At 49.8% G+C, this 56,617-nt stretch carries 58 protein-coding genes, 3 pseudogenes and 1 other annotated feature (2 of these 62 only partly in view); of the genes and pseudogenes, 25 read left to right on the forward strand and 36 right to left on the reverse strand.

Going from position 1 to position 56,617, the window contains the following annotated elements; genetic code table 11:
- From infC to ihfA, 7 genes are all read left to right on the forward strand, one after another.
- Positions 1–74, forward strand: partial view of a translation initiation factor IF-3 gene (gene infC / locus IG609_RS09330; RefSeq protein WP_102117915.1) — the 3' portion only. The gene continues 469 nt to the left of window position 1, outside the view; 74 of the gene's 543 nt are visible here — the last part of the coding sequence; its start codon lies off the left edge, out of view; its stop codon occupies positions 72–74.
- Between the two features lie 95 nt (positions 75–169).
- Entirely contained in the window at positions 170–367 is a 198-nt protein-coding gene (gene rpmI, locus IG609_RS09335; RefSeq protein WP_010275699.1) for a 50S ribosomal protein L35, read from the forward strand.
- A gap of 43 nt (positions 368–410) precedes the next feature.
- Entirely contained in the window at positions 411–767 is a 357-nt protein-coding gene (gene rplT, locus IG609_RS09340) for a 50S ribosomal protein L20 (RefSeq protein WP_005968887.1), read from the forward strand.
- 84 nt (positions 768–851) lie between these two features.
- Positions 852–976: a sequence feature (Phe leader region), on the forward strand.
- Positions 857–901 carry a pheST operon leader peptide PheM gene (pheM, locus tag IG609_RS09345; RefSeq protein WP_106120997.1) on the forward strand — a complete coding sequence of 15 codons (45 nt, stop codon included), beginning with the start codon at positions 857–859 and terminating at the stop codon, positions 899–901. Its footprint overlaps the feature before it by 45 nt.
- Positions 977–1,084: 108 nt before the next feature.
- Positions 1,085–2,068: a phenylalanine--tRNA ligase subunit alpha gene (pheS, locus tag IG609_RS09350; RefSeq protein ID WP_014915263.1), complete on the forward strand. Its 984-nt coding sequence runs from the start codon at positions 1,085–1,087 to the stop codon at positions 2,066–2,068.
- A gap of 14 nt (positions 2,069–2,082) precedes the next feature.
- Complete coding sequence (pheT, locus tag IG609_RS09355; RefSeq protein WP_193398682.1) at positions 2,083–4,470, forward strand: phenylalanine--tRNA ligase subunit beta; 2,388 nt, start codon at positions 2,083–2,085, stop codon at positions 4,468–4,470.
- 4 nt (positions 4,471–4,474) lie between these two features.
- Positions 4,475–4,771 (forward strand): integration host factor subunit alpha, encoded by a 297-nt coding sequence (gene ihfA / locus IG609_RS09360; RefSeq protein WP_009112984.1) that lies wholly within the window; start codon positions 4,475–4,477, stop codon positions 4,769–4,771.
- Positions 4,772–4,831: 60 nt separating this feature from the next.
- On the opposite strand, the gene IG609_RS09365 is transcribed toward ihfA, so the two are convergent.
- The 3 genes from IG609_RS09365 to nadE all read right to left on the reverse strand — a co-directional run bounded on the left by IG609_RS09365 (position 4,832) and on the right by nadE (position 7,218).
- Positions 4,832–5,257: a nitrous oxide-stimulated promoter family protein gene (locus IG609_RS09365; RefSeq protein WP_193398681.1), complete on the reverse strand. Its 426-nt coding sequence runs from the start codon at positions 5,255–5,257 to the stop codon at positions 4,832–4,834.
- Between the two features lie 158 nt (positions 5,258–5,415).
- Complete coding sequence (gene yddG, locus IG609_RS09370; protein ID WP_193398680.1) at positions 5,416–6,303, reverse strand: aromatic amino acid DMT transporter YddG; 888 nt, start codon at positions 6,301–6,303, stop codon at positions 5,416–5,418.
- 90 nt (positions 6,304–6,393) lie between these two features.
- Entirely contained in the window at positions 6,394–7,218 is an 825-nt protein-coding gene (gene nadE / locus IG609_RS09375) for an NAD(+) synthase (RefSeq protein ID WP_193398679.1), read from the reverse strand.
- 225 nt (positions 7,219–7,443) lie between these two features.
- On the opposite strand from nadE, the gene osmE reads away from it, so the two are divergent.
- On the forward strand, positions 7,444–7,773 hold the full coding sequence (osmE, locus tag IG609_RS09380) for an osmotically-inducible lipoprotein OsmE (protein WP_102117920.1): 330 nt from the start codon (positions 7,444–7,446) through the stop codon (positions 7,771–7,773).
- Between the two features lie 170 nt (positions 7,774–7,943).
- Here the strand turns inward: osmE and IG609_RS09385 are convergent, their stop codons facing one another.
- The 12 genes and pseudogenes from IG609_RS09385 to IG609_RS09440 form a co-directional block, all read right to left on the reverse strand.
- A complete protein-coding gene (locus IG609_RS09385; protein ID WP_193398678.1) occupies positions 7,944–9,338 on the reverse strand; it encodes an L-cystine transporter in 1,395 nt (464 codons plus the stop codon).
- A 240-nt stretch (positions 9,339–9,578) separates the two neighbouring features.
- Positions 9,579–10,085: pseudogene (locus IG609_RS09390) on the reverse strand (metal-dependent hydrolase); the annotation flags it as partial.
- An 80-nt stretch (positions 10,086–10,165) separates the two neighbouring features.
- Entirely contained in the window at positions 10,166–11,119 is a 954-nt protein-coding gene (paeX, locus tag IG609_RS09395; protein ID WP_193398676.1) for a pectin acetylesterase PaeX, read from the reverse strand.
- 348 nt (positions 11,120–11,467) lie between these two features.
- Entirely contained in the window at positions 11,468–12,184 is a 717-nt protein-coding gene (locus IG609_RS09400) for an oligogalacturonate-specific porin KdgM family protein (protein ID WP_193398675.1), read from the reverse strand.
- Between the two features lie 255 nt (positions 12,185–12,439).
- Complete coding sequence (locus IG609_RS09405) at positions 12,440–13,729, reverse strand: ABC transporter substrate-binding protein (protein WP_193398674.1); 1,290 nt, start codon at positions 13,727–13,729, stop codon at positions 12,440–12,442.
- Positions 13,730–13,744: 15 nt separating this feature from the next.
- The gene (locus IG609_RS09410; protein ID WP_102117547.1) at positions 13,745–14,872 is read right to left on the reverse strand and encodes an ABC transporter ATP-binding protein; all 1,128 of its coding nucleotides are present in this window, start codon (positions 14,870–14,872) and stop codon (positions 13,745–13,747) included.
- A 13-nt stretch (positions 14,873–14,885) separates the two neighbouring features.
- Positions 14,886–15,791 (reverse strand): carbohydrate ABC transporter permease, encoded by a 906-nt coding sequence (locus IG609_RS09415; protein ID WP_102117548.1) that lies wholly within the window; start codon positions 15,789–15,791, stop codon positions 14,886–14,888.
- On the reverse strand, positions 15,784–16,674 hold the full coding sequence (locus IG609_RS09420; RefSeq protein WP_102117549.1) for a carbohydrate ABC transporter permease: 891 nt from the start codon (positions 16,672–16,674) through the stop codon (positions 15,784–15,786). The genes IG609_RS09415 and IG609_RS09420 overlap by 8 nt, the downstream gene beginning before the upstream one ends.
- Before the next feature lie 47 nt (positions 16,675–16,721).
- Positions 16,722–18,353, reverse strand: coding sequence for a pectate disaccharide-lyase PelW (gene pelW, locus IG609_RS09425; RefSeq protein WP_193398673.1), 1,632 nt, complete (start codon positions 18,351–18,353; stop codon positions 16,722–16,724).
- Positions 18,354–18,627: 274 nt separating this feature from the next.
- Positions 18,628–19,245: pseudogene (gene kduD / locus IG609_RS09430) on the reverse strand (2-dehydro-3-deoxy-D-gluconate 5-dehydrogenase KduD); the annotation flags it as partial.
- Between the two features lie 334 nt (positions 19,246–19,579).
- A complete protein-coding gene (gene kduD, locus IG609_RS09435; protein ID WP_102117551.1) occupies positions 19,580–20,341 on the reverse strand; it encodes a 2-dehydro-3-deoxy-D-gluconate 5-dehydrogenase KduD in 762 nt (253 codons plus the stop codon).
- Positions 20,342–20,424: 83 nt separating this feature from the next.
- A pseudogene (locus IG609_RS09440) lies at positions 20,425–20,633 on the reverse strand (5-dehydro-4-deoxy-D-glucuronate isomerase); the annotation flags it as partial.
- A 308-nt stretch (positions 20,634–20,941) separates the two neighbouring features.
- On the opposite strand from IG609_RS09440, the gene IG609_RS09445 reads away from it, so the two are divergent.
- Complete coding sequence (locus IG609_RS09445) at positions 20,942–21,274, forward strand: cupin domain-containing protein (protein WP_010275594.1); 333 nt, start codon at positions 20,942–20,944, stop codon at positions 21,272–21,274.
- A 108-nt stretch (positions 21,275–21,382) separates the two neighbouring features.
- On the opposite strand, the gene hxpB is transcribed toward IG609_RS09445, so the two are convergent.
- Positions 21,383–22,048: a hexitol phosphatase HxpB gene (gene hxpB, locus IG609_RS09450; protein ID WP_193398672.1), complete on the reverse strand. Its 666-nt coding sequence runs from the start codon at positions 22,046–22,048 to the stop codon at positions 21,383–21,385.
- Between the two features lie 186 nt (positions 22,049–22,234).
- Here hxpB and IG609_RS09455 point away from each other — a divergent pair, with 186 nt between their 5' ends.
- The gene (locus tag IG609_RS09455; protein WP_193398671.1) at positions 22,235–22,783 is read left to right on the forward strand and encodes a YniB family protein; all 549 of its coding nucleotides are present in this window, start codon (positions 22,235–22,237) and stop codon (positions 22,781–22,783) included.
- An 87-nt stretch (positions 22,784–22,870) separates the two neighbouring features.
- Here IG609_RS09455 and IG609_RS09460 read toward each other — a convergent pair whose 3' ends face one another.
- The 5 genes from IG609_RS09460 to IG609_RS09480 form a co-directional block, all read right to left on the reverse strand.
- Positions 22,871–23,731 carry a fructosamine kinase family protein gene (locus IG609_RS09460; protein ID WP_193398670.1) on the reverse strand — a complete coding sequence of 287 codons (861 nt, stop codon included), beginning with the start codon at positions 23,729–23,731 and terminating at the stop codon, positions 22,871–22,873.
- Between the two features lie 467 nt (positions 23,732–24,198).
- Positions 24,199–25,056: a metal ABC transporter permease gene (locus IG609_RS09465; RefSeq protein WP_193398669.1), complete on the reverse strand. Its 858-nt coding sequence runs from the start codon at positions 25,054–25,056 to the stop codon at positions 24,199–24,201.
- The gene (locus IG609_RS09470) at positions 25,053–25,916 is read right to left on the reverse strand and encodes a metal ABC transporter permease (RefSeq protein WP_011093949.1); all 864 of its coding nucleotides are present in this window, start codon (positions 25,914–25,916) and stop codon (positions 25,053–25,055) included. Before IG609_RS09470 ends, IG609_RS09465 begins: the two co-directional genes overlap by 4 nt.
- Positions 25,916–26,806 carry a manganese/iron ABC transporter ATP-binding protein gene (locus tag IG609_RS09475; RefSeq protein WP_193398668.1) on the reverse strand — a complete coding sequence of 297 codons (891 nt, stop codon included), beginning with the start codon at positions 26,804–26,806 and terminating at the stop codon, positions 25,916–25,918. Before IG609_RS09475 ends, IG609_RS09470 begins: the two co-directional genes overlap by 1 nt.
- The gene (locus IG609_RS09480; protein ID WP_193398667.1) at positions 26,803–27,717 is read right to left on the reverse strand and encodes a metal ABC transporter substrate-binding protein; all 915 of its coding nucleotides are present in this window, start codon (positions 27,715–27,717) and stop codon (positions 26,803–26,805) included. The genes IG609_RS09475 and IG609_RS09480 overlap by 4 nt, the downstream gene beginning before the upstream one ends.
- 948 nt (positions 27,718–28,665) lie before the next feature.
- On the opposite strand from IG609_RS09480, the gene IG609_RS09485 reads away from it, so the two are divergent.
- The 3 genes from IG609_RS09485 (at position 28,666) to rlmA (ending at position 29,995) form a co-directional block, all read left to right on the forward strand.
- The gene (locus IG609_RS09485) at positions 28,666–28,782 is read left to right on the forward strand and encodes a DUF2627 domain-containing protein (RefSeq protein WP_085996916.1); all 117 of its coding nucleotides are present in this window, start codon (positions 28,666–28,668) and stop codon (positions 28,780–28,782) included.
- Between the two features lie 41 nt (positions 28,783–28,823).
- Positions 28,824–29,033, forward strand: a complete 210-nt coding sequence (gene cspE, locus IG609_RS09490) for a transcription antiterminator/RNA stability regulator CspE (RefSeq protein WP_005968829.1) — start codon at positions 28,824–28,826, stop codon at positions 29,031–29,033.
- A gap of 128 nt (positions 29,034–29,161) precedes the next feature.
- Positions 29,162–29,995 (forward strand): 23S rRNA (guanine(745)-N(1))-methyltransferase, encoded by an 834-nt coding sequence (gene rlmA / locus IG609_RS09495; protein ID WP_193398666.1) that lies wholly within the window; start codon positions 29,162–29,164, stop codon positions 29,993–29,995.
- 67 nt (positions 29,996–30,062) lie between these two features.
- Here the strand turns inward: rlmA and mntP are convergent, their stop codons facing one another.
- The 5 genes from mntP to manX form a co-directional block, all read right to left on the reverse strand.
- A complete protein-coding gene (gene mntP / locus IG609_RS09500; protein ID WP_180784235.1) occupies positions 30,063–30,635 on the reverse strand; it encodes a manganese efflux pump MntP in 573 nt (190 codons plus the stop codon).
- A 424-nt stretch (positions 30,636–31,059) separates the two neighbouring features.
- Positions 31,060–31,518: a DUF986 family protein gene (locus IG609_RS09505; RefSeq protein ID WP_193400742.1), complete on the reverse strand. Its 459-nt coding sequence runs from the start codon at positions 31,516–31,518 to the stop codon at positions 31,060–31,062.
- A gap of 77 nt (positions 31,519–31,595) precedes the next feature.
- Positions 31,596–32,438 carry a PTS mannose transporter subunit IID gene (locus IG609_RS09510; protein ID WP_193398665.1) on the reverse strand — a complete coding sequence of 281 codons (843 nt, stop codon included), beginning with the start codon at positions 32,436–32,438 and terminating at the stop codon, positions 31,596–31,598.
- Between the two features lie 14 nt (positions 32,439–32,452).
- Positions 32,453–33,250: a PTS mannose/fructose/sorbose transporter subunit IIC gene (locus IG609_RS09515; RefSeq protein WP_193398664.1), complete on the reverse strand. Its 798-nt coding sequence runs from the start codon at positions 33,248–33,250 to the stop codon at positions 32,453–32,455.
- Positions 33,251–33,447: 197 nt separating this feature from the next.
- Positions 33,448–34,416 (reverse strand): PTS mannose transporter subunit IIAB, encoded by a 969-nt coding sequence (gene manX / locus IG609_RS09520; protein WP_193398663.1) that lies wholly within the window; start codon positions 34,414–34,416, stop codon positions 33,448–33,450.
- A 567-nt stretch (positions 34,417–34,983) separates the two neighbouring features.
- Between manX and IG609_RS09525 the strand changes: the two genes are divergently transcribed.
- On the forward strand, positions 34,984–36,540 hold the full coding sequence (locus IG609_RS09525) for a TerC family protein (protein ID WP_193398662.1): 1,557 nt from the start codon (positions 34,984–34,986) through the stop codon (positions 36,538–36,540).
- 124 nt (positions 36,541–36,664) lie between these two features.
- Here the strand turns inward: IG609_RS09525 and IG609_RS09530 are convergent, their stop codons facing one another.
- The 3 genes from IG609_RS09530 to pabB form a co-directional block, all read right to left on the reverse strand.
- Positions 36,665–38,029, reverse strand: a complete 1,365-nt coding sequence (locus IG609_RS09530; protein ID WP_193398661.1) for an L-serine ammonia-lyase — start codon at positions 38,027–38,029, stop codon at positions 36,665–36,667.
- Between the two features lie 399 nt (positions 38,030–38,428).
- Entirely contained in the window at positions 38,429–39,022 is a 594-nt protein-coding gene (locus tag IG609_RS09535; RefSeq protein ID WP_193398660.1) for a CoA pyrophosphatase, read from the reverse strand.
- On the reverse strand, positions 39,019–40,461 hold the full coding sequence (pabB, locus tag IG609_RS09540; protein ID WP_193398659.1) for an aminodeoxychorismate synthase component 1: 1,443 nt from the start codon (positions 40,459–40,461) through the stop codon (positions 39,019–39,021). Before pabB ends, IG609_RS09535 begins: the two co-directional genes overlap by 4 nt.
- Before the next feature lie 143 nt (positions 40,462–40,604).
- Between pabB and IG609_RS09545 the strand changes: the two genes are divergently transcribed.
- Positions 40,605–40,844 carry a YoaH family protein gene (locus IG609_RS09545; protein ID WP_102117568.1) on the forward strand — a complete coding sequence of 80 codons (240 nt, stop codon included), beginning with the start codon at positions 40,605–40,607 and terminating at the stop codon, positions 40,842–40,844.
- Between the two features lie 47 nt (positions 40,845–40,891).
- Here the strand turns inward: IG609_RS09545 and IG609_RS09550 are convergent, their stop codons facing one another.
- Positions 40,892–41,236: a RidA family protein gene (locus tag IG609_RS09550; RefSeq protein ID WP_193398658.1), complete on the reverse strand. Its 345-nt coding sequence runs from the start codon at positions 41,234–41,236 to the stop codon at positions 40,892–40,894.
- A 225-nt stretch (positions 41,237–41,461) separates the two neighbouring features.
- Here IG609_RS09550 and yoaA point away from each other — a divergent pair, with 225 nt between their 5' ends.
- From yoaA to rnd, 5 genes are all read left to right on the forward strand, one after another.
- Entirely contained in the window at positions 41,462–43,381 is a 1,920-nt protein-coding gene (yoaA, locus tag IG609_RS09555; protein WP_193398657.1) for a DNA repair helicase YoaA, read from the forward strand.
- 116 nt (positions 43,382–43,497) lie between these two features.
- Positions 43,498–44,199 carry a tRNA (adenosine(37)-N6)-threonylcarbamoyltransferase complex dimerization subunit type 1 TsaB gene (gene tsaB, locus IG609_RS09560; protein WP_116186396.1) on the forward strand — a complete coding sequence of 234 codons (702 nt, stop codon included), beginning with the start codon at positions 43,498–43,500 and terminating at the stop codon, positions 44,197–44,199.
- A gap of 111 nt (positions 44,200–44,310) precedes the next feature.
- Positions 44,311–44,913, forward strand: coding sequence for a Slp family lipoprotein (locus IG609_RS09565; RefSeq protein ID WP_404825785.1), 603 nt, complete (start codon positions 44,311–44,313; stop codon positions 44,911–44,913).
- A gap of 397 nt (positions 44,914–45,310) precedes the next feature.
- Positions 45,311–46,996 (forward strand): long-chain-fatty-acid--CoA ligase FadD, encoded by a 1,686-nt coding sequence (fadD, locus tag IG609_RS09570; protein WP_125176087.1) that lies wholly within the window; start codon positions 45,311–45,313, stop codon positions 46,994–46,996.
- Positions 46,997–47,137: 141 nt separating this feature from the next.
- The gene (gene rnd / locus IG609_RS09575) at positions 47,138–48,262 is read left to right on the forward strand and encodes a ribonuclease D (protein ID WP_193398656.1); all 1,125 of its coding nucleotides are present in this window, start codon (positions 47,138–47,140) and stop codon (positions 48,260–48,262) included.
- Between the two features lie 271 nt (positions 48,263–48,533).
- On the opposite strand, the gene minE is transcribed toward rnd, so the two are convergent.
- The 3 genes from minE to minC are packed head-to-tail and all read right to left on the reverse strand — an operon-like array spanning position 48,534 to position 50,326.
- Positions 48,534–48,803, reverse strand: coding sequence for a cell division topological specificity factor MinE (gene minE / locus IG609_RS09580; protein ID WP_005968801.1), 270 nt, complete (start codon positions 48,801–48,803; stop codon positions 48,534–48,536).
- 3 nt (positions 48,804–48,806) lie between these two features.
- Positions 48,807–49,619 carry a septum site-determining protein MinD gene (gene minD / locus IG609_RS09585; protein ID WP_102117575.1) on the reverse strand — a complete coding sequence of 271 codons (813 nt, stop codon included), beginning with the start codon at positions 49,617–49,619 and terminating at the stop codon, positions 48,807–48,809.
- Between the two features lie 20 nt (positions 49,620–49,639).
- The gene (gene minC, locus IG609_RS09590) at positions 49,640–50,326 is read right to left on the reverse strand and encodes a septum site-determining protein MinC (protein WP_193398655.1); all 687 of its coding nucleotides are present in this window, start codon (positions 50,324–50,326) and stop codon (positions 49,640–49,642) included.
- A gap of 136 nt (positions 50,327–50,462) precedes the next feature.
- Between minC and IG609_RS09595 the strand changes: the two genes are divergently transcribed.
- The 4 genes from IG609_RS09595 (at position 50,463) to IG609_RS09610 (ending at position 52,714) form a co-directional block, all read left to right on the forward strand.
- Positions 50,463–50,720 (forward strand): YcgL domain-containing protein, encoded by a 258-nt coding sequence (locus IG609_RS09595; RefSeq protein ID WP_193398654.1) that lies wholly within the window; start codon positions 50,463–50,465, stop codon positions 50,718–50,720.
- A 342-nt stretch (positions 50,721–51,062) separates the two neighbouring features.
- The gene (locus IG609_RS09600) at positions 51,063–51,719 is read left to right on the forward strand and encodes a fumarylacetoacetate hydrolase family protein (RefSeq protein WP_193400744.1); all 657 of its coding nucleotides are present in this window, start codon (positions 51,063–51,065) and stop codon (positions 51,717–51,719) included.
- Between the two features lie 117 nt (positions 51,720–51,836).
- Positions 51,837–52,283, forward strand: a complete 447-nt coding sequence (ycgN, locus tag IG609_RS09605; protein WP_193398652.1) for a cysteine cluster protein YcgN — start codon at positions 51,837–51,839, stop codon at positions 52,281–52,283.
- A gap of 233 nt (positions 52,284–52,516) precedes the next feature.
- Positions 52,517–52,714, forward strand: a complete 198-nt coding sequence (locus IG609_RS09610; protein WP_193398651.1) for a DNA polymerase III subunit theta — start codon at positions 52,517–52,519, stop codon at positions 52,712–52,714.
- A gap of 87 nt (positions 52,715–52,801) precedes the next feature.
- Here IG609_RS09610 and dsbB read toward each other — a convergent pair whose 3' ends face one another.
- Together dsbB and nhaB are read right to left on the reverse strand one after the other, a co-directional pair.
- Entirely contained in the window at positions 52,802–53,332 is a 531-nt protein-coding gene (gene dsbB, locus IG609_RS09615; protein ID WP_102117580.1) for a disulfide bond formation protein DsbB, read from the reverse strand.
- Positions 53,333–53,526: 194 nt separating this feature from the next.
- Positions 53,527–55,107, reverse strand: coding sequence for a sodium/proton antiporter NhaB (nhaB, locus tag IG609_RS09620; RefSeq protein ID WP_193398650.1), 1,581 nt, complete (start codon positions 55,105–55,107; stop codon positions 53,527–53,529).
- 230 nt (positions 55,108–55,337) lie between these two features.
- On the opposite strand from nhaB, the gene fadR reads away from it, so the two are divergent.
- Positions 55,338–56,057, forward strand: coding sequence for a fatty acid metabolism transcriptional regulator FadR (fadR, locus tag IG609_RS09625; protein ID WP_039279544.1), 720 nt, complete (start codon positions 55,338–55,340; stop codon positions 56,055–56,057).
- A gap of 97 nt (positions 56,058–56,154) precedes the next feature.
- On the opposite strand, the gene IG609_RS09630 is transcribed toward fadR, so the two are convergent.
- On the reverse strand, positions 56,155–56,617 hold the final stretch of the coding sequence (locus IG609_RS09630) for a SpoVR family protein (protein ID WP_039319701.1). 1,079 nt of this gene lie beyond the right edge of the window; the window shows 463 of its 1,542 coding nt (coding positions 1,080–1,542); the start codon falls outside the window, past its right edge; its stop codon occupies positions 56,155–56,157.

Genomic DNA, 56,617 nt, shown 5'->3' on the forward strand with positions numbered 1-56,617 from the left:
TTGTCGAATCCTTCCCATCGAAGATCGAAGGCCGCCAGATGATCATGGTGCTAGCGCCGAAGAAGAAACAGTAAGGCATTCAAGTAGCAAGGCCGTACAACCTCTGTGTTGTACAGCGTTGTTCGCCTTATCTGATTCGTTTTATTAACAATGCGAAGTGGAAATAACAATGCCAAAGATCAAAACAGTACGTGGCGCCGCTAAACGCTTTAAAAAAACCGCAAGCGGTGGTTTTAAGCGTAAGCATGCTAACCTGCGTCATATTCTGACCAAAAAGTCAACTAAGCGTAAACGTCACCTGCGTCCAAAAGGTCTGGTCTCCAAAGGGGATCTGGGTCTTGTTATCGCATGTCTGCCGTACGCATAAGTAACCTTTTTTTAATTCAGAATAAGACTTTAGGAGAGAGCATATGGCTCGCGTAAAACGTGGTGTAGTTGCCCGTGCACGTCACAAGAAAATATTGAAACAAGCGAAAGGTTACTACGGTGCCCGTTCGCGTGTTTATCGTGTTGCCTTCCAGGCAGTAATCAAAGCTGGCCAATACGCTTACCGCGACCGTCGTCAACGTAAACGTCAATTCCGCCAGCTGTGGATTGCACGTATCAATGCGGCAGCTCGTCAAAACGGCTTATCTTACAGTAAATTCATCAACGGCCTGAAAAAAGCTTCTGTTGAAATTGACCGTAAGATTCTGGCTGATATCGCAGTATTCGATAAGTTAGCGTTCAGCGCGCTGGTCGAAAAAGCGAAAGCAGCACTGGCGTAAGTCAGTTGAGAGAGGGAGCTTTGGCTCCCTCTTTTCGTCGAGCGCTACAGGTTTATTTTTCTTATTTACAAGACAAAGGTAACGCAAGTATGAACGCTGCTATTTTCCGTTTCTTTTTTTACTTTAGCGCCTGAATTCAGGGGGCTTTGCGCGTAAGAAAAGAAACGAAAAGTAGCGCTTAAGCCTCCCCATAGGGAGGCTTTTTTGTTTACAATAATCGGTTTTTACTCTTGTTTTTAGTAACATTTATCGTTTTGAGTAAAACGACATTCTTCAATCATGACCGTTGGCCACATAGGCAGAAAAAGAGGAACACAATGCCACATCTCGCAGAGCTGGTTGCCAAAGCCAGAACAGCTATAGAAGAGGCTCAGGATGTTGCCGCACTGGAAAATGTGCGTGTCGAATATCTGGGCAAAAAAGGTCACTTAACCCTTCAGATGACCTCGCTGCGCGAGTTGCCGGCTGAAGAGCGCCCTGCGGCTGGTGCTGTCATTAACCAGGCTAAGCAAGACGTTCAGGACGCGCTGAATGCCCGTAAGCACATGCTGGAATCCGCTGAGTTAAATGCACGTCTGGCGCAAGAAACCATCGATGTCTCCCTGCCGGGCCGCACCATTGAAAATGGTGGCTTGCATCCGGTGACGCGTACCATCGATCGTATCGAAACCTTCTTCGGTGAGCTGGGTTTTTCCGTGGTAACTGGGCCAGAAATCGAAGATGACTATCACAACTTTGATGCGCTGAATATTCCAGGGCATCACCCTGCGCGTGCTGACCACGACACGTTCTGGTTTGATGCTACACGCCTGCTGCGTACACAGACGTCTGGCGTTCAGATTCGTACCATGGAAAAGCAGCAACCGCCTATCCGTATCATCGCGCCGGGCCGTGTTTATCGTAACGATTACGATCAGACCCACACGCCGATGTTCCATCAGATGGAAGGGTTGATCGTCGATAAAGACATCAGCTTCACCAACCTGAAAGGCACGTTGCATGATTTCCTGCGTAATTTCTTTGAGGAAGATTTGCAGGTTCGCTTCCGTCCGTCTTATTTCCCGTTTACCGAACCGTCTGCTGAAGTGGATGTGATGGGGAAAAACGGCAAATGGCTGGAAGTCTTGGGCTGCGGTATGGTGCACCCGAATGTCCTGCGTAATGTCGGTATCGACCCTGAAGTGTATTCCGGCTTCGCGTTCGGTATGGGCATGGAGCGTCTGACGATGCTGCGCTATGGCGTGACCGATCTGCGTGCATTCTTCGAAAACGATCTGCGTTTCCTCAAACAGTTTAAGTAAGGCGGGTATACATCATGAAATTCAGTGAACTCTGGTTACGCGAGTGGGTAAACCCAGCGGTTGACAGTGAAACGCTATCTGAACAGATCACGATGGCAGGGCTGGAAGTGGATGGCGTTGAGCCTGTTGCTGGCGCATTCCACGGAGTGGTTGTCGGTGAAGTGGTTGAATGTGGGCAGCACCCGAACGCAGACAAACTGCGTGTGACGAAAGTCAATGTCGGCGGCGAGCGCCTGCTGGACATCGTCTGTGGCGCGCCGAACTGCCGTCAGGGCCTGAAAGTGGCGGTGGCGACGGTCGGTGCCGTATTGCCGGGCGATTTCAAAATTAAAGCCGCAAAGCTGCGTGGTGAACCGTCTGAAGGCATGCTGTGCTCATTTTCCGAGTTAGGTATTTCCGAGGATCACGATGGCATCATTGAACTGCCAGCAGACGCGCCGATTGGCACGGATATTCGTGAGTATCTGAAGCTGGATGACAACGCGATTGAAATCAGCGTGACGCCGAACCGTGCAGATTGTCTTGGCATCATCGGCGTGGCGCGTGATGTCGCTGTATTGAATCAACTGGCGTTGAATGAACCGACTATTGAGCCCGTTGCTGCGACGATTCAGGATACCTTCCCGATTCAGGTCGATGCGCCACAGGCATGCCCGCGTTACTTAGGCCGTGTGGTGAAAGGCATCAACGTTAAGGCGGCAACGCCACTGTGGATGCGCGAAAAGCTGCGCCGTTGCGGTATTCGTTCTATCGATCCGGTTGTTGATGTGACGAACTACGTTCTGCTGGAACTAGGCCAACCAATGCACGCGTTCGATCTTGATCGCCTCAACGGCGGTATTATCGTGCGTATGGCGACAGAAGGAGAAACGTTGACGCTGCTGGATGGTAACGAAGCGAAGCTGAACGCGGATACGCTGGTTATCGCTGACCAGCAGAATGCGCTGGCGATGGGCGGTATCTTTGGCGGCGAGCATTCTGGCGTCAATGAAGAGACACAAAACGTTCTGCTGGAATGCGCTTACTTCAACCCGCTGTCGATTACCGGACGCGCACGTCGTCACGGTTTGCACACCGATGCGTCTCACCGCTACGAGCGTGGCGTCGATCCGGCGTTACAGCACAAAGCCATTGAGCGCGCGACTCGTCTACTGATCGATATCTGCGGTGGTGAAGCAGGTCCGGTCGTTGATGTGACTAGCGAGGCAGATTTGCCAACTCGCGCAACGATTACGCTGCGCCGTGAGAAATTGGATCGCCTGATTGGCCATGTGATTGCCGATGAGCAGGTGAGCGATATTCTGCAGCGTCTGGGCTGTAACGTCGCGAAAACCGATGCAGGTTGGCAGGCGACGGCACCGAGCTGGCGCTTCGACATGGAAATTGAAGAAGATTTGGTTGAAGAAGTCGCGCGTATTTACGGCTACAACAACATTCCGAATATACCGACTCAGGCTCCGTTGATTATGACCTCGCATCGCGAAGCGTCACTGTCATTGAAGCGTGTGAAGACATTATTAGTCGATCACGGCTACCAGGAAGCAATTACTTACAGTTTTGTTGACCCGAAAATTCAGGGATTAATCCACCCTAATGAAGCGTCGCTGAGCCTGCCGAGCCCAATTTCCGCAGAGATGTCGGTGATGCGTTTATCGCTGTGGAGCGGCTTGCTGAGCGCGGCAGTGTATAACCAAAACCGTCAACAAAGCCGCCTGCGCCTGTTTGAAAGCGGTCTCCGTTTTGTACCGGACACCAGTGCTGACCTGGGAATTCGTCAGGATTTGATGCTGGCGGGTGTGATTACTGGCACGCGTTATGAAGAACATTGGGATCTGGCGCGTCAGGCCGTTGACTTCTATGATTTAAAAGGCGATTTGGAAGCGGTACTGGCATTGACGGGCAAGTTGTCTGAGATTGAGTTCAAGGCCGAAAACAATCCGGCATTGCATCCAGGACAAAGTGCTGCTATTTATCTGTGCGGAGAACGCATTGGATTTATTGGCGTTATTCACCCAGAACTGGAGCGCAAGTTGGATCTTAACGGGCGCACCGTGGTGTTCGAATTATTGTGGGATAAGGTCGCAGACCGCGTATTGCCTGAGGCGAACGAGGTTTCCCGCTTCCCGGCGAACCGTCGCGATATCGCCGTTGTGGTCGCTGAAAATGTCCCTGCGGGCGATATTTTGGCCGAGTGTAAGAAAGTTGGCGCAAATCAGTTAGTTGGCGTAAACTTATTCGATGTGTACCGAGGGAAGGGCGTAGCGGAAGGTTATAAGAGTCTGGCTATCAGTCTGACCCTGCAAGATACCACGCGTACACTGGCAGAAGAGGAAATTGCCGCTACCGTTGCAGAATGCGTAGCAGCATTAAAACAGCGATTCCAAGCATCCTTGAGGGATTGAACCTATGGCGCTTACTAAAGCTGAAATGTCAGAATACCTGTTTGAGAAGCTCGGGCTGAGCAAACGGGATGCCAAAGAGCTAGTCGAGCTGTTTTTTGAAGAAGTTCGTCGCGCTTTGGAAAATGGCGAGCAGGTCAAGTTGTCAGGTTTTGGCAATTTTGATTTGCGAGACAAGAACCAACGTCCGGGACGTAACCCAAAAACTGGCGAAGATATTCCGATTACGGCGCGCCGTGTGGTCACGTTCCGTCCGGGGCAAAAGCTAAAAAGCAGGGTAGAGAACGCCTCTCCCAAAGAGTAACAGAGTCACCCAAAAAGGCCGCGCAAGCGGCCTTTTCCTATCTTATTCGCCTCATTTTTCCTATTTCAACGTCGATTCGGTATCTGCCGGCGCTGTATGCTGCGAGGCTAAACGCGTTGCTCGTCCATTTGGCGTTTTTGGCGCTGTCTCTTTTTTCGGATAGTCCGGCACTGGCCGATGATCGTCAATTAAATGGCGTATTGCCAGAATCGGGTGGCGCAATAACATCCGCGGCCCCGACCAGCGCATAATCGCTTTGATCGCCTCACGTCGGGCGGGTTGATAGCAGTGAATGGGGCAATGCTTACACGCGGGTTTATCTTCACCGAATTGACAGCGTTCCAGACGCTTGATGGCGTAGTTGAATAAGTCTTTATGCTGCGCGTTATCGCCGGTTTCAGGATGATGCTTTTCATACAGCTCGATCATCAATCCGACGGTACGGATCTCCCGCTGTCGGTATTTTCCCAGGGATTTTCTCGCCATGTGCGTCATGTCCTGATGAAATTATAATTGATGTATTTTAAATGCAATTTATTGTAAGGGGAACCACTGAAGTCACATCTATGTAGGAAAGCAGAGGGAAAAAGGTGAGGAGAACCTCGCCGAGGAAGGTAGTAATCAGGTCTGACCGAACCAACCTGTCAGCTCGGGGACGAGCGTGTCGCATACCAGCAAAGCAGTGAACCTGCCGTGACCATTGCGACGCCTTGCCAGAATGAAATGGCGGGCGTGATGTTGAGCCAGAGCGCGGCCAATAGTGTGGAAAGCACAGGCGTGAAATAAGAGGCAGTTGCCAGCAACGTCAGGTTGCCATGCTGAATCCCAGCATTCCAGGCGGAATAGGCCAGCGCGGTTGAGGCGCCCATAAAGAGCAGTTGCAGCGATCTCGGCAAAGTTAATGAAATTGCACCTTCGGCACTGAAGGAATACTGAATCCATAGCACGAGTGCGGCGATGAAAAAGAACAGCGAGACGCCACTTTTTCCCTGCCCGTAACGTTTAGTGATATTGCAGTAGAGCGCCCAGGTCAAGGCTGCAGAAAACGCCAGACTGTAGGCCAGCGGGTTAGCAAGAACATTGTTCCACAGCAGTTCTGGTGTCCAGTCGCTTTCTCTTTTCATAATCCACACGATGCCACCCAGTGATAGCGCGAGGCCAGGCCAGAGTAGAGAATGACTTTTCTGCTGATTGATAAAAAGAGAAAAAAGAATGGTCAGGCTGGGCCACAAATAGTTAATCATCCCGATTTCCATCGCCTGCATGCGGCTATCTGCTAGCCCGATGGACAGCGACAGAAATATCTCGTAGCAGACAAACAGCGCACCGCCTGCGAACAAATAGATTCTTGGCAGCGTTTTAATGCGGGGAAGACCATAAAAGGCCAGTAGACATAACGTGCTGGTGGAGTAAATCATCGCTGCACCACCGATGGGGCCGAGCGCTTCGGTCAGGCTGCGAATAAGCCCAACGGATGTACTCCATAAAACGATCGCCAGTAGGCCCGTGAGCGTGGCGCGCTGTGGCGTCATATTCATACCTGATTATGAAATCTGTACAGAAAAAATCAAAAAATAAACCGGACGCCGTTATCCGCGCCCGGTAGTGGTCATCGCGATGGTTTACCGCCAGAAGTCATCAAAAACGGTAATCGGCGGACGACGCTTGTGTTCGGTTTTGCGATACCAGTTTTCGATAATGGCTGCATCGTTAGCGTCGATCTGCTTGCCTTCCAGATAGTCGTCGATATTTTCATAGGTCACACCCAGCGCGACTTCATCGGGGAGGGAGGGACGGTCTTCTTCCAGATCGGCGGTCGGTGCTTTGGTATAAAGATGTGAAGGGCAGCCGAGTTCGTGCAGCAGCGCTTTACCCTGACGCTTGTTCAACCGGAAAATCGGGTTGATATCGGTACCGCCATCACCGTATTTGGTGAAAAAGCCGGTTACCGCCTCTGCTGCATGATCGGTGCCGACGACGAGCCCAGCATTCATGCCCGCGATGCTGTACTGCGCTTTCATGCGTTCTCTTGCTTTTTCATTGCCTTTTACAAAATCGGAAAGCTCCACGCCAATGGCGCGCAAGGTGGCTTCACTGGCCTCAATGGCGGGCTTGATGTTGACGGTTAATACGCGGTCTGGTTGGATAAAAGCGATGGCATCCTGACAGTCGGCTTCATCTGCCTGCACGCCGTAAGGCAGCCGAACGGCGATGAACTGATAGCGAGAATTTCCGGTCTCATTGCGTAATTCCGTGATAGCCGTCTGACATAGTTTGCCGGTCAGCGTAGAGTCCTGACCACCGCTGATGCCCAAAACTAACGACGTAACGAACGGGTGAGTATTCAGATAATTCTTTAAAAAATCAACGCTAACACGGATTTCCTGTGCTGGATCGATACTGCTTTTCACTCCCAACGCAGTGATAATGTCGTTTTGTAATGACATGCCATCCTCTCCTGAACTTATTGATACTGCAAAAGAATTATTACGATACCCTGAGTGTAAAACGAATCGGCGTGAAGAAAAAGAACAAGCTGTCAGGTAGTCATTTTCCCTATAGATAACCCGTTTTCGACTATCGGCCAATAGGTTACATCCCTGCGTTATGATTTGAAAAAGGGGGCGCCGCCAACTAGCCTTAGGGTGACCCATTAATAATGAGGTGATGAAATGAAGAATAACAGATTACTGGTATGTATTGCGGCAGCAGGTGCTGTCATGCTCGCGGGATGTTCGGCTTATAACAAGGCAGAAAGCTATGTCAATGAACCTGTGGTGAAAGATGTAAAAGTGGGAATGACGAAGCAGCAGGTTCATCAGCTCGCTGGTAGCGGAGTGGAAAAACGTCTGGTGAATGCCAAAGGCACTTGTAGCGATTACCTGCTGAAAAACCGCGATGGCACCGCGCAGAATTATTTCGTGAGCTACAACGACACGGGTTATGTTCTCAATAAAGGTTTTCAGAGCTGCCAAGCTTATGACACCAATCCACAGCGCTAAGTAACGTAATTAGACGAAATCGTTATCACTAAAGCGTCATAAAAAAACGTAGGGAACGTTTTTCAATGTTGCGTAGCAACGGCCCGTAGGGTGACGGACAAGGATGTCCGTTATAAAAAAACGCCGACAGCATCACCCGTCGGCGTTTTCTTTTGTCCAGCAAGCGTGGCTTAGCGGTGCGTCAACTCAGCGTCATCCTGCGCGTTGAAAACCGTTTTGTCCGTCTGCTTCATTAACTGGCTGGTGACGGTACCGGCCGTCATGGAGCCGCTGACGTTAAGCGCGGTACGGCCCATATCGATAAGCGGCTCAATGGAGATGAGCAGCGCGACCAGCGTTACCGGCAGCCCCATCGCAGGCAGAACGATTAATGCGGCAAAGGTGGCACCGCCGCCCACACCGGCTACGCCAGCAGAACTGATGGTGACGATACCGACCAGCGTCGCGATCCAAACAGGATCCAGCGGGTTGATGCCGACCGTTGGCGCGACCATCACGGCCAGCATCGCTGGATAAAGCCCTGCACAGCCATTCTGCCCGATTGTCGTGCCGAAAGACGCCGCAAAGCTGGCGATAGATTGCGGTACACCAATGCGGCGCGTTTGCGCCTCAATGCTAAGTGGAATTGTCGCTGCGCTGGAACGACTGGTAAACGCGAACGTCAGTACCGGCCAGACTTTGCGATAAAAACGAGCTGGATTGATGCCTGTGAACGACAGAATCAGCGCATGGACGCCGAACATAATCGCCAGACCCAGATAGGACGCGACAACGAAGCTGCCCAGCTTGAGGATGTCTTGCAGGTTAGAGCTGGCGACCATTTTGGTCATCAGCGCCATGACGCCATACGGGGTCAACTTCATCACCAGACGAACGAGCTTCATCACCCAGGATTGCAGTGTGTCAATGGCGGTTAAAACGCGTTCGCCTTTGACTGCGTCATCTTTCAGCAACTGCAACGCCGCAACGCCAAGGAATGCGGCGAAGACGACGACGCTGATGATAGACGTCGGGTTCGCGCCGGTCAGCTCAGCAAATGGGTTTTTAGGAATGAATGACAGGATAAGCTGAGGCACGTTAAGGTCAGCAACTTTACCCGCATAGTTATTTTCAATTGCCGTTAATCGCGCGGTTTCTTGCGCACCTTGCACCAGTCCGGTTGCCGTCAGGCCAAACAGGTTAGTCACAAAAACACCGACCAACGCGGAAATCAGCGTGGTGATCAATAGGGTGGAAAGCGTCAACACGCTGATTTTGCCTAATGACGAGGCATTATGCAGCTTGGCAACGGAATTGAGGATGGAAATAAAGACCAGCGGCATGACGATCATCTGTAACAGCTGCACATAGCCATTACCTACGATGTTAAACCATGAGATGGATTGCTTAACAACTGGGTTGTCGCCACCATAAATCAGATGCAGTGCCAGACCAAATAGCACCCCGACAACCAGCCCCAGCAACACTTTTTTTGCCAGACTCCAGGATGGGTTACGGTTGGCGTAACCTAATCCGAGCAGTAATGCGACAAATAGCAGAATATTTATGAGTAGCGGAAAATTCATCCGGCTTTGCTCCCTATCAGTGAGTCGCGTCACGCTGCCTACGATCTCGCGTGATAATGCAGATCGGCGGAGGTAGCGTGATTTTTTGCGATGAAAAATAACAAACGCGCACAGGATAGCAGGTCTTTTGCCATCATGTTACAGGGATATGTCTGACGGTAAGTAACGCTGTTACTTCACGTATTGAAAGAGGTAGGCTTGCGCGGACTGTAAAAAACGAAACGACTGCTCATAGGTGCAGCAATCCAGATTCTTTTGTGGCTGATACAGCGAAAAACCGATACAGGCAAGACACAGAAAGCGTTCCAATTGATTGCCTTTTTGGCTGTTTAAAATCGGCAAGCGGAAACGCCAGCGACAGGGCCAGAGCAGAGGAACGCCAGAGGGCGTTAGCATATCCGCGAGAATGTGACTCAGATAACCGACGATCATGGCATGGTAGGCATCGGTCGGAATCAGCCAGTCTGGCGGCAGGCGCGTCTGAATAAAGAAAATACCGGTGGCGATGGCAAGGAGGCTGTGCGTAAACCCACGATGACCAAAGAGGCGGGCAATGGGCGAAGAAAGCCATTTCAGGCGCTGCCCGAGGACGGATTTAGGGTGATCAATATCGGGCAGCAGCGCGGTAAGGAGCGCACCGGGAATAATGTGCCACCAGTCTCCAGTAGCCAGTGCTGGCGATAGCTCAACCTTCTTAGCCAGAATCGCGCAGGCAACAGAAAACAGCAGGTGTCCTTCCGCAGTCATGAAACTTCTCAAATAAAACTGTTATTTTATACAGTATAAGAGATTATCCCTGTCTGCGGAAGTAGTGACGGCGTAACGATTTATTTCGACGGTTCGTTACTTACCGGTAAAACACGCAGCCAATTGTCCAGCAACTGAGGCCAGGCAGCCGCTGGAAGCCCTTTGGTACCGCGCAGGCCGAAACCGTGTTTCCCTTTTTCAAACAGATGCATTTCGACGGGAATCTGTTTTTCCCGCAGCGCGCTGAACATCACCAGGCTGTTATCAACCGACACTGATGGATCGTCAACGGCATGCACCAAAAACGTTGGGGGCGTCTGAGCGGTAACCTGCTTCTCCGGAGAATAACGCAGCACCTGCGCTTCCGTCGGCTGCTCGCCGATTAACTGTTTGCGCGAACCTGCATGCGCAATGTTCGCCTGCATTGAAATAACGGGGTACATCAGCACCATGAAATCAGGGCGTGCGCTTACGCTATCAATGGCATCCGTCGCTGGGTAAATAGACTGGGCGAATCGGGTTCCCAGGCTGGCAGCGACATGACCACCAGCGGAGAATCCCATAATGCCGATACGCTGTGGGTTAATGTGCCATTTCTCGGCATTGGCTCTCAAGGTTCTGATTGCACGCTGGGCATCGGCTAACGGGGCGTCAGCACCTTCTTTATGGCCTTCACCGGGCATGCGATAGGTCATCACGAAAAGGGTATAGCCCTGTTGATTAAAGAACGGTGCCAGATCGCTACCTTCCTTATCCAACACGACGCGCTGATAAGAACCGCCGGGCGTGATGAGTAACGCCATGCCATTGGGTTTCTCTGCTGGGTAAACGGTAATTTCGGGGCTGCGAATGCCGGTTGCTGCCCGATCGGGAAGAGAGGGATCTTTGCTGCGCTCTACCACTTGCGGCTGTACCATTGAAGAAGAGGCACCTGGCGCTTCACCGTGTGGCCAGACAGGAAAAATAGGTTGGGCGTAACTTAATCCATTTACCGACATCATAATGGCTCCGACAAGCAGAGAACGAACAATCATGATAGATCACCTGACAAAGGGAAGGAGGGGGAAATCGTTGGGCGATGGTAAAAAATAGGGTAGCCATCACATCGGAGAAAAAATGACCACCCTGAACCGCAAACTTTAATAAAGAAATAACATTCATACACGAAGAGGGTAAATCAGACACAGCAATTTCAACAGCTAAAACGTATGTAACTAAATTACATATAACAACGCCACAGGTAACAACGAAACGTAACTAATTTAACTTACGACGGACATCATAATAAAGGGATGTTAATGATAAGATACCGTTGACTAATCAATTAACACTAACATCCCTTTTGCCAACTAATAACGCTTATTTAAACAATAAGGCGGTTATTAGAAGCTGTATTGCACACCAACACGGTAACGAGTTTGACGGTTGTCGTTAGAACCAGAGTCCGCAACGTTACCTACCGCCATATAAGGCTTCCAGTTTTTATCCCATTTATAAGCCAGTTTCACATCATGATCGATTTTCCAAGTTTCGAAGTCAGACTGGTATTGACCTGCCTTATTTGCTTTTTTATAGTCCAGTTCATACTCAACTTGGAAACTTTTCAGGAAGTTATAGCTAACCACTGCGGTTAAGTTATAGCCGTTTTCCTGGTTGTTTTTTGATGAATCTGCAAGATTACCGCTATTACGCTTGTAGTAAGGGCGATAACGTAAGGAAGTCGACAGGTCGTCAGTAATATTTACTTTACCGCGCAGATAAGGGCGATAGTTGTTGGAGTCAGAGTTTGATTCTAAAGAGAATCCTGGCTCTAAAGAGAAAGTCTTATTGAAGTTGTAAACATAGCTAGCAACTACTTCTGTACCGTTGCTGACGGTTTCATTATAAGGTTTGTTCGGCGTTTCATCTTTACCAGATTGTTTCCACTTTGCTTCCGCAGATAAACCGAAGCCATTAGCGAAACGGTGTGACATTACAAGACGATCTTTATGATCGGCTTTCGGGGTATCCATCATTTCATGACGATAATCGATAGTCATCGCCATTGCATTCACGCTAATTAATGAGGTAACTGCCAGAGCTAGTAATTTAACTTTCATTGTTATATTCCCTATTGGTTAGGATGGTTCTAATGCTTTATTTCGAAAGACGCGTTACTCTTTTTGGGACAAGTTCTATTTTATTTATTATTAAATTACGTTCTGTGATCGAGATCGTCTTGGGTAACAAAAAGTAAAATGGGGTTTCAAATTGTGAGGGAGATCGAATTGGATAGGGCGGTTGTTTTAATTTAAATGAAAAATCCCTGCCGTCAGTGCGGCAGGGATGAATAAGCGTCTAAAAGGTGTGCAGCATTACTTCATTGCACGTTTTAGAATACGATCTGATTGACGCTGGAAGTATTTCGCTGCGTCTTCCACCGATTTCTGACCGTAATCGATAGACTGGATGGTATCACCAAACAGAGAAACGATTTGTGGATCGTCGAAGTAAGGTGAAACGGCAACGTCATGTGGCAGCGACAGCGCCAGTTTCAACCCGGCAACGGCTGGTGCATCATCTTTGATCACGCCATCGGCAGTCAACTGAGCTACAGCGGCTTTACTCAACGGTACACCACGTTCCAGGCCCAGAGCCTGAGCACCTTCTTTGCTGTTCAGCAGGAAGTTGATCAACTGAGCAGACTCTTTAGGGTACTTAGTCGATTTACCGATAGACAGCATCTGTGCAGGTTTGAAGAACAAGCCGGCATCTTTCGCACCTGGCAGCATCGGATAGTTACCCAATTCCAGTTTTGCGGGTGGTTGCAGGTTGTCAGAGTACTTAGTAATAGTGGAGTTCCACATGTAAGTACCAGACCATTCACCCGTGATCCATGGCTTCATTTCATACATGTTGCTCTTACCGAAAGACGCATAGTATTTCGTATCAGGCATGACATGGCTGTCGATCAGTTTCTTATACATGCCAAAGAATTCAGCCCATTGTGCATCGGTATAGGCGAATTTCTGACCTTTTACATCAATCGCTGGAATGTTGTACTTCTGAACCATATAAGAATTTAGCAGAGCCAGAGAATCCTGGTGTTCCAATACGATAGGGTAGTATTGGTCGCCCAGTTTTTCTTTGAACACTTTACCAGCGTTCAGCAGCTCGTCCCACGTTTTCGGGTATTCCAGACCGGCTTTTTTCCAGCTTTCGGTGTTGAAATAGAACACGCGAGCCGTAACGGAAATAGGAATACCGTTCAGTTTCCCTTCGACTGTGGTGTTTTGCAGTTCTTTTGACTCAAACTGGGTCAGATCCAGAGAATCTTTAACCTTGTTCAGATCGTAAAAACCATCGCCGTTTTTAGAGAAAATCGGCAGCCAGTTCCAGTTGGTCTGCATCACATCTGGCTCGGTGTTACCGGCAATTTGTGTTGTCAGGCGAGACAGGTGACCATCCCATCCAGTGTATTCCGCTTTCACGGTGATGTTTGGATGCTGCTTATGGAACTCTTCAATCGCTTTAAGCGTCTGCTGGTGACGGCTGTTGCCGCCCCACCAAGACATTCTCAATTCAACATTATCAGCGGCTAAAGACGGCATTGCCACTAATGCCAGAGATGAAGCTATTAACGTGTGTAGGATCGCTTTTTTCATCGGTTACTACTCCTGTTAAAGAGAGATATTTTTTTCTGTTTTTGCATCAAAAATATGGCATTTTTCCATGTCGAACTGGAAATATACCGGACGATGCAGTCCTTTCTCGATAATCAGCCGACCTTCGTCATAAGGAATGCGGCTGGTTAATTCAAAGCCATCGACTTTAATGTACATAAAGAATTCGTGGCCCATGTTTTCTACGCGAACCAACTCACCTTGAGAATGGTTGCCTTCAAATGGCGTATCTGACACAGAAACATAGTCTGGGCGAACACCGAAGAAGACGTCTTGTCCGATATAGCTGCGGACTTTGTCTTGCTTCTCACTGTTTAACACCAGCGCGTTGTTACCCACCACAACGCCAACCTGACCGTCTTTGTCGACCAGTTTACATGGCTTGATGTTCATTTCTGGTGAGCCAATGAAACCAGCAACGAACATGTTGACAGGGAAGTGGTACAGGTTATCCGGCGTATCGACCTGCATGATGTGACCGAGTTTCATCACGCAGATACGGTCACCCATGGTCATGGCTTCAGTCTGATCGTGGGTAACATATACGCTTGTCGCCGCTTTGCCGCTTTTCTTCAACTGCTTATGCAGGTCAGAAATACGGATACGCATGGACGCACGCAGCTTGGCATCCAAGTTAGACAACGGTTCGTCAAACAGGAACACATCTGGTTTTTTAACGATGGCGCGGCCTACGGCCACACGCTGTGCCTGACCACCAGACAGTTGGCGCGGCAGACGATCCATCAGTTCTTCCAGTTCCAGAATTTTGGCCGCTTCGGCTACCTGCGCTTCGATTTGCTCTTTAGGCAGTTTGCTCAGCTTCAGACCAAACGCCAGATTCTCTTTTACCGTCATATGAGGGTAGAGGGCGTAGTTCTGGAACACCATGGCAATCCCACGCTCTTTCGGCGCCAGATTGTTAACAACGCGCTCACCGATACGTACTTCACCGCCGCTGATGGTTTCCAGACCCGCCAGCATACGCAGCGTAGTGGATTTCGCACAGCCAGATGGGCCGACGATAACCATGAATTCACCGTCTTTAATGGTCAGGTCGATGCCGTGAACCGCTTTGAAACCGTTGCTGTATACTTTTTCCAGCTTTTTGAAAATAACTTCAGCCATGATAAATCCTCTATTAACCTTTAATTCCGCTGCTGGTCACACCTTGTACGAAGTAACGCTGTGCCAGGAAGAAAACAATAATGGATGGCAGAATGGAGATGCTGGACATGGCCAGGATTTCATTCCACGGAGCGCCTTCAGTAACGTCGATAGACATTTTCAGCGCCAGCGCAATCGGATATTTATCCACGCTATAGACATAAATCAGCGGACCGATAAAGTCGTTCATTGACCACATGAACTGGAACAGCGCAACAGAGATGATGGCTGGTTTCAGAATCGGCACGACCACATACCACAGTACCTGGAAGGAGTTACAGCCATCAATCTGGGCGGCTTCTTCCATATCACGCGGTACACCACGCAGGAACTGGATCAGCATGAACACAAAGAACCCTTGTGTTGCAAACGCTACTGGCAAATACAGTGGCAGATAGCTGTTCAACATACCCATTTCACGGAACATGAGGTACTGCGGAATCAGCAACACGGTGCTTGGCAACAGCATGGTGGCAATCAGCGTAGCAAACCAGAAATTCTTCCACGGAATGTCAAAGCGAGCGAAGCCATAAGCCACAATCACCGAGGAAATGACGGTCAGAACCACTTTCGGAATCACGTACTGGAACGTGTTAATCATGTAGTGACCGAAATTGTATTCCGTACCGGTTTTCCAACCGTTAACGAAACCGTCCCAGGTGGCGTGAGCAGGCCACAGACCCAACGTGGTGAAAATCTCATGATTCGGCTTGAACGACGCCGAGAACATCCACGCCAGTGGATAAAGCATCAGTAAACCAACGAACAGCAATATCACGTAACGGATCGCGGCACTGAATTTTTCTTTACGCAGTGTGCGGCGTACTTCTGCAGCAGCAACTTCTTGTGCTGTAGTCAGGTTTGAATGCATGTCAGCCATTTTTTCCTCCTTTATCAGCGGAGTAGAACACCCAGTATTTCGACGACTTAAAGGAGATAGACGCAAATACCGCAACAACCAAGAACAGAACCCATGCCAATGCAGCACCGTAGCCCATATCAAAATACTTGAATGCTGTATCATAGATATAGAGCGAGAACAGGTAGGTGTAGTGCGTTGGACCACCGCCAGTGATGACGTAAGGTGCCGTAAACTCCTGGAATGCCTGGGTGGTCTGCATGATAAAGTTAAAGAAAATAACTGGCGTAATTAATGGTACCGTTACTTTCAGGAACATTTGCCATTTGGATGCACCGTCGATCATAGCCGCTTCATACTGAGATTGCGGAACGTTCTGCAATGCAGCCAGGAAGATAACCATGGCGGAACCGAACTGCCATACGCGCAACAGCGTTACCGACATCAGCGCTAGCGACGGTTCGCCCAGCCAGTTGATGGCGTCAAAGCCAAACACGCCGAGGAAGCTGTTCAACAAGCCATCAATGGCGAACAGCGCGCGCCACAGAACGGCAATGGCCACGCTGCTGCCTAGAATAGAAGGCACATAGTAAGCAGTACGGAAGAAACCGATACCACGTAATTTGAAATTAAGTACAAACGCAATTAACAGTGCGAAGATTAATTTCAATGGAATGGTCAGAAATACATAGGCAAAGGTGACACCCATGGATTTCCAAAAGAGATCATCCTCCAGGAACATACGGTGATAGTTTTCTAGCCCCGTAAATTCAGGTGGATTGATCAAGTCATACTCAGTAAAACTGAGGATAAATGACGAAACAAAGGGGAAAGCGGTAAAAATTATCAGCCCTATAATATAGGGGGAGATATAGGCTAACCCCAGCATTCTGTTTTCATTCATAATGCTTACCTATTGATTAATTGTGAACCATTAAAAAAAACATAAAATTAAGCTGTTAATAACTCTGGATAAATTAATTCCACGTCATAAACAATTCTATTTTCCCCGTTAACGTGAAAATCACCGTGAACATATCCACCTTGTGTCAGATACGGCGGGATATCGTTTAATTTGTTGCGACAAGCGGCAACGAAAGTCAGTAAAGCCAGCGGATAGGTATCATCCAGACGAACATAACGATGCTGTGCGGAGCGAACGAACAAACCACGATGGAAGTGTTGTTCAAACAGAACGCCAGCCAACTGCGCGGCGTAATGTGCCCAGGATTCTGATTGTTTGTGCTCGGCCAGCTCAATAACGGTCAACAAAAGTACTGGGCTGGCGATATGCTGAATGTCTTCTTTGTTCAGCCGCGTCAGCATGGTGTTAACCAGAGCGTACAGGTCCTCATCGCCACTCAGACGATAAGCACGAACCAGCGGTAATAAATAATCACCTTCTAATGCAAACGGTTTTAATTCCGTTCCCGCTTTGCCGTAATAGCCATCGCGTTTAAAACGGTAGCCTGTCATGTCCTGGCCGTTGTTCCACATTGGGCGCAACGTGTTACTGGCCACATCGTAGGCGTATTGATAATAATTTTTTAGTCCAGAGATAACCCAGTCCAGCATTTCTGCATCAGGCTGTGTGCGGAGGATATCCAGCATTGCCAGTGGGTTATCAATCAGCAGTGGGCGCATATCACGGAACAGCACATTGGCTTCGCGAGCGATTTCACCGAACTCTGGGCCAAACTGGCGCTGAGCGCGATCGCCAAACCAGGACTGCGTCTGATTGTCGTCTTCCGGCACCGGTTGGCGCTGCTGTGGTGAACTGAACTGATACACGGGCATACCGGTTTCTGGATTGCGTGCCAGAACGTATTGGCGATAAAGATGCTTACCCCAAGCTGCGGCGTGGCTATCGCCCGTGTATTCTGCGTATTTGAAGGCGGCGTAAATCAGGTCTGTGCCAGCATTAACAAAAGTTAGCCCTTTCGTTAATGGCAGAACAGGCCACTGTGCCGGATCGACGACATCATGGCGTGCATGCAGGAAAACGTTTGGATCGCGTTTTTTGCTGTAATCACCATGACGACCCAGATCAAGTGAATCCCAGTCTTCAACGTGCGCGTTCCAGAAACCCTGAAAGAAATTCAGCGTCTTTTCTGCATTAACACGATGCAACAATGCGTAATAGGGAAGGTGGTGCTTTAATTCATGCACCTGAGCTTTGGATTCTGGCCCTTCGCCTGCCAGCGTATCCAAGTTAATAAAACGGTGACCGCCCCAGAAGAACAGGCCGCTATTATCATCAACGAAATGATCCAGAAAATATTCGCTTTGTGCGATAGCGTGCTGCTGGTAACGCTCATTACCCGTAACAACGCTCATGGCACACAGCGTTCTTAGCCAATTTTGCTGGCTGGCAAAATTAGAAATAGGTGCACTATGCCCATCTGGGAATTGCCACATCGCAGGTGCATAATTTTCCACATCAAAACCGTCAGCCAATAATAACGTCGGCTGACTTTGGCTGCGGCCTTTATCCTGAACGCAGGCAATGTGGCTATCGAGTGCTGCAACCCATTCGTCGAGCTGCGATTTCCTGCTGGTGTATAAGTTTTCAAAAATACTCATGGAGTACCTTCTTATGGAACCGTGTGAACAGTTCCTTATAAATAGAAACACTGTTTTGATTGATTATATTGCGCTATTAACCTTGCCGTCATGCACGCAATATCGAAAGTGTGATCAAAGTCGGAACGTTGTTTTGATTTTTTTTTAAGAAAGGATTTTGACAGGAGAAAGAATCATGAAAATCGAAATAACAACTTGAAAAACAAATAAAAAGCACAACCGGAATTGTGCTTTTTATCGTAGGTTGGCGAAATGCTGCTAAGAAAAATTTCCTTTAGCGAGCCAGCCAGCCACCATCAACGGCAATCGTATAACCATTGATGTAGTCAGATGCGCTGGATGCCAGGAAGACGGATGGGCCCATCAGATCCTGTGGCAAACCCCAACGGCCAGCTGGGATACGATCCAGAATTTCTTTGCTGCGTTCTTCATCGGCGCGCAGTTGCTGGGTATTGTTGGTCGCCATATATCCCGGTGCAATGGCGTTGACGTTGATACCGTGTTTTGCCCACTCGTTCGCCATCAGACGGGTTACGCCCATAACGGCGCTTTTTGATGCGGTATAAGAAGGTACACGGATACCACCTTGGAAGGACAGCATAGAAGCGATATTGATGATCTTACCGCCTTTACCTTGCTTGATGAACTGGCGAGCAACGGCCTGAGACATAAAGAAAACGCTCTTAATGTTCAGGTTCATTACGTCGTCCCAGTTTTTCTCGCTGAACTCGATCGCATCTTCACGACGGATGATACCGGCGTTGTTGACCAGAATGTCAACGTGACCAAATTCAGCAACGGCTTTCTCTACCAGTTCAGCATGACCAGAGACATTGCTCATGTCGGCGGTCAGGCTGAGGAAGCGGCGTCCCAGTGCGGTGACTTTTTCGATAGCAACCCATTCGTCGAGCTGCGATTTCCTGCTGGTGTATAAGTTTTCAAAAATACTCATGGAGTACCTTCTTATGGAACCGTGTGAACAGTTCCTTATAAATAGAAACACTGTTTTGATTGATTATATTGCGCTATTAACCTTGCCGTCATGCACGCAATATCGAAAGTGTGATCAAAGTCGGAACGTTGTTTTGATTTTTTTTTAAGAAAGGATTTTGACAGGAGAAAGAATCATGAAAATCGAAATAACAACTTGAAAAACAAATAAAAAGCACAACCGGAATTGTGCTTTTTATCGTAGGTTGGCGAAATGCTGCTAAGAAAAATTTCCTTTAGCGAGCCAGCCAGCCACCATCAACGGCAATCGTATAACCATTGATGTAGTCAGATGCGCTGGATGCCAGGAAGACGGATGGGCCCATCAGATCCTGTGGCAAACCCCAACGGCCAGCTGGGATACGATCCAGAATTTCTTTGCTGCGTTCTTCATCGGCGCGCAGTTGCTGGGTATTGTTGGTCGCCATATATCCCGGTGCAATGGCGTTGACGTTGATACCGTGTTTTGCCCACTCGTTCGCCATCAGACGGGTTACGCCCATAACGGCGCTTTTTGATGCGGTATAAGAAGGTACACGGATACCACCTTGGAAGGACAGCATAGAAGCGATATTGATGATCTTACCGCCTTTACCTTGCTTGATGAACTGGCGAGCAACGGCCTGAGACATAAAGAAAACGCTCTTAATGTTCAGGTTCATTACGTCGTCCCAGTTTTTCTCGCTGAACTCGATCGCATCTTCACGACGGATGATACCGGCGTTGTTGACCAGAATGTCAACGTGACCAAATTCAGCAACGGCTTTCTCTACCAGTTCAGCATGACCAGAGACATTGCTCATGTCGGCGGTCAGGCTGAGGAAGCGGCGTCCCAGTGCGGTGACTTTTTCGATAGTGTCTTTCGGTTCAACGATGTTGACGCCGACGATATCACAACCTGCTTGTGCCAGACCGATAGCCATGCCCTGACCCAAACCCGTATCACAACCCGTGATCAGAGCAACTTTACCTTGCAAATCAAAAGAATTTAAAATCATATCTGTAATCTCTCTATAAGCGACAAAATACTTAGTCGTTAGCTGTTACTGTAGGGAACACCGGTAATTCCGGTTGAAAGCGATTAACGTAACTCGCTAACCTTGACGTGACCCATGTCACCGAAAACGTGATTCTCGCCAACCATGCCCCAGATAAAGGTGTAGCGTCTGGTGCTAACACCGGAATGCATCGACCAGATCGGTGAAATCACCGCCCGCTCGTTTTTTATTACTCAATGACGCGTTGCCTGCTGCTGCCTATCATGTGAAAAACGGCCATTTCATGACTAACCGTTCTTGGTGAAAGCGCCGGGCGAAACAGATGATGCTGCGTGGCAGTGACAACGTCACCTGCTCCTCAACCTGCCCGGTTCTTTCTTGTTATGCGGGATGATAGTTTGGATGGGATGCGAATTCAATAAAAATGAAATAATGTTTTATTTATTTCTTGAGGGCCGTCATGGTTTTGCTTATTTTATGTTTTTTCTGGTACTGATGTGGCTAAAATGTCGCAATCCATAATCATACCCTCGTTGTCGTGCACGCTTTGTTGACGCAATAGAAGGTATGGGCAATAAAAGCGTTAGAGGAGAGATAACGATGAGAAGATACTTTATTGATGATGAAACGCCGTGGGAAGAGCTGGGCGGTGGCATTAAACGTAAAATCATGACCTGGAGCGATGAGCTGATGATGGTTTACGTGCACTTTGATAAAGGTGCAATTGGTACGCCGCACTTCCATGAAATCCACGATCAGATTGCTTATGTTGCCGCTGGCAGCTTTGAGGTCGTGATCGAAGGTGAAAAACGGATCCTGAAAACCGGCGACGCCTATCTGGCGGTGAAAAACGAGATGCACGGCGTGGTCTCGCTGGAAGACGGCAGCGTTCTGATCGATGCTTTCTCGCCTAAGCGAGCGGATTTCCTGTAATGCCTCAACACGTGGTCAGCCAATAGACTGGCCACGCTTTCGTCATATCTTGCGATGGTTGCTTTCTATTCTTTTACTTCGTTGTTCCTAATTCCTACACCAAAACTCTCAGGTTAAATGCTCAGTGGCAAGCTGATCCAGAGAATCCAGCTTATAATCGGCTAGCGCCCAGCGTGCGTCATCGCGAAACTCAGCCTGTGGAATAACGATTGAACGCATGCGTGCCGCCTTGGTTGCGATCATGCCGTTCACCGAATCTTCCAACGTCACACACTGTGTCGGAGGAACGCCGAGTCCGTTTGCTGCATTCAAATACACGTCTGGATGAGGCTTGCTATATGGCAGTATTTCGGCTGACATTAAGACATCAAAGTAGTGCTCCAGATTAAACATTTGCAGTACCTGCTGCTGCATGCGGAGCGGCGAAGCGGAAGCCAGTCCAATTTTGAGATTCTGTTCACGGCACAGTTGCAGTGCATGTTCGACGCCGGGCAGGAGGGGACGCTGTTCAGCAACGAGCTCAATCGCACGATCGATAATACGGCGGACAACCTCGTCTCTTGCAGGTGTCGCCCAGGGAGAGCGTTGATACCAGAGTTCGACCACCATATCGATGCGTAAACCCAGAGTATCTTTCATGGATTCGCGTAGTGAAATATCGACGCCAAGCGAGGCGATAACCTCCAGTTCGGCTTTGTCCCACAACGGTTCTGAATCAATCAGCAGCCCATCCATATCGAAAATCGCCGCGCGTATAGAAGAATCAAAGGACATACCACTGGCTCCGTCAGCAAAAGAAAAGAAAGTTTACGGATAAACTATACCCTAATAAGTCGAGTTGCAGGGCGCTACTCAGGTAGTGCGGGAGATAAAGTGTTGACTGCGCGTAAAGTTACAGTAGGCTACCCGTCGTACTAAAACGATATATTACCGATGTTGCGTCGCTAAGAAGGGGTTCTCATGACGTATCAACAGGCTGGCCGTATTGCCGTCGTTAAACGCATTGCCGGATGGATCCTTTTTATTCCTGCGCTGCTTTCAACCTTCGTCTCGCTGGCTAATTATCTCTACGCGTATACCCAGAAAAAACAGGGTATTGATGCTGTTCTCTTGGATTTTGTGCACCTGATGGTCGACATGGTGCGCTTTAATACGCCTTTCCTGAACATTTTTTGGTACAACTCGCCAGTACCGGATTTCACGCGTTTTTTCAGTGGGGCGACGCTGATGTTTTGGCTGATCTACATCCTGATTTTTATTGGCCTGGCTTTGCAAGTGTCGGGGGCACGGATGTCGCGTCAGGCGAAGGCCATTAAGGAAGGCATTGAAGATCAACTGATTCTGGAAAAGATGAAAGTTGATGGCGGGAATACGCGTGAGACGCTGGAATCACGTGTTATTGTTCCTGGACACTCGATTTTTGTGCAATTCTTTCCGCTTTATATCCTGCCGGTGATTGTCGCGGGTATTGGCTATCTGGTGTTACGTTTATTAGGATTGCCAGTCTGATTGACGGTCTGGCGCAATGATTGGCGCCAGACGCTGTATTCCTCTCATTTTTAGATTAAGTCCTCATCTTAGTGCAACCATCTCGCCTTAGATCAAACGCTGTTGCTCAATGAGCTGTTGTGCCTCAACAATGTGTTTGCCGCCGAAAAGATTGGCCCGGTTAAGTAGATAATAAATCTGGTAAATGGGCTGACGCTCGATAAACCCTTTATCCAACGGCCATACGCTCTGGTAACCATCATAAATTTGCACGGGCAGGGAAAGGTAGCGTGGCAGCATCGCTAAATCACATTCTCTGTCTCCCCAATAGCAGGCCGGATCGAACAGATAAGCACCATCCTGACTATTCGCACAATTATCTGGCCATAGGTCACCGTGCAGGAGCGACGGCTGAGGCTGATGTCCTGCCAAACGTTCCTCAACGCGTGCGATCAGCGTTTCAATGTGACCGAAATGCATTCCTTTTTCCGCCGCCAACTGCAACTGCCAGCCAATACGCTGTTCGGCAAAAAAGGTCGCCCAGCGCCGCTGCCAGCTGTTTGGCTGAGGCGTTGTTGAGAGGTCATTATCGAAATCCAGCCCAAATTGTGGCTGGTCGCTCCACTGGTGCAGGTGAGCTAACTGTTCACCCAGGCACCAGGCGCTGTGCGCATCCAACGGTTTGACGGGAAGATATTGCAGAAGCAGGAAACTGTTATCGCGTGAGCTACCGACCCCATAGACAGTGGGGATACGCACCGTATTACTGCGGCTTAGCAAATGAAGTTGATCGGCTTCAGCCGTGAATTTGGTCAGCATTTCACGACTATCGCATTTTACGAAGACGTCATGCTCGCCGTAACGGATGTACCAGGCTGGATGTATTTCACCGCCGGATAATTCGCGACGTTCCTGAATATCCGCAGCACCGTGATGTTCTTCCAAAAGTCGGCTGATAGCTTGCCACATAAGGTCATCCTCCCGTTGATGTTGCCTGATACCCTGCTGTTCACTGGGGTGATTTGTTTACGGTAACCCATTGAGCGCAATAAAAATGGAATCTATACCTCAAATAATTCGAGTTGCGGGAAGGCGGCAAGAGAAGGACAAATTCGTCGGGAACGAATTTGACCAGCCAACGGCTGGCCTTCGGTGAGAGACAGGATGTCTCTCATTTCATCCCGATGAGCTTACTCAAGTAAGTGATTCGGGTGAGCGAACGCAGCCAACGCACATGCAGCTTGAAGTATTACAGGTATATAGCACAGTGATAACCATCGGTGGAGATAGCGCGAAACAAGTATAGTCGGAATTAAACATAACGGAGTTAGGATGGCGCTCAATCCGTTGGATGAAGAAATAAAATAGGGATAAGTGACGTAACCGGCGGTTATTTTCCGGTTACGTCATGCTAAGAGACTTGTAGAGGGAAAGGATTACAGTGCGTCGGTGATAGCCTGAGAGGTTGCCTGACGACGCAGTTTAAGCTGGTGGTAGGTCAGTGCTAGCGTAAAGAACAAGGCCTGAACGATGACGATGCAAGGACCTGTGGCGCCATCGATATAGAAACTGATCAGGGTGCCAGCAATACAGGAAATGACGGAAACCAGCGTGGCGACAAGCACCATACGTTCGAAACGTTTACAGACCATGAAGGCAATAATACCCGGCGCAATCAGCATCGCGATCACCAGAATAACGCCGACGGCCTGCAAGGATGCAACGATGGTCATTGCTAACAGGCTCAGCAATCCGTAGTGCAGCAGCTTAACGGGCAGGCCGATAACGCGGGCATGATTGGGATCGAAGCAGTACAGCATGAAATCTCGCCGTTTCAATAAAATAACGGCTAGCGTCACTCCAGCAATCAATAATATTTGCGTCAGCTCTTGCTGAGTGATGCCCAGCACGTTACCAAACAGAATATGATTCAGGTGCTGATCGGTATCGATGCGCGCAAACATCACGAGCCCCAGCGCGAACATGCCGGAAAAAATGATCCCCATTACTGTGTCTTCTTTGACCCGGCTGTGTTCTTTCACGTATCCCGTTGCGACCGCACAAAAAATACCGGAAACGAAAGCGCCGATGACCAACGGGATCCCCAGTAAGAACGCAACAACGATACCTGGCAGCACCGCATGGGAAATAGCATCACCCATTAGTGACCAGCCTTTCAGCACCAGATAACACGAGAGCACGGCGCAGACCGTACCGGTGACGACGGCGGCGAGTAACGCACGCTGCATGAACGGGTAGGACAGGGGATCGATGAGCCAGCTAATGAGCGTCATAATGCATCTCCTGATTGATCGCGTAACCGCAGGCGGCGCGAGGCCAGCAACCCATGCTTGGGTGCAAAGACAAATGCCAACAGGAAGACGACGGTTTGCAACGTGACAATCACGCCACCGGTTGCGCCATCGAGGAAGAAACTCAGGTACGCTCCAACCGCGCTGGTGATCGCACCCAGTGCAATAGAAATCACAACCAGACGACCAAATCGATCGGTGAGCAGATAAGCGGTGGCACCCGGCGTAATCACCATAGCGATCACCAAAATCGCCCCGACAGTTTGCAACGCTGCTACCGTACAGGCACTCAGTAACGTAAAGAACAGAATTTTCAGCTTCAGTGGGGAAAGACCGATCGAGCGGGCATGGTTCTCATCAAAGAACACGGCCAACAGATCCTTCCACAGCAGGCAGAGAATCACGAACGTCACGCCGATAATGATTTCAACTTGCAGGACATCTTCGTCGGCGATGCCTAAAATATTGCCAAAAATGATGGATTGCACGTTAACCGATGTTGGGTTGAGCGAAATAATCAGCAGGCCGACAGCGAAAAACGTTGAGAAAATAAAGCCGATAATCGCATCTTCACGCAATCGGGTAATGTGACGAATCAGGGTCATCGCCAGCGCGGCGAGCATGCCAGTAAAAAATGCACCCGCCGCGTAGGGCAAGCCCAGCGCATAGGCTCCTGCGACACCGGGGACGACGGAGTGGGAGAGCGCATCGCCCATCAGCGACCAGCCTTTCAGCATCAGGTACGCCGAAAGAAAAGCACACACGCCGCCGACAATCGCGCTGACCCAGATCGCCTTGACCATGTAGTTATAGCTGAATGGCTGCAACAGGATATCGATCATCAGGGCTGTTTCTCCTCCGGTATCACGCGTGACGCAGGAGGATCGCTCTTGGTCGACCCATAGAACACGGCTGGACGTTCATCGTCTGTTAATACGGTCACCGAGCGGACATCGTCATCATCGTGAAGATGAGAACCTCCGAGGTTGATGTGTCGCAGAACACCCCCGAACGTTTTCTCCAAATTGCTTTGGGTAAAGGTGCTGTGCGTCGGCCCTGCGGCTAAAACGGTACGATTGACCAAGATAACGTTGTCACAAAACTCAGGCACGCTACCGAGGTTATGGGTTGCCACCAGAATCAAATGCCCTTCATCGCGCAAGGTGCGGAGCAGGTCGATAATCGCGTTCTCTGTTTTAACGTCTACGCCGGTGAAAGGCTCATCCAGCAGCAACACGCTGCCTTGTTGAGCCAGCGCCCGTGCCAGAAAGACGCGCTTTTTCTGTCCACCGGACAGTTCACCGATCTGGCGATGTTGCAGCGTCGATAGCCCGACGCGCTCCAGCGATTCCGCCACAATAGCGCGGTCTTGTTTGCTGGGGATGCGCAGGAAATTCATCCTCCCGTAGCGGCCCATCATGACTACGTCGGAAACCAAAACGGGGAAATTCCAGTCTACGTCTTCCGTTTGTGGAACATAGGCAACCAGATTTTGTTTCAGTGCTTGGTAGATCGGTTGCTGGTTGAGCAATACCTGCCCTGAGGTTGGTTTGACTAACCCCATAATGCTTTTGAACAACGTCGATTTCCCGCTCCCGTTTACGCCAACCAAGGCGCAAATCGTTCCACCGGTTAGGGAAAAAGAAGCATGACGAATAGCCTGATGCCCGTTGCTGTAAGTAACCGAAACATCATTGACGTCTAATGACTGTACTGCTCGATCACTACTCATTGATTAAATCCTTTCGCGATAGTTTCCACCGTCACTTGTAACAGGTCGATATAGGTCGGTACAGGACCTTTCTCTGTAGACAGCGAATCAACATACAGCACGCCGCCATATTTCGCCCCCGTTTCTTTGCTGACCTGCTTTGCTGGCTTATCAGAAATGGTGCTTTCGCTGAATACGACAGGGATAGCCTTCTCTCGCACAGTATCAATAACCCGACGCACCTGCTGCGGCGAACCTTGTTCGTCAGCATTGATTGGCCAGAGATAGACTTCATTGAATTGATAATCCTTCGCCAGATAGCTGAAGGCTCCTTCACTGGTGACTAACCAGCGTTGCTGTTCTGGGATACGGGCAAGACGCTCGCGCAGCGGCGCGTCGAGAGCCTTAATTTTTTCTGCATAAGCTTTGGCGTTACGGTTATACGTCTCTGCATTGGCAGGATCGGCCTGCACCAGACCTTTGCGGATATTTTCGATATAGATTAATGCATTGGAAGGGGACATCCAGGCATGCGGGTTTGGGTTGCCATTATAGGCACCTTCGCGGATAGGAAGCGGCGTGATACCTTCCGTCACGACAACGGCAGGCACATTTTTTACGTTCTCGAAAAAGCGCGTAAACCAGCGTTCGAGATTCATGCCGTTCCACAGCACCAACTGTGCAGACTGTGTTTTAACAATATCACGCGGTGTCGGTTGATAATCATGAATCTCCGCACCGGGTTTAGTAATGGACTCAACCGTCGCGGCATCACCTGCGATATTTTGTGCGATATCCTGAATGATGGTAAAGGTCGTGATGACTTTAAGCTTTTCAACCGCCTGAGCGGAGGTGCTGACTAAAAGCAGTAGAGCGCACGGCAGCGCGATGCGATGGAGTAGGGCAGGTAAATGAGCGTGAAAACCAATCATGCGGATATCCTTACAAACCGTGAAAACATTACTTGAGAATAATTATCAATATCATTTAAGTCAAGAGGCAGAAAAGAGCGGAGAATGAATATTGGAGGGTGTCTCATGACACAATAAGTCACTGTTCGCAGGCGCGTAGCACGCGCTTACGCGGGTTAAGGAACGCATCATGCTCCTTTGGTAACAGAAATGTTGCTTTAATTTAATGAATCGTACTTAAGGTTACCACGAAAGTCTAACGGTAACGGTAGTGAACTGTCGCACGACTGTACATAGCTATACGCATGGTGAAATTTACGCTAAAAGAAGAGATAAATCTGATGCATCCTTAAGAAAATACCGACGACTGCCGATAAACCATAAAGAATGTGAGAGATGCCTCTATTTTATACAAAAGGATTGTAAGCGATATGAGCACAAAATCAGAGCGACGTTGGAAACTAGCAAGTTTAGTCTTATTGACTTTTTTGGTGGTATTATTAGTGCTGCTGGTTCAAAGCAGTTAATTCCTAACGTGACGAAATGTTAGGTTATAAATAATTTCTATTATGTAATGTATTAATGCAAAGATACAGATAGCATAAAAATGGCAATCGATTTTAAACATTGATATAAGCGTGACTGTAGTTGGGCACGCTTTTTTTTAATGGTTAATATTCTTTCATTGCAGAGCGCCAATTATAGCTTTTTGTTATGATTGCCGATGCCTCTTTGCCCAAAATGCGAGGGCTGTCGCGTATTTTTTTGCATAATAGAATCTGAAATGCGCTTATTGTTCTGTGTTAGATGCCGCCTGTGAATATAGGTGTCAGCGAGCATTATCGTGTATTAATGAATCAAGGATGACGCGAATTTGTGCGGCATGTCTACGACTGATAAAAAAGCCCTTGCCATCGTTTACATAGTGTGTAATAACGCTTCTGGGTAAAACGAGGTACAGTTCTGTATATGAATGGCATTTTCAGTAAAGAAGACTTAAGTACAACCTTTAGTGTTGCATGCTGCTTCTCTGCCGATCCTTATCTTAGTGCCTCAAGCAGTAACGACTTTGGTTTGTCTGTATAACGCCTTTTTGGCGGTTTAAACAATTAAAGGAAATATTTGAAATGGCAAAGATTAAAGGTCAGGTTAAGTGGTTCAACGAGTCTAAAGGCTTTGGTTTCATCACTCCTGCTGACGGCAGCAAAGATGTATTCGTACACTTCTCTGCAATTCAAGGCAACGGCTTCAAAACTCTGGCTGAAGGCCAGAACGTAGAATTCGAAATTCAGGATGGCCAGAAAGGTCCTTCTGCAGTAAACGTCACTGCGCTGTAAGTTTACAGCTCTGTTGCAAAACCCGCCATGGTGCGGGTTTTTTGTTGTCTGCATTTTATCTGCACCCGTGATACTTTTATCTACACCCGTCATGCAATGAAGACGTTTTTAATGAGGAAAATGTGCCGATGAGTTATCAGTGTCCGCTATGCCAGTTACCTCTGGAGCGACACCCGCGGCAGTGGACGTGTGGTAAACATATCTTTGACTGTGCAAAAGAAGGGTACGTCAACCTGTTGCCGGTACAGTTTAAGCGTTCAAAACAGCCTGGCGACAGTGCTGAAATGATGCAGGCGCGGCGCTGCTTTCTAGAGGCCGGTCACTACCAACCGCTACGTGACGCCGTTGCGCAGCACGTAGATCGTATTACGGCGGATGACGCTGCGGCGCTGCTGGATATCGGCTGTGGCGAAGGGTATTACACTGCCGAGCTGGCCCACCGTCTCACATCGCGCAGAACGATGACGATATACGGGCTGGATGTTTCCAAAGCGGCGATTCAGCGTGCGGCAAAGCGGTATGACAACGTTGAATTTTGCGTGGCTTCCAGCCAGCGGTTACCTTTCCAGAATCAATCCCTTGATGCTGTGGTAAAGATCTATGCGCCGTGTAATGACGCGGAATTACAGCGCACTGTTAAGGTTGGCGGTTGGGTGGTGACGGTATCTCCGGGGCCACGGCATCTTTATCAACTGAAAGCAGAAGTCTACGATGAGGTGTTATTACATCCGAGCAAAGATGAAGTGTTCGCAGGCTTTCAGCTTATGGATCAGCAAACGCTCGCGTATCCGATGCAGCTATCCGGGAGTGAGGCTGCCGCATTATTGCAAATGACGCCCTTTGCCTGGCGGGCAACGCCAGACGTCAGCGAGCGGCTGCAGGCGGCCACCGCGTTTAGTTGTGAAACAGACTTTATTGTCCGCTTGCATCAGCGTGTTGATAGCGACGCGGTAGTTGCGTAATCGAGAAGAATAAAAACGGGCAGCGCGATAGTCGGTCTGCCCGTTGATCTGAAGCATGACGGGTATATCAGGCGGCGTAGCCGAGGTGTTCGTACAGGATATTGCAGCCGATACCAATCAGAACCAGCCCGCCCATCACTTCTGCTTTTTTACCGAGAATCGGGCCGATATAGCGGCCAATCATCATTCCGAGCGTCACCATAATCATGGTGGCGCAGCCTATCACCATCGCAGTATGGAAAATATTGACCTGAAGGAAGGCCAGACCGACGCCGATTGCCATGGCATCCAGGCTGGTGGCGACGGCAGTACAGATCAGTAGCGCCAGACTATGATTTTTGACTTTTTCGCAGCGGCAGTCCGAAGAACCTTTGAGGCCTTCAACAATCATGCGGCCACCCAGAATCAGTAACAGCGTAAAGGCAACCCAGTGATCCCATTCGAGAATATATTGGCTGGCAAAAAAACCGAGTGCCCAGCCGATGAGCGGAGTGATAGCTTCGATAACACCAAAAATGAGGCCAGTACGAATGGCATCGCGGAAACGGGGATTATGCAGGACGGCACCTTTACCGATTGACGCGGCGAAGGCATCCATTGACATACCCAATGCTAGGATAAGTGTTGCTGACATGTTCATTTTAAGTAGCCTCGGCTGGACGATTAACCATATACACGCAGATCATCCCCAACCCGAATGATGATGCCACGTGTCTATGGTCTCGCCTGCCAATCACGCTTGGCCGCCCGCACCACGTTTATGCTCCGATAATATGGAGATAGAACGAGTATGTTGATACGAGCATTTCTGACGAGTGATTATGAATAATGACTAATCAGAAATCGGCTACTCCCCAATGACGGCGCAACCTTACCATATTATTTATGGTGCAAACAACACTAAAAGTTTTAAGTGTTAATAATGCAATTGATAATTATTTTCATTTGAACATTGGCAATGAAGGGCCGTATAAAATAACGCTAGAGTGATTGTGGTTAAAATACCATCTAAACATGAGGTGTATAGTCAACGTTATTTTAAATAATTTAAACGTAAACTTACCTCATTGATTTTCAATCATAAATTTATATATTCTCTCTAAATCGTCGAGCTGTGCAACCTGTATCAATAAACGACGCTTCTCAAGTTCGATAACTAATACGCCATCCTCAGATAAATTCATATTTTTAATTCTGATATAAGGAATGAATATATTCGCATAAAAGAACCCGGTTGATTTAAAAACCAGTTTGGGACGGCGAATATAAGCCAGATAGCACGCCATGAAGGCCAGCGAAATCAAAAGATAGGTGGTGATAATGGCACCATTGCTCATCACATTCTGATAAATAAGAATGCCGACTAAGCCGATAAAAATCAGCGTATCGAGTCGATTCATCCGCTTTAAGGGGACGAGGATCTGTGTTTTCCCTTTGAGTTTATCCATGATGAACTGATCGTAGATGGCATAAACCAGTGCTAATGCAATCAACACCACTAGCGTGATATCCGTCATCGTCATCCGTATTATCCTTGCCCGTTAACTATTGTGTCCGTGAATAAAAATGGCTGGGCGTATTGGCACCCAGCCATTGAATATTACACGCCGAGCAGACCGATCCAGTACCCGAAGATACCAATGGCGAAGAAGCCCATAATCAGCCACAGTGCATTCACCTTGCGCCGTAACAGCCACATACAGCCGAACGTCAGCAGTAGGGGAACGAGCCCCGGCATAAGCTGGTCAAGGATGGATTGAACGGTGGTCACTGTGGTTTCCCCGCTCTGATTCGTCACTGTCGACACCACCATCGGAATGTTGACGTGAGTCCATTTATTGACCAATGCCCCCATGACAAATAAGCCGAGGATAGAAGCCGCTTCAGTCATTTTTTGCAGGAAACCGCCGCCCATATCGCTGACGATATCGATCCCCTTGCGATAGCCGTAGGCGACGCCATAGTAACGCACCAGCAGGCGAACCAGGTTAAACAGGACGAAGAAGAGGACTGGCCCCAGCAGACTGCCGCTCATGGCAATCCCTGCCCCTAGCGCAGCGAATACCGGACGGGCGGTACCCCAGAAGATCGGGTCGCCGACGCCAGCCAGTGGCCCCATCAGCCCGACTTTCAGGCCGTTTATTGCCGCATCGTCAATGGGCGCGCCGTTCGCGCGTTGCTCCTCCATCGCCATCGTTACGCCGAGTATCGGTGCGGCAACAAAAGGCTGCGTATTGAAGAACTCCAGATGGCGCTTGATTGCTTGTTTACGCTCTTCCGAATTTTCAGGATAAAGACGGCGAATCACCGGTACCATGGAAAAACAGAAGCCGAGTGCCTGCATACGTTCAAAGTTCCAGGAGCCTTGAAACAGGTTGGAACGGATAAACACCGCGCGGATATCGCTGTCAGTGAGTTTTTTGACTTTCGTATTTTCGACCATTTTTCTCACTCCTGTTAATCCAGTTCGTTATCAAGGTTGTTGTTGCCTGATGCGACAGGCTGGCCTTGAACCTTGTTATATTTCGGGCTGAGTTGGATATAGAGCACCGCCATCACAATACCGATTACGCCCAGAGCCACCAGATTGAACTCAGTGAAGGCAGCGGTAACGAAACCAAGATAGAAGAACGGCATCAGGTAACCCGCGCGCATCATGTTGATGACCATCGCGTAACCGACGACGACGATCATCCCACCGGCGATATTCAAGCCGTTAGTGACAACGTCTGGGATGGAGTTCAGCAGCGCATGAACGGCGTCGGTGCCAACGGAAACGGCAACGATCACCGCAGGAATTGCGATACGCATGGCTTGAAGCAGCAAGGCAGAAACGTGAATCCAACTGATAGCCGTTAGATTGCCTCGCTCTGCCGCGCTGTCTGCCGCATGCTGGAACGCAACGGTGATGGTACGAACAATGATGGTTAATACTTGCCCAGCTGCCGCAAGCGGGATCGCCAGAGCAATCCCGGCGCCGATCCCCTGACCGCCAGCAATAACCAGAATGGTTGAGATAATGGACGCCAGCGCCGCATCGGGTGCTACAGCTGCACCGATGTTCATCCAGCCTAACGCGATCATTTCCAGCGTACCGCCAATAATGATCCCGGTTTTTAAATCACCTAATACTGCGCCAATCAGCGTACAAGCGACGAGTGGACGGTGGAACTGGAATTCATCAAGAATCGAACCCATCCCCGAAACACATGCGACGAGAAATATCAGCACAATTTGAAGTGTGGTAATTTCCATCGTACTTCTCCTATAAAATGTGTCTGAGTAAAAATAAATCGCCATCCCCGTTGTTTTTCAAGGTCAACGTAAAGTTTTCAATATCGACGTAAAGCTTTTTAATATCGACATAAATACCTATCTTGAAAATCGTCAGGTCTATAAAACTATTATTGATGGTGACAGTAGCGTTAATAACCGTCGTAGCACGATAGGTATCAACGCGGCATTTTGTTAATCAAGTCCATCATTTTAATCTGGGAATCGGTTGATACTTTCCGAACCTCCAATTCAATACCGCGTTTATCTAATTCACGGAATGCCGCAATATCCTTTTCATCGATAGAGACGGCATTATTTACCTGCGTTTTCCCCTGTTTGAATGCCATCCCACCAATATTGACCGAGGTGATATTTACGCCATTTTCGATCAGTGTTAATACATCCGTCGGATTGGTGAACAACAGCATCACGCGGTCGGCGGCATATTTCGGGTTGTCATAAACACGAATGGCTTTTGCCACATCCACGACGTGCGCGGTAACGCCCGGCGGCGCGACCTGAGTCAGCAACGTTTTACGCACGTGATCGGCGGCGACTTCATCGCTGACAACAATAATGCGCGAAACATTGGTTTCTTTCGTCCAGCGGGTGGCGACCTGACCATGGATCAGACGGTCGTCGATACGTGCCAACCCAATCTTCATATGTTCGCCGGGTCCTGCCGGTGTGGGGATGGCGTTGGTTCTTGTTGGCGGGGGAGAAGAAGAAGACGTTGCTTTGTGGGCTTCCTGATGCTTCAGGGCCTTTACGCCATCTCTACCGGCTTCCAACGCGATAGAAACCAGATCGGAGAAAGACGGGTTATCATCCCGAGCCATAAAGGTTTCCGCTAGCATGGGAATATTCACGCCAGCGATAACATCATGGTTTTCTTTGTTGGTGACGAGGCGGCTGGCGGCGTTGAATGGGCTGCCGCCCCAGGTATCAACGAGAAACAGCACGCCTTGTGATGTGTCTAACTGCGTGAGCTTTTCCTGATATTTTTCTATCAATGTTTCGGCGTTTTCTCCAGGAACAAAATCAATCCAGGCGACATTACTTTGCTCGCCAAGAATCATTTCTGCTGTCTTTAACAGCGGTCCCGCAGTGGCGCCGTGAGTGCATAACATGATGGCAATACTCACTTGCTACCTCCTCACGTTCACGATCAAAAAAGAGTCAATGTGTCAGGAACCGAGTCAGCGTTCACAAGCTGAACGTTAACCGTCGCGGTATTAGTATGGCTGCAAGAAAAAATTTTACCGTGGATTCATGACATTCACTGTATTCCTCCAGGTTGTCAGGCGAGAAATCGTGACTGACAGATTTATTTTACTTATCGAAAAAATAAATAGTGTGATGATGCTCTAATGCTGACCAGTTAAACCAAGGGCTAAAAGGGCGCTGAATGGGAAAATTTAGGCGTGTTATCAATGCAAAGCTGGTCTAAGAAATTCTTTGTGAAAATTGGTAACAACCTGTTAGAGTAAACCTCCCTTAAATTGCTTAGGAGCACCGGGCATCAGCCCTTCCCATGGACTGTCACCGACAAAACGTTCTCTGTTTTCCCGCTAATGTTGGCGGTTTTCTGTACTCAACTGGTCACTCAGACCCCATTCAGAATCTCTCTGATTCACACCAACTCTTTTTATTACCATTCAATGCGGCTCATGCATTGATGTCATCTGCTCGTTCATTTTCTGGAGTCTGACATGGAATTTTTGCTAGATCCTTCAATCTGGGCAGGTTTATTGACGCTGGTGGTACTGGAAATTGTTCTGGGTATCGACAATTTGGTGTTTATCGCCATTTTGGCGGATAAATTACCTCCCAAACAGCGAGATAAAGCCCGCATTATCGGTTTAAGCTTGGCGCTGTTAATGCGTCTCGGGCTGTTATCTTTGATTTCCTGGATGGTCACACTGACGCGTCCACTGTTTAGCGTTGGTGATTTCAGTTTCTCGGGCCGTGACCTGATTTTGCTGTTCGGCGGTGTTTTCCTCTTGTTCAAAGCCACGATGGAGCTACATGAACGTCTAGAGAATAAAACGCATGACGGCAACAGCAATCGCGCTCATGCCAGTTTTTGGGCTGTTGTGGCACAGATCGTCGTGCTGGATGCCGTGTTCTCTCTGGATGCTGTGATTACCGCGGTAGGCATGGTGGATAATCTGGGCGTCATGATGACGGCGGTGATCATCGCAATGGGCGTCATGCTAATTGCCTCTAAACCATTGACCAACTTCGTCAACCAGCACCCAACGGTGGTTGTTCTGTGTCTCAGCTTCTTGCTGATGATTGGTCTGAGCCTGATGGCGGAAGGTCTTGGCTTCCACATCCCGAAAGGCTATCTGTACGCTGCGATTGGTTTCTCTATCCTGATCGAAATGTTTAACCAAATTGCCCGTCATAACTTTATGAAGCACCAGTCGCACCGTCCTTTGCGTGAACGTACCGCAGAGGCTATTTTGCGCTTGATGGGCTCACGGAAAAACACGGACGACGTGGATGCGGATGAACCGCAGAAGAAACTCACTACAGAGGAATTCGCTGAAGAAGAGCGCAATATGATCAGCGGTGTGCTGACGTTAGCCTCGCGTTCACTGCGCAGCGTGATGACGCCGCGTACTGAAATTTCCTGGGTGGATAGCGCAAGTTCTGTCGAACAGATCCGTATGCAATTGCTCGATACGCCTCACAGCCTGTTCCCAATCTGTCGTGGCTCGCTGGATGAGCTTATCGGCGTCGTTCGTGCCAAGGATCTGCTGGTGGCGCTGGAAACGCAGACCGATGTGGAAAGCTTTGCTGCGGCTAACCCGCCAATCGTCGTGCCGGAAACGCTGGATGTGATTAACCTGCTGCCCGTTCTGCGTCGTGCGAAAGGTAGCCTGGTCATCATCGCCAACGAATTTGGCGTAGTGCAAGGGTTGGTCACGCCACTGGACGTGCTGGAAGCGATCGCGGGCGAGTTCCCGGATGAAGACGAAACGCTGGATATCATCCCAGACGGCGAAGGCTGGTTGGTGAAAGGCGGAACGGATCTACACGCGTTGCAACAGGTGGTGGATAGCAGTGAGCTGGTTGATCCGAAGGAAGAGTACGCTTCACTGGCGGGGATGCTGTTAGCACATAGTGATGAGTTCCCGAAAGTCGGTGCCATCATCGAGTTGTACCACCTGCGCTTCCATATCATCGAGGTGTCTGAATACCGTATTGAACTGGTGCGTGTAGAACGCATCATCGATCGGGAAGAGGATGAAGACGCGTAAGCCGTTCTGCGTAAGTAGATGACAAAATGAAGCCTCGCCAATGTGGCGGGGCTTTTTAATCGGTGGAAAGAAAAAGCGAAGTGGGGTGCGGGCTAATCACACGGCTTTTTAATCACACTGTACTTTAATCACACTGTACTTTAATCGCCAGTCCGCCCCGTGAGGTTTCGCGGTATTTAGCGTTCATGTCTTTACCCGTTTCGTACATGGTTTCAATCACCTTATCCAGTGAGACGCGTGCTTCGCTGGTGCGGCGTGTCGCCATGCGGGCGGCGTTAATCGCCTTAACGGAAGCAATCGCGTTACGTTCGATGCACGGAACCTGTACTTGGCCAGCGACCGGATCGCAGGTTAAGCCCAGATTGTGTTCCATGCCGATCTCGGCAGCGACGCAAACCTGCTCCGGGCTCGCACCCATCAGCTCTGCCAGTCCAGCGGCGGCCATGGAACAGGCGACGCCCACTTCACCCTGACAACCTACTTCAGCACCGGAGATAGAGGCGTTCATTTTGTACAGAATGCCTACCGCGCCTGCCGCGAGGAAGTAACGAATATAAATGGTCGGGCTGACCGGCTCTATGAAGTGGTCGTAATAAGCAAGGACTGCAGGGACGATGCCGCATGCGCCGTTCGTTGGCGCGGTAACCACACGGCCACCTGCGGCGTTCTCTTCATTCACCGCCAGTGCGAACATATTGACCCAGTCCACCACGTTCATCGGGTCGTTGGACAACTTATCGGAAGACACCAGCATACGGCGCAGCGCAGAGGCACGCCTTGGCACGCGTAACGGACCGGGTAAAACACCTTCGGTGTTCATGCCGCGATCGATACAGGCACGCATTGTCTGCCAGATATCGGCAAAGTAAGCGTCAATGTCCTGACGGCTGTGCAGCGCTAGCTCGTTACGCATCACCATCCCAGAAAGCGACAGGCCACTCTGTTTGCAGTGATCCAGCATCTCTTTGGCGGAATTGAACGTATAGGGAACGGATACATCAGTGGGGCTGTCTTTGCCAAAATTCTCTGCATCAACGATGAAGCCACCACCAATGGAATAATAGGTTTTGCTATAAATTTCTTTATTGCCTGCAAAGGCGGTGACCGTCATGCCGTTTTCGTGCAGCGGCAGATTTTCACTGCGGAAAACCATACCGCCTTCGCGTGGGAAATCGACCTCGTGCTGCCCGTTAGCCAGCAGCAGGCGTTCGCGTTGCTCAACATCGCGGATGAAACTGGGAATGGTATCAATATCAACGGTATCCGGCATGTTGCCCGCCAGACCCATAATGATAGCGATATCCGTATGGTGGCCTTTACCCGTCAGCGACAGCGAGCCATACACATCGACGGCAATGCGCGTGGTGGCGGTCAGCCGATCCTGGGTGATCAATTCATCGACAAATTGCTTACCGGCTTTCATCGGTCCAACCGTATGAGAGCTAGAGGGGCCAATACCGATCTTAAACATGTCGAAAACGCTTATCACGCGAAACTCCTCAAAGACTCAGGGTCGTACCCACTCTTTGTTATCCGGTCGTCTGCATCCGGTTCCTTCATCATAATCAGATAGTTATGCTGCGAATTATCTGGTGATTTCGGTTCCAGCGAGACATGACCTGAATTTTAGTGGATATATCCCCAAGATTAGAATAAAACTCGTCAAATCGCGCTATTGTAGTGTGGAATATGTCGTGCGGCTTTCTTTTTCGCATGAAATAAACTTATGTCATCACATAATTTAACTTATCCTAAATGCGATCTAAGTCATTGTAAATTATATAAGTGGATGCTTTCTGAACGCAAAGGCTGCTTTTTAAATAAGGATATTTGGCGAGGGAAAAGAAGTGGTGAGCCAAAAGCCGCTGAACGCGGCCTCGCCTCGGGCTTAGGGCTTGTCGGAAATCTGTAAGGCGAGCTGGTGGATGATAGCGGCAGTCAGCCCCCAAACAAATTGTTGCTGATACCAAGAGAGATAAACCCTGTGCTGCTGCTGTTTGTACTTAATATCCAGCGGGTAATAGCGTGTTAACGCAAAAGCCTCATCCAGTGGCATTTCAAACAGCTCGGCGACTTCAGCTTCATTGGGATGAAAGCGCGTATGTGCGTCTATCAGCCCGACGACAGGCGTGACTTGAAAACCGCTGGCACTATCCAACGGTGGGAGAACGCCCAAAACCTTTACATTTTCCGGTGGGATAGCAACTTCTTCCTGTGCTTCACGCAGCGCCGTTTCGATGATTGAGCGATCCGTATTGTCTGCTACACCGCCGGGGAATGCGACTTGTCCAGCATGTTTACGGAGATAAGCAGAACGTCGGGTCAATAACAGCGTGGGGGTAGAGTGACAAATAATCGGCACCAGAACCGCAGCCTGACGCAACTGGTGCACAGGCCGCAGCGGTGGCGGAAGCTGTAACTGAAACCGCGTAATAAAGTCGTTCAGCGCAAAAGCCGTTGGTGGCAAGGCGATCTCACTCATTTATTCGGTACCTGAATTGTCTGGGATCCATCCAGCAGTGGAAGGATGCGACCCACTTTATCAAACGTTTCCTGATATTCAGCCTGTTCCTGACTGTCGGCGACGATGCCGCCGCCCGCCCAGCAGTAAATTCTGCCGCGTTCGGTGAGTAACGTCCTGATGGTGATATTAGTATCCATAGTGCCGCACAGGCTGATGTAGCCGACGCTGCCGCAGTAGGCATTGCGGCGCTGGGGTTCCAGTTCTTCAATAATCTGCATGGCGCGGATTTTGGGTGCGCCGGTAATTGAACCGCCGGGGAAACAGGCGCGTAATAGCGTGGTTGCAGGGCAATCATCCGGTAGCTGTGCTTCAATGGTGCTGACCAGATGGTGCACGGCGGGGAAAGGTTCGACGACGAATAACTCCGGCACACGGACGCTGCCCGGCACCGCGACGCGACCGATGTCGTTACGCAGAAGATCGACAATCATCAGGTTTTCTGAGCGATCTTTTTCCGAATTAGCGAGCCGCACCGCCTGTTCTTTATCGGCATTCGGGTGGGCGAGACGCGGCAGTGTGCCTTTAATCGGGCGCGTTTGAATGCGGTGATTTTCCAGCCAGAGAAAACGTTCCGGCGATACACTGATGACGGCATTTTCCGGCAGGCGCAGGAAAGCGGAAAAGGGCGCTTTATTGCCCGCTAACAATCGTAAAAATGCCTGCCATTCATCACCATCGTAAGTCGCGGAAAAACGCTGTGCCAGATTGACCTGATAGCAATCGCCCGCCAGAAGGTAGTCCTGTATTTTGCGGAATTTTTCGCCATATGCGTTGCGTGACATGTTCGGTTGCCAGGCGCTGGTGAGGCTGAAAGCGGCTTTCGGGGCGTTAACGGGCGGAGTCGCTAGCCCGTCGAGCCTCGCCTGAAGGGAATGATGTACGATCAGCGTTAACGTCTGCCGATGATGATCGGCAACCAGCGCCCAGTCGTATAGACCCACCGCCATATCCGGCAAATCGATATCTTGCTCGGCCTGTGCGGGCAGCGTTTCAATCTGACGTCCCAAATCGTAGCCGAACAGGCCAAGTGCGCCCCCCTGAAAAGGAAAGTCAGGATGTGTTTCCGTGGGTAATGCGAGTGAATCAAGCTGCTGTTGCAGCAGAGCAAAGGGATCGTCGTCTACGATATTCGTTACACCGTCACGCATGATTTCCGTTTTGCCTCCGCGTGTGCAAAGTGTGACTCGCGGATCAGCGACCATAATATCGAAGCGATTATGCGGATGATCGGCAAACCCGGAATGCAGCAACATCGCCCACGGCTGTTGGGAAAAGGGCGCAAAGCGATCGAGCAGCACGGTCGGGTAGTAAGGCAGCGCGTGATAAATAGCGGCGGAACCTGTCCCAGCGGTCGAATCGCTGGTGTCGGTTACGTGAGTTGTATTGGCGGCAATCATGTTTTTCGTGTTGTGTCTACAGTATGGCTATGTTGATAGCGCGTCGATTTTCCTGCCCATAGCGTACCACAAAGCAGAAATACTGGTGTATGCCGAAGCGGGCATGCGATGATACGTTCAAATTTACCAACCAGGAAGTTATCATGATTGCAGGTATGCCCGCACTGACGCACAAGCAGCAGCAAGATGCTGTAGAGCGTATTCAGGAACTCATGTCTGAGGGGATGAGCAGCGGCCAGGCGATAGCACTGGTTGCTGCGGAGATCCGCCAGAATCATCAAGGTGACACCGTCGCGATGATGTTTGACGAAGAGGATGACGAATTTAATGACAGCGACGAAGAGCACGATTTTGACGATGGGGAAGAAGAGGAAGAGCAGTAAGAGCAGCAACCACTTTTCTTCCTCTTCAGATTATCTAAGACGATAGCTTATATTGCTGCAATCGCTTTGATTTCGACTTTGAATTTCGGGTGCATCAGCTTGGCCTGCACGGTGCAGCGTACAGGCGCGCTGCCCGCCACGACCCAGGCATCCCACGCGGCGTTCATGGCAGAAAAATCATCCGCATCGACGAGAAAAATCGTCACGTCCAACAGTTTGCTCTTATCCGTTCCCGCCTGTTTCAGAATCGCATCTAACGCGGCCAGCGCGTTTTCCGTTTGCGCCTGTGCGTCATCATCCAGATTTTCCGGCACGCTGGTGTAATAGAGCGTGTTGTTGTGGATGATGGCGTCTGACCAGCGGGCTTCAGGATTCATTCGTGTGATTGCCATGAGGTGGGGGTTCTCCATTGTGAGGATAATTAAAAATTGTGGGAATAGTTAAAATAGTGACATCAATACCAGCCGCCAAGCCTAACACAGCAGGTTGCGGCACGCTTTCCTGATTTAAGGTGGTAGCGTCGGGTGACTCTTGGCATAATCAGCGCGATATTTTGCCACGACCTGAAACGGTTAGCGGCTTACAGAGACAGCATTCCCTTGAACAAGAGAGCAGGCGTGACGAACGATCGTGTAATTGATGATTTTGCTAATGACGGCGTGCTGGCCAAAGCGATCACCGGCTTCAAACCGCGTGAACCACAGCGGCAGATGGCGCAGGCCGTCATGCGAGCCATCGACGATAAAACAGCGCTAGTGGTGGAAGCGGGAACCGGAACCGGTAAAACCTATGCCTACCTTGCGCCCGCCCTGCGTTCAGATAAAAAAGTCATCATTTCAACCGGCTCGAAAGCGCTGCAGGATCAGCTCTATAGCCGCGATTTACCGACGATTGCGCAGGCGCTGAAGTACAAAGGCAAATTAGCGCTGCTGAAAGGTCGCTCGAACTACCTCTGTCTGGAACGGCTCGAACAGCAATCGCTGGGTGGTGGTGATTTACCTGGCGAAACGCTGAGCGAGCTGGTTCGGCTGCGTGGCTGGTCGTCGGAAACGACGGAAGGCGATGTCACGACCTGTTCAGGCGTCGCGGAAGACAGCGCGATCTGGCCGTTAGTGACCAGCACCAACGATAACTGTCTGGGCAGCGACTGCCCGCACTATAAAGAGTGCTTCGTGGTGAAAGCGCGGCGCAAGGCGATGGATGCCGATATCGTGGTGGTTAACCACCATCTCTATCTGGCCGATATGGTGGTGAAGGAGAGCGGTTTTGCCGAGCTGATCCCAGAAAGCGACGTCGTCATTTTCGATGAAGCCCACCAGATTCCCGATATTGCCAGCCAATATTTCGGCCAGCAGCTTTCCAGCCGCCAACTGCTGGATCTGGCGAAAGACATCATCATTGCTTACCGCACCGAAGTGCGCGACGCCTCTCAACTGCAAAAAAGTGCCGATCGCCTGACGCAAAGCACGCAGGATTTTCGGCTGGCGCTCGGCGATCCGGGATTTCGCGGTAATCTGCGTGATGTACTCGAACAGCCGTCGCTTCAGCGTGCGTTGGTGCTGCTGGATGATGCGCTGGAGCTGTGTTACGACGTCGCGAAACTGTCGCTCGGGCGTTCAGCGTTGCTGGATGCCGCTTTTGAGCGCGCCACGCTCTATCGCAACCGCCTGAAACGGCTGAAAGACGTGCAGTTACCGGGTTACAGCTACTGGTATGAATGTAATTCACGTCATTTCGTGTTGGCGCTGACGCCGCTGTCCGTCTCCGATCGCTTTCGTGAACTGATAAAAGAGAAGCCTGCGGCCTGGGTGTTTACCTCCGCGACCCTGTCTGTTAACGATCAACTTTTCCACTTCACCGATAGGCTGGGGCTGGATAACGCGAATACGCTCCTGCTACCCAGCCCGTTTGATTATGCCAATCAGGCGTTGCTCTGCGTCCCCCGTCATTTACCGGAAACCAATCGTCCCGGTGCGGCGAAAAGGCTGGCGGCGATGCTGCGGCCGTTGATTGAGGCGAATCAGGGGCGCTGCTTTATGCTGTGTACCTCGCATCAGATGATGCGCGATTTGGCGGCTGAATTCCGCGCCACGTTGACGCTACCTGTGCTGTTACAGGGGGAAACTGGTAAGGCGCAATTGCTGTCGCAGTTTGTAGCGGCAGGTAATGCCTTGCTGGTGGCGACCAGCAGCTTCTGGGAAGGGGTGGATGTGCGTGGCGACACGCTCTCCTGCGTCATTATCGATAAACTGCCGTTTACCTCACCGGACGATCCGCTGCTGAAGGCGCGTATTGAAGACTGCCGCCTGCGTGGCGGCGAGCCTTTCGACGATGTGCAGGTTCCTGATGCGGTGATTACCCTGAAGCAAGGCGTGGGCCGCCTCATCCGTGACGTTGAGGATCGCGGTGTGATTGTGATTTGCGATAATCGACTGGTGATGCGTCCGTATGGTGCCGTGTTCCTTAACAGCCTGCCGCCGACGCCGCGTACTCGCGATATTGGGCAGGCGATTACTTTCCTGACGCGTAACACATAATTCCCAACTGGTAATTGCTGCATGGTTCTGACCGGTGGTGGGAAGGGCTGCGGCACGACAGGGGCTTATGCTATGATACGGTCCATTAAGATTTATTTATCCTGCCTGAGGTTGGCATGTCTACGCGAATTCTAGCGCTTGATACCGCAACGGAAGCCTGTTCCGTCGCGCTCTGGAATGAAGGTGAAATTCATTCTCTGTTCGAAATTTGTCCCCGTGAACACACACAACGTATTTTGCCGATGGTTCAGCAGGTGTTGGCCGACAGCGGCCTGACGCTCAAGGATCTTGATGCGCTGGCCTTTGGTCAGGGACCGGGAAGTTTTACCGGCGTGCGAATTGGCATCGGTATTGCCCAAGGGCTGGCGCTGGGAGCGGATTTACCGCTGCTTGGCATCTCGTCACTGGCGACGATGGCACAGGGCGCTTTCCGTCTAACGCAGGCAACGCAGGTGCTGGCGGCCATTGATGCGCGGATGGGTGAAGTGTACTGGGGCTGCTATCAGCGTAACGCTGACGGTAGCTGGCAGGGCGAGTCTGAGGAGGCCGTATTGCAACCTGAACAGGTGCAGGTGTTAACTGCCGCGCTGTCAGGTGAATGGGCCACGGTAGGAACCGGATGGGAAACCTATCCTGAACTGGTCAGCCATTCCTCACTGGTATTAGCGAAGGGTGACGTGCTGCTGCCGCAGGCGCAGGACATGCTGCCGTTGGCCTGTCAGCTCTGGCTGTCAGGAAAAGCGGTCAGCGTCGAGAATGCGCAGCCGCGCTACCTGCGTAATGAAGTGACCTGGAAGAAATTGCCCGGCCGCGAGTAGTCCGAATGCCTATCAGGCTTGAAGTATGACGTGTATAAACAGCAACTTATTCGATGCTAAGCAGTCTAATTATCAGATATCTGAGACGGAGGTTGTGTCATGGTTGTGCACATGAAAAAAATGCGTATAAATCAGAAAAAAACACGCTTCTGTATAGTGGTTGCGACAGCGCTGCTGCTTTCTGGCTGTGTCACGGTGCCGGATGCCATTAAAGGCACGTCGCCAACGCCGCAGGACGATTTGGTACGCGTGATGAATGCGCCGCAGGTTTATATCGGTCAGGAATCACGTTTTGGCGGACGGGTGGTTAGCATCCGCAATGAAGCGAATAAAACGCGGTTGGAAATTGCCAGCATGCCGCTGGATAGCGGCGCGAAACCGCTGCTGGATATGCCGTCAGAAGGGCGCTTTATCGCCTATGTGAATCGCTTTCTGGAACCTGTCGATTTTAAAGATCAACTGGTCACCGTTGTCGGGCCAATTGTCGGCACCGAACAGGGCGCTATTGGTGATAAACCCTATCGTTATGTTGTGATCGACGCGCAAGGCTACAAACGCTGGAATGTCGTACAGCGTCTGATGGTGCCACCCGGCGGCTATGGCTATGGCCCGTGGGGATGGCGAGCAGGTTACGGCTACGGCTGGGGCTCAGGGTGGGGATTTGACGGCGGTTGGCCTGGGCCGGCGCGGATTGAGAATGTCGTGACAGAATAAGAATAGGGCTATTTTACTTGTCATTTTGAACCTGGGCAGTGCTCAAACAAACGCAATTGCGTTTGAACGCCACTTGGGGCGGCCCGCAGGGTGAGCGTAGCGAATAATCCTCACGTACTATGTGTACGCTCCGGTTTTTCCGCGCTGTCCGAGTCCAAACTGACTGCGCCAATAACGCCCTATGGGGTAGGCTCTAAAATTATTTCGTTCAGTGTGAAGAGATCAGGCGACGCAGGTTGCCTGATTTTTTTTGAATAAAGAATAAATTAGTGATCGTTCTCGCAACCTGAACATTGTTTGTTCGTTAACTGGTAGGTCGGGTTAAAATAATGTTAATAACGATAAGCCTCTGAGGGTGACAACGATGCCACTAAAAAAATATCTCGGGAGTGACGTCTTGGAAAAAATTTGGTTATCACGCTATCCGGCGGATGTGCCGGCGGAAATCGATCCGGATCGCTATTCGTCGTTGATTGACATGTTTGAAAATGGCGTGAAGCGCTATGCCGATCGGCCCGCATTCGTCAACATGGGTGAAGTGATGACGTTTCGTAAGTTGGAAGAGCGGAGCCGAGCATTTGCGGCCTATTTGCAAAATCAGCTTAAATTGCAGAAAGGCGATCGCGTAGCATTGATGATGCCCAATTTGCTGCAATATCCCGTTGCGCTATTTGGCGTGTTGCGTGCGGGTATGGTGGTTGTCAACGTTAACCCGCTCTATACGCCGCGTGAGCTGGAACATCAGCTAAAAGACAGCGGCGCCAGTACGATTGTTATCGTATCTAACTTTGCGCATACGTTGGAAAAAATTGTCCATAACACGGCAGTGAAGCACGTCATCCTGACCCGCATGGGTGACCAGCTCTCTACGGCAAAAGGCACGTTAGTTAACTTTGTGGTGAAATACATTAAACGGCTTGTGCCCAAATACCATCTGCCGGATGCGATATCATTTCGTCGTGTTTTGCAGGAAGGGCGCCGCCAGCAGTATATTCGTCCCGATATGATCAACTCCGATTTGGCATTTCTGCAATATACCGGCGGTACCACGGGCGTCGCTAAAGGCGCCATGCTCACACACCGCAATATGTTGGCGAATCTTGAGCAGTGTAAAGGCGCATACGGTGCTGTTTTGCGTGAAGGAACTGAACTGGTAGTGACCGCACTCCCGCTGTATCACATCTATGCACTGATGGTGAATGGGCTGCTGTTCTTTGAACTCGGCGGGAAGAATCTCCTGATTACTAACCCCCGCGATATTCCAGCGGTGGTGAAAGAGCTGAAACAGTATCCATTTACCGCAATCACTGGCGTGAATACGTTATTTAACGCGTTGCTCAACAATAAAGAATTCCACGAATTGGATTTTTCGGCACTGCGGCTGTCCGCGGGAGGCGGCGCGTCAGTACAGCAGTCGGTGGCAGAGCGCTGGGAAAAATTGACCGGTAAGCATCTGCTCGAAGGCTACGGGTTGACAGAGAGTTCTCCGGTCGTATCGGGCAACCCGTACGATCTGAAGCATTACAGCGGCAGTATTGGGCTACCGATGCCATCAACGGATGTCAGAATCATTGATGATAATGGTAACGACGCAGGTCCGGGGGAATCCGGTGAGCTGTGGGTGCGTGGGCCGCAGGTGATGTTAGGGTACTGGCAGCAGCCTGCTGCCACGGATGAAGTGTTAAAAGACGGCTGGCTGGCAACGGGTGATATTGTCACGTCCGATGATGAGGGATTCCTGCGAGTCATCGACCGTAAGAAAGACATGATTCTGGTTTCCGGCTTTAACGTCTATCCGACCGAAATTGAAGATGTGATCAGCCGTCATCCCAACGTGTCTGAATCCGCGGTGGTTGGGGTGGAGAATGAGGTCTCCGGTGAAGCAGTCAAAGCCTTTGTCGTCAGACGCGACAACGCGTTAACGAAAGAGGAACTCATTACTCACTGCCGACGTAACCTTACTGGCTACAAAGTGCCGAAAGAGATCGAATTCTGCGACGATTTGCCGAAATCTAACGTGGGGAAAATTCTGCGGCGCGAATTACGCGGTGAGAAAACGGCGAAGAAAGATGCTGCCGCCTGACGATTTTCCACGAAAAACGACTGCCAGAGAGAGGCAGGACGCGATATGATGTTTTCACGCCGGTTTATCCGGCGTTCTTTTTTATGGCGATACGGATTTGATCCAGAACCGTAAAGTAAAAACAACCAAGAGAATGACGTTTTGAATTATCAGTTGATCACTTCCGACATTGGGTTACAACAGGTTTGCACCCAGGCGCGACGCTTTCCGCAGGTGGCATTGGACACAGAGTTCGTCAGAACCCGCACGTATTATCCGCAATTAGGGTTGATTCAATTGTATGACGGCGAACAGCTTTCACTCATCGACCCGCTAACGATTACCGACTGGGCACCCTTTCAGGCGTTACTGCGTGACGAACAGGTCACTAAATTCCTGCATGCGAGCAGTGAAGATCTGGAAGTGTTTCTCAATGCGTTTGGAACACTGCCTACGCCTTTCATCGATACACAGATTCTGGCCGCATTTTTAGGTAAGCCGCTCTCATATGGTTTTGCTGCGCTAGTGGCCGACTACATGGGCGTGACGCTGGATAAAAGTGAGTCGAGAACGGACTGGCTTGCACGTCCGCTGAGCGAAAAACAGTGTGATTACGCCGCTGCCGATGTGTTCTATTTGTTGCCGATGGCCATTCAACTGGTGGCCGATACGCAAGCAGCAGGGTGGATGAACGCGGCGCTGGATGAGTGTCTCCTGCTGTGTCAGCGTAAACAGGATATCTTGGCACCTGCGCTGGCCTATCGCGAATTTGGCAATGCCTGGCAACTGCGTGGCCGGAATCTGGCTTGCCTTCAGCGTCTTGCCGAGTGGCGTTTGCGTAAAGCTCGTGAGCGAGACAGCGCGGTGAATTTTGTCGTTCGTGAAGAGAATCTGTTGCAGGTGGCGCGTTGTCTGCCGACTTCGCTGGGTGAACTGAGCTCGCTGGGGCTGAGCGGCCCTGAAATCCGCTACCACGGCAAAACGCTGCTGGACTGTGTTGTACAGACGGACGGTATTGCTGATGCGGATTGCCCACCGCCGGTGAATAATTTGATCGACTATCCCAGCTATAAAAAAGCGTTTAAAGATATTAAAGCACTGGTGCAGCGCGTGAGCGAACAGAGTGGATTATCCGCCGAGCTATTGGCCTCACGTCGCCAAATTAATCGCCTGCTGAACTGGCACTGGAAATTAAGCGGGCAAGATACGGGAATGCCAGAAATGTTGTCTGGCTGGCGCGGCCAGTTATATGGTGATGAACTGCGTGAAATTGTGCAAGATTATTAATCACCGATAAGTACGTCTTATCAATCCGCCTTATTTGCTGTGATGATGCAATCATGAGAAAAAGCAGCAAATAGGGTGGTAAGAATACGGTGAAAAACAAAAGTAAGAAATAAATGACTGGCTAAATATACAGTTTAATGTAAATCATTCGGGTATTATGCAGGTGAAACGGAGAGGCAGAAATACCGATGAATTTACTGACGTCAGCCATTTGAATGTATGCGGAATAGATATCCCCTGCGTAAAAGCAGGGGACACTACAGCAGAAAAATCATTTAGGCGTTTCTTCCGCTTCCGGTAAGGTAACGTTCAACTCAAGCACGGAAATATCATCTCCTTTTTGCTCAAGCTGAACGGTCACCATCTCAGGATCAATCTGTACATATCGACAGATAACCTCAAGAATATCTCGCTTTAATTGCGGCAGATAATGGGGTTCGCTATCTCCCCGGCGTCGCTCCGCGACAATAATTTGCAGCCGTTCCTTGGCAATATTGGCTGTCGTTTTTTTGCGGGACAGAAAGAAGTCCAGTAAAGCCATAATTTATCCCCCAAAAAGTCGTTTAAGGAAACCCTTCTTCTCTTCTTCAACAAAACGGAAAGGACGCTCTTCGCCAAGCAGACGTTCAACGGTGTCTGCGTAAGCCTTACCAGCATCGGCTTCAGTATCGAGAATCACGGGTTCACCTTGGTTAGAAGCACGGAGTACGGATTGGTCTTCTGGAATTACGCCAACCAGCGGGATCCGCAGGATATCAAGAACGTCTTCCATACTTAGCATATCGCCACGGCTCACCCGACCTGGGTTGTAGCGCGTCAATAGCAAATGCTCTTTGATTGGATCTTCAGAACGCTCAGCACGACGTGATTTAGAAGACAAAATACCCAGAATACGGTCGGAGTCGCGAACAGAAGAGACTTCCGGGTTGGTGGTGATAATCGCTTCATCTGCGAAATAGAGCGCCATCAACGCACCCGTTTCAATCCCAGCGGGTGAATCACACACGATAAAATCGAATTCCATCTCACCCAGATCGTTGAGCACTTTCTCTACGCCTTCATGTGTTAACGCATCTTTATCACGCGTTTGTGATGCTGGCAGAATGTAGAGATTATCCGTTCTCTTATCTTTGATCAGCGCCTGGTTCAGCGTGGCATCACCTTGAATAACATTGACGAAGTCATACACTACGCGACGCTCGCATCCCATGATCAGGTCGAGGTTACGCAGACCAATGTCAAAATCGATGACAACCGTTTTTTTTCCTTTCTGGGCTAAACCGGTAGCAATGGCTGCGCTTGATGTGGTCTTGCCAACGCCCCCTTTACCCGATGTAACAACAATGATGCGTGCCATAAATGTTTCCTTGGGAGATTCTAGTCTAGAGGTTTTATCGTTAAAACATTGTCCAGCTGGTTCAGATTAATCCGTGCTGGCTGCCCAAAATACGGTTCAGGAATTTGGTCGCTTAGCCAGTAACGGCCAGCAATTGAGACCAGTTCTGCGGCCAGATGCGTACAGAATATCTGGCTCTGAACATCGCCAGAAACGCCTGCGAGGGCTCGGCCGCGCATCATGCCATAAATATGAATATTGCCATCGGCAATCACCTCCGCACCCGCGCTCACGCTGCTTATGACGATTAAGTCACAGTTTCGAGCGTAAATTTGTTGGCCGGATCGAACGGGGGTGTTGATGACTTTCGTTTTCACCGCGGCAGGAACGGCGGCGACGGGCTCGACGACCCGGCGTTGTGCTTTACCTTCGCTCAGAAGGGGAAGCCCTGCCTGCGCAATAGTTTTCTTTAATACGTCGTCGGTGCATCCGCTGACGCCAACGACGTGCAGGCCGGTTGATGAAATCGCCTGCTGTAATTTTATCCAGTCGGTTTCCGCTGTTAATGCAGCAACATTAATGACAACGGGGGCATTTTTCAGGAAAGCAGGCGCTTGCTCTATTTTTTCCTGTAGTGCCTGATAAATTACCTCGGGTTGGGAATCATGCAAATGAACAACCGATAAGGTAAAGCTGCTGCCTTTTAGCTCTATTGGCGTTTGTGACATCTATCCTGACTCAGTTTCAGCATCTTTTAATCCCTAGAGTAACATTTAAGGCATGATATTCCAGAGCGCTGTAAGCATGTTATAGTCACAATTATATACAGGCAAGATGGCATTCCCATCAAATAGAGTAAAAAAAATGTTTTGTGTGATCTATCGAAGTGCTAAACGCGATCAGACCTATCTTTATGTTGAAAAAAAAGACGATTTCTCACGCGTGCCGGAAGAATTAATGAAGAGTTTTGGCACGCCGCAGTTGTCCATGCTCTTACCGCTGGATGGGCGTAAAAAATTGGCGAATGCCGATATAGAAAAAGTGAAATTTGCGCTACAGGAGCAGGGCTTTTATCTGCAAGTTCCTCCACCGGTCGAGAGCTTATTAACCACGCCGGTATAAATGTAAAAAAATAATACCAAAGTGCATTTTCAGATAAAGCCGAAAACATAATTTGGCGTGGAATATCTCAGCCATTTGCAGGATATTCCGCGCGATAAATATTCATCTTTTGAACTTTATCCCGCCACAATTTAATTGATTCGATTTTTTGATGGGATAGGACTTCGTTTCTCCCTCATCGGATCCCCTGCCTTGCTCGCCTGAAATCTATTGGGTAACCCCCGCTGCGATGATATAACGATGGTTTTGCACCATCGTGTTCTTATATAGCTGTTTTCCTTTTGGTTGTGTTCTGTGCCACGAAAGCAGCGATAATCCAACAGACAGGGCAGGAGAATACCCATGTATCAACACAGAGACTGGCAGGGCGCGCTGCTTGATTTCCCGGTAAACAAAGTCGTTTGCGTAGGGAGCAACTACTCAGAACATATCAAAGAAATGGGCAGCGCGACCCCAAGTGAGCCCGTTTTATTCATTAAGCCTGAAACCGCACTGTGTGACTTACGCCAGCCCGTTGCCATCCCTAAAAATCTGGGCTCGGTTCACCACGAAGTTGAGCTGGCTGTGCTGATCGGTATGCCGTTAAAGCAGGCGAATGAAGAACGCGTCGCCCGAGCGATTGCGGGTTATGGTGTGGCACTGGATCTGACGCTGCGTGATTTGCAGTTCGACTTCAAAAAAGCGGGTCAGCCGTGGGAAAAAGCCAAAGCGTTTGACGGTTCTTGCCCGATCTCCGGTTTTATTCCGGTTGCCGAGTTTGGCGATCCGCAGCAAACCGATCTGGGTGTAAAAGTGAATGATGAAGTGCGTCAGCAGGGCAACACGCGTGATATGATTACGCCGATTCTGCCGCTGATTGCTTACATGAGCCGTTTCTTTACGCTGCGCGCGGGCGATATTATTTTAACGGGTACGCCAAAAGGGGTCGGTCCGATCCTGTCTGGCGATATGCTGACGATTACGGTCAATGACCGGACGTTAAGTACGCGTATTATATAACGCCTCTGGCTGCCCGTGTTGAAGACGGGCAGCAACATTTCCCCGCTGCGCCTGCCAGAATCACGCATCTTTATTTACAACGCTATCAATTTAACAACTAAGGTAACGGGAAGAGACATGACTGAACGCCCTTTTTGGCAGCAAAAAACGTTGTCTGAGATGTCTGACGATGAATGGGAGTCGCTGTGCGATGGCTGCGGTCAGTGCTGTTTGCATAAATTGATTGATGAGGATACGGAGGAGATCTACTTTACCAACGTCGCCTGTAATCAACTGAATATTAAAAACTGCCAGTGTCGTAACTATGAGAAACGCTTCGAGTACGAGCCGGACTGCATTAAGCTGACGCGTGAAAACCTGCTGACGTTTAACTGGCTACCCGCGACCTGTGCTTATCGCCTGATTCATGAACGTGAAGATTTACCGCAGTGGCACCCGCTAGTCTGCGGTACTAAAACGGCCATGCACCGTGAGCGCATCTCCGTGCGTCATATCGCCGTGCGTGAGAGTGAGGTGGTGGACTGGCAGGACCATATCCTGAATAAGCCGGAATGGGCGCGATAATTTCTGTTCGGCGCCAGGCTGTATCTGGTTAAAACACGAGACCCTCAATTCGAATCACTCAGAAGAGGGCCTTTTATCGGGGGATAATCCGTGTTCAGTTATCATCCCATCTGTTTTTTGCGTGTCACTTCACATTTCTCTTTATCATTGTGCGAATCATGTTGTCATCTCCGGCACAAATCGTGACGTGTTGTATAATTTTAAAGCGGTTAAACCAGCAGGAGGGAGAGCATGTGATTAACTTTGAGAAAATTATTCTTGAGTACAGTGAGCAGTATACCGACTTTGCGGCTTCCACCATCGCTTTTATGGAAAGTCAGGCAAAAAAGATCGATGCAGATGAAATATCACGAAGAATCCCGCAGGAAAAAAGACCTTTTTTTAACGAAAGATTAGGTCACTATCGCGATATCTACCGACCACAGCAGTGAGGCGTAGAAACAGTTACCAGAAGCCCGACTATTGTCGGGCTTTTCGGTTTCTGTGTGAATCGCCTTCTGTATTAATCCGCTTATTGATTAACGGCTGAAGAGGTCGCGACGCTTAGGTCGGAAAGGCTGAGCGATTAAGACCAGCACGGCAACCAACAGATAAGCGGCGAAGATGCCAAGCAGCCATTGTGGCATTTCCATGGAAAGGAATTCCCACTGACGTACTGAGCAATCACCCGTCGCATTGAAAATGGCCGGAAGCCATTTGTCCAAAGGCAGCCATGACGGGAAGCTGACAAAGAAATCACAAGTGGTAAACGGCGACGGATTTAACAAAATATCCGTGTGTTTCCATGCCAGTCGGACCCCTTCGTAAGAACTGTATATCCATAGCGCGATGGCTGGGTAACGTAACGCCGTTGATGGCGCGATAGCACCAACAATACCTGCCGCGAACACGCCCCACAGCGCACAGCGCTGATAGATACACAGCACGCACGGTTTTAATAACATCACATGCTGAAAATAGAGCGCGGTCAATTCCAGCGCTAAAGCAGTAAACGCTAGCAGCAGCCACGCACCACGCCCGCGTGAGCAACGATTAAGAAATCGCAACATAAAAATATTCCATGCTAAACATGATTAAAGCAGCAGTGTAAACCGTTCTGGCTTCACTGCCATCATTTCACTGCGCAAAACGTAACGATATGTTTATTTGATGCTTTTCTGTCATTCTGCGGCGGCGAAAAGGGTGTTGATAACATCATCAAGGCCGAAATTGTCGCTGCCGCGATTACTATACACGATCGTGATTATGAGTGACTGCCCGATATGGTCAAATCTGGCAAAGAAATCCAGTGATTATTTATCAAAAAGTCAGTAAACGGTACCAGTGTGAACTCAATACAAAACAACCCGACCAGCGTCATCACAATCGTGTAGGGTAGCGCCATCACCACCATGCGGCCGTAAGACAGGCGAATAAGTGGTGCCAGGGAGGATGTCAGCAAGAACAGAAACGCGGCTTGCCCATTCGGTGTGGCGACAGAAGGCAGATTGGTGCCGGTATTGATTGCCACGGCGAGCAACTCGAACTGAGAAAGCGATATATGGCCGTTCTCAAAGGCACTGCGCGCTTCGTTAATGTAAACCGAACCAACGAAGACATTATCCGATATCGATGAGAGCAGGCCGTTGAACAGATAAAACTGCGTCAGTTGCGCACTTTCAGAAGATTGCAGGACGTAATGGATAATCGGTGAGAACAGGTGCTGATCGATAATGACGGCGACGATGGCAAAGAAAACTGTCAGCAGCGCGGTAAACGGCATGGCATCCTGAAACGCTTTACCAATGGCATGTTCTTCAGTCACGCCGCAGAACGTCGTCGCCATAATAATCACGGAAAGGCCAATTAACCCGACCTCAGCCAGATGAAACGCCAGCGCGATGATGAGCCAGATGCCAATCACCGCCTGCACGAGTAAACGCACTTTATCCTGCGGCGTGCGCTTTTCTGTCATGTCCCGATCATAATCCTCAAGCACGCGGCGCACGTCGTCTGGCAGATTTGCTCCATAGCCAAACAGCTTGAAACGTTCAACCAGCACACAGGTAATGGTGCCGCAAATAAGGACAGGAACGGTCACGGGTGACATACGCAGGAAGAAACTGACGAAATCCCAGCCTGCGCTTTTCGCGATAATCAGGTTCTGAGGCTCACCAACCATCGTCATCACGCCGCCCAGTGCTGTACCGACGCCTGCGTGCATCATCAGACTACGCAGGAATGCCTGGAACTGCTCCAGCGTACGATGATGCTCCTCGCTGCTTAGCGCGCTGTCATCGCTGATATCGGCCTCGTCTTCACCCTGTTGGGAAGCGAAGCGGTGATAAATACCATAAAACCCGATAGCGACGCTGATAACAACGGCAATCACGGTCAGAGCATCAAGGAATGCGGAAAGAAAGGCAGAGGCGATACAGAACGCAAGCGAAAGCAGCGTCTTGGAATGAATGCGCAGTAGCAGTTTGGTAAACACAAAGAGCAGCAGTTGCTTCATGAAGTAGATGCCTGCCACCATAAACACCAGTAGCATGAGGACTTCAATATTCCCCGTGACTTCATGCCACACCTGCTGCGTGCTGGTCATACCGATGAGGATGGCCTGTAGTGCTAGCAGGCCGCCAGGCTGTAGCGGGTAACACTTCAGCGCCATGCCTAGCGTAAAAATAAACTCCACAACGAGTAACCAACCGGCCCAAAACGGGCTGACAAAATAGAACAGCAGCGGATTAATCAGCAAGAAGCAAAAAATAGTCAATTTGTACCAGTCTGGCGCGTATCCGAGGAAATTTTTTAATAGCGCACGGTGAAGGGGCATGCCGATCATAATGGAAGAGGAATCCTTATTCGTTAGAATAGTTTGATGGTTTTTATCATATCGTAAAAACTTTACAAACGGGCATAAGTCTACTGTTTTACGCCGCGAGAGGGCGGTTTGCAGTCACAATTTTTCATTGAAAGGGTTCGGTGCCCGAGTGCGGCGCTATATCATGATTCTTTCGTCTGGTATTATGACTTGGCTTTTTTCGGCAATCACCGCTACGGATTATCAAACACATGGTTATAAAGGCGCAAAGTCCGGCTGGATTCGCGGAAGAATACATTATCGAAAGTATATGGAATAACCGCTTTCCTCCTGGCTCTATTTTGCCCGCGGAAAGAGAGCTTTCCGAACTGATTGGCGTGACCCGTACGACCCTGCGTGAAGTCCTTCAGCGCCTGGCCCGCGATGGCTGGCTGACGATACAGCACGGGAAACCCACAAAGATTAACAATTTTTGGGAAACCTCTGGGCTCAATATTCTGGAAACGCTGGCGCGACTCGATCACGATAGCGTGCCACAACTGATCGATAACCTGCTGGCCGTGCGCACCAACATCGCCGCTATTTTTATTCGGACGGCGTTACGCCATAACCCGGAAAAAGTGCGTGATGTATTAACTCAGGCAAGTGCGGTAGACGATAGCGCAGAAGCTTTTGCGCAGCTTGACTACAACGTGTTCCGTGGTTTGGCCTTTGCCTCTGGCAATCCGATTTATGGTCTGATCCTGAACGGCCTGAAAGGGCTGTATATTCGCGTAGGGCGTTATTATTTTTCCAATCCGGAAGCCCGCAAGCTGGCGGTGAATTTTTACGCTCGGTTGGAAGCGTTGCGTAGCGAAGAGCTCTACGATCAGGTGATGGATGTCGTCAGACATTACGGTAAAGAAAGCGGAGCGATCTGGCACAGTATGCAGAGTGCTATCCCGCGGGATATCGCAGAAGTACGCCGCTAAGGCTCATACCGCAGTTTCATTGTGAAAAGGGGATTCAGGTTGTTACCTGAATCCCCTTTGTCTTTGGTCGTGTCGCTGACCTGCGTACCGAGTTTCGTTATGTGGCTGCTGTCCCGTTACGCGGCGGGCAGCGTTCAATCAATTCGATGCTGCCATCCGTGTTAGCCTGCTCCAGATAGACATCAAATCCCCACAGGCGGTGGACATGCTTTAACACTTCCTGACTACTTTTATCCAGCGGTGCGCGATTATGCGGGACATAACGTAGCGTTAGCGCCCGATTACCGCGTAAATCCACGTTCCAGACCTGAATGTTCGGCTCCAGATGGCTCAGATTGTACTGGGCGGAGAGCTCTTGTCGGATCAAACGATAGCCTTCTTCGTCGTGAATCGCGGCAATTTCCAGATAATTATTGCGATCGTCGTCCAGCACCGTAAACAGCCGGAAATCACGCATCAATTTAGGCGACAGGAACTGGCTGATGAAGCTCTCGTCCTTGAAGTTTTGCATCGCAAAATGCAGCGTATCGAGCCAGTCTTTGCCCGCGATATCGGGGAAC

The sequence above is a fragment of the Pectobacterium quasiaquaticum genome, assembly GCF_014946775.2.
GTDB classification, from domain to species: Bacteria; Pseudomonadota; Gammaproteobacteria; order Enterobacterales; family Enterobacteriaceae; genus Pectobacterium; species Pectobacterium aquaticum.

What these genes read in the sequence shown, in the direction of transcription:
- cspE (WP_005968829.1), top strand. Translation starts at nt 28,824, where the DNA reads ATGGCAAAGATTAAAGGTCAGGTTAAGTGGTTCAACGAGTCTAAAGGC.
- minE (WP_005968801.1), bottom strand. Translation starts at nt 48,803, where the DNA reads ATGGCTTTACTGGACTTCTTTCTGTCCCGCAAAAAAACGACAGCCAAT.
- IG609_RS09595 (WP_193398654.1), top strand. Translation starts at nt 50,463, where the DNA reads ATGTTTTGTGTGATCTATCGAAGTGCTAAACGCGATCAGACCTATCTT.
- IG609_RS09475 (WP_193398668.1), bottom strand. Translation starts at nt 26,806, where the DNA reads ATGAGTAGTGATCGAGCAGTACAGTCATTAGACGTCAATGATGTTTCG.
- osmE (WP_102117920.1), top strand. Translation starts at nt 7,444, where the DNA reads ATGAAGAATAACAGATTACTGGTATGTATTGCGGCAGCAGGTGCTGTC.
- IG609_RS09600 (WP_193400744.1), top strand. Translation starts at nt 51,063, where the DNA reads ATGTATCAACACAGAGACTGGCAGGGCGCGCTGCTTGATTTCCCGGTA.
- IG609_RS09405 (WP_193398674.1), bottom strand. Translation starts at nt 13,729, where the DNA reads ATGAAAAAAGCGATCCTACACACGTTAATAGCTTCATCTCTGGCATTA.
- IG609_RS09455 (WP_193398671.1), top strand. Translation starts at nt 22,235, where the DNA reads ATGACGTATCAACAGGCTGGCCGTATTGCCGTCGTTAAACGCATTGCC.
- IG609_RS09565 (WP_404825785.1), top strand. Translation starts at nt 44,311, where the DNA reads ATGAAAAAAATGCGTATAAATCAGAAAAAAACACGCTTCTGTATAGTG.
- ihfA (WP_009112984.1), top strand. Translation starts at nt 4,475, where the DNA reads ATGGCGCTTACTAAAGCTGAAATGTCAGAATACCTGTTTGAGAAGCTC.
- IG609_RS09470 (WP_011093949.1), bottom strand. Translation starts at nt 25,916, where the DNA reads ATGATCGATATCCTGTTGCAGCCATTCAGCTATAACTACATGGTCAAG.
- IG609_RS09510 (WP_193398665.1), bottom strand. Translation starts at nt 32,438, where the DNA reads ATGGTCGAAAATACGAAAGTCAAAAAACTCACTGACAGCGATATCCGC.
- IG609_RS09465 (WP_193398669.1), bottom strand. Translation starts at nt 25,056, where the DNA reads ATGACGCTCATTAGCTGGCTCATCGATCCCCTGTCCTACCCGTTCATG.
- IG609_RS09535 (WP_193398660.1), bottom strand. Translation starts at nt 39,022, where the DNA reads ATGAGTGAGATCGCCTTGCCACCAACGGCTTTTGCGCTGAACGACTTT.
- pelW (WP_193398673.1), bottom strand. Translation starts at nt 18,353, where the DNA reads ATGAGTATTTTTGAAAACTTATACACCAGCAGGAAATCGCAGCTCGAC.
- IG609_RS09400 (WP_193398675.1), bottom strand. Translation starts at nt 12,184, where the DNA reads ATGAAAGTTAAATTACTAGCTCTGGCAGTTACCTCATTAATTAGCGTG.
- minC (WP_193398655.1), bottom strand. Translation starts at nt 50,326, where the DNA reads ATGTCACAAACGCCAATAGAGCTAAAAGGCAGCAGCTTTACCTTATCG.
- IG609_RS09460 (WP_193398670.1), bottom strand. Translation starts at nt 23,731, where the DNA reads ATGTGGCAAGCTATCAGCCGACTTTTGGAAGAACATCACGGTGCTGCG.
- rpmI (WP_010275699.1), top strand. Translation starts at nt 170, where the DNA reads ATGCCAAAGATCAAAACAGTACGTGGCGCCGCTAAACGCTTTAAAAAA.
- paeX (WP_193398676.1), bottom strand. Translation starts at nt 11,119, where the DNA reads ATGATTGTTCGTTCTCTGCTTGTCGGAGCCATTATGATGTCGGTAAAT.
- pheS (WP_014915263.1), top strand. Translation starts at nt 1,085, where the DNA reads ATGCCACATCTCGCAGAGCTGGTTGCCAAAGCCAGAACAGCTATAGAA.
- ycgN (WP_193398652.1), top strand. Translation starts at nt 51,837, where the DNA reads ATGACTGAACGCCCTTTTTGGCAGCAAAAAACGTTGTCTGAGATGTCT.
- pheT (WP_193398682.1), top strand. Translation starts at nt 2,083, where the DNA reads ATGAAATTCAGTGAACTCTGGTTACGCGAGTGGGTAAACCCAGCGGTT.
- IG609_RS09385 (WP_193398678.1), bottom strand. Translation starts at nt 9,338, where the DNA reads ATGAATTTTCCGCTACTCATAAATATTCTGCTATTTGTCGCATTACTG.
- IG609_RS09525 (WP_193398662.1), top strand. Translation starts at nt 34,984, where the DNA reads ATGGAATTTTTGCTAGATCCTTCAATCTGGGCAGGTTTATTGACGCTG.
- dsbB (WP_102117580.1), bottom strand. Translation starts at nt 53,332, where the DNA reads ATGTTGCGATTTCTTAATCGTTGCTCACGCGGGCGTGGTGCGTGGCTG.
- kduD (WP_102117551.1), bottom strand. Translation starts at nt 20,341, where the DNA reads ATGATTTTAAATTCTTTTGATTTGCAAGGTAAAGTTGCTCTGATCACG.
- yddG (WP_193398680.1), bottom strand. Translation starts at nt 6,303, where the DNA reads ATGACGCCACAGCGCGCCACGCTCACGGGCCTACTGGCGATCGTTTTA.
- IG609_RS09480 (WP_193398667.1), bottom strand. Translation starts at nt 27,717, where the DNA reads ATGATTGGTTTTCACGCTCATTTACCTGCCCTACTCCATCGCATCGCG.
- minD (WP_102117575.1), bottom strand. Translation starts at nt 49,619, where the DNA reads ATGGCACGCATCATTGTTGTTACATCGGGTAAAGGGGGCGTTGGCAAG.
- IG609_RS09415 (WP_102117548.1), bottom strand. Translation starts at nt 15,791, where the DNA reads ATGGCTGACATGCATTCAAACCTGACTACAGCACAAGAAGTTGCTGCT.
- fadR (WP_039279544.1), top strand. Translation starts at nt 55,338, where the DNA reads ATGGTTATAAAGGCGCAAAGTCCGGCTGGATTCGCGGAAGAATACATT.
- tsaB (WP_116186396.1), top strand. Translation starts at nt 43,498, where the DNA reads ATGTCTACGCGAATTCTAGCGCTTGATACCGCAACGGAAGCCTGTTCC.
- hxpB (WP_193398672.1), bottom strand. Translation starts at nt 22,048, where the DNA reads ATGTCCTTTGATTCTTCTATACGCGCGGCGATTTTCGATATGGATGGG.
- IG609_RS09365 (WP_193398681.1), bottom strand. Translation starts at nt 5,257, where the DNA reads ATGGCGAGAAAATCCCTGGGAAAATACCGACAGCGGGAGATCCGTACC.
- IG609_RS09545 (WP_102117568.1), top strand. Translation starts at nt 40,605, where the DNA reads ATGATTGCAGGTATGCCCGCACTGACGCACAAGCAGCAGCAAGATGCT.
- IG609_RS09515 (WP_193398664.1), bottom strand. Translation starts at nt 33,250, where the DNA reads ATGGAAATTACCACACTTCAAATTGTGCTGATATTTCTCGTCGCATGT.
- rlmA (WP_193398666.1), top strand. Translation starts at nt 29,162, where the DNA reads ATGAGTTATCAGTGTCCGCTATGCCAGTTACCTCTGGAGCGACACCCG.
- rplT (WP_005968887.1), top strand. Translation starts at nt 411, where the DNA reads ATGGCTCGCGTAAAACGTGGTGTAGTTGCCCGTGCACGTCACAAGAAA.
- pabB (WP_193398659.1), bottom strand. Translation starts at nt 40,461, where the DNA reads ATGATTGCCGCCAATACAACTCACGTAACCGACACCAGCGATTCGACC.
- IG609_RS09410 (WP_102117547.1), bottom strand. Translation starts at nt 14,872, where the DNA reads ATGGCTGAAGTTATTTTCAAAAAGCTGGAAAAAGTATACAGCAACGGT.
- IG609_RS09505 (WP_193400742.1), bottom strand. Translation starts at nt 31,518, where the DNA reads ATGACGATGACGGATATCACGCTAGTGGTGTTGATTGCATTAGCACTG.
- IG609_RS09420 (WP_102117549.1), bottom strand. Translation starts at nt 16,674, where the DNA reads ATGAATGAAAACAGAATGCTGGGGTTAGCCTATATCTCCCCCTATATT.
- nhaB (WP_193398650.1), bottom strand. Translation starts at nt 55,107, where the DNA reads ATGATCGGCATGCCCCTTCACCGTGCGCTATTAAAAAATTTCCTCGGA.
- IG609_RS09445 (WP_010275594.1), top strand. Translation starts at nt 20,942, where the DNA reads ATGAGAAGATACTTTATTGATGATGAAACGCCGTGGGAAGAGCTGGGC.
- nadE (WP_193398679.1), bottom strand. Translation starts at nt 7,218, where the DNA reads ATGTCATTACAAAACGACATTATCACTGCGTTGGGAGTGAAAAGCAGT.
- IG609_RS09485 (WP_085996916.1), top strand. Translation starts at nt 28,666, where the DNA reads ATGAATGGCATTTTCAGTAAAGAAGACTTAAGTACAACCTTTAGTGTT.
- mntP (WP_180784235.1), bottom strand. Translation starts at nt 30,635, where the DNA reads ATGAACATGTCAGCAACACTTATCCTAGCATTGGGTATGTCAATGGAT.
- IG609_RS09550 (WP_193398658.1), bottom strand. Translation starts at nt 41,236, where the DNA reads ATGGCAATCACACGAATGAATCCTGAAGCCCGCTGGTCAGACGCCATC.